Raw genomic sequence first — 56,797 nt, forward strand, 5'->3', positions numbered from 1 at the left:
GCTCCACCTCCACCTGCTGAGTTAACCGAACTGGAACGGTTGCGCCGGGAGAACGAACGACTCCGCGCTCAGGTGGCGTATCTGGGAAAACTGCGGGCCTTGAGGGAACAGGAACGACGGTAAAGGTTCAGGCCATCGTTGCCCTCAAGGCTGACTTCCCTCTCCCGGTCCTGCTGGAGATCGCGGGTTTGGCCCGGTCCACGTTCTTCTATCACCAGGCCCGTCTCCAGGCCCCTGACCCGAAAGAGAAGCTCAAGGCCGCGGTTACGGTGATCTTCGAAACGAACCATGGCCGGTACGGGCACCGGCGGGTCCATACGGAGCTACTCAAGCAAGGGTGGACGGTCGCGAAGAAGACCGTCCTGAAGCTCATGAAAGGGCTCGGGCTGCACTGCAAGATCCGGCGCAGGAAGCGCTATAACTCCTACCAGGGCGAGCAGGGCAGGATTGCCCCGAACCTGCTGAACCGGCACTTCGAGGCCGATGCCCCGAACCAGAAGTGGGTGACCGACGTGACCGAATTCAGCGTCGGTGACCGGAAGCTCTACCTCTCCCCGGTCATGGACCTCTTTGACCGGCAGATCATTTCCTACTCGCTGGGCTTATCGCCGAACCTGGCCCTCACTAACGATTCCCTTCGTGAGGCCCTGACCTGCCTCGAGCCCGGGCAGCAGCCGCTCGTGCACTCGGACCAAGGCATCCAATACCAGCACGCCTCATGGCGCACCCTTCTCAGCGATGCCGGCGCTGTCCAATCGATGTCCCGCAAGGGCAACTGCTACGACAACGCCGTTATGGAGAACTTCTTTGGCCACCTCAAGGAAGAACTCTTCCACCACGTCCGGTTCATCAACACCGACGCACTGGCAAATGCCATAGAGGAATACATCCACTGGTACAACAACGAAAGAATCTCCACGACGCTCAAGGGCCTGAGCCCGGTGCAATACCGGGCCCAGACCCTCGCAGCCTAGAATCCCATTTAGCCAGTCCAACCACCGGGGACCAGTTCAGAGTGAGAGAGCGTTAAGGGAAAAGCCGCAATAAGTGAGAGAGCGTTGAGGGTTACCCGGTGTTGCGGAGGCCTGCTGCCACGCCGTTCACGGTGATCAGCATGGCCCGCTGGAGGCGCTCGTCGATCTCGCCTCCGCTGATGGTGCCGCTTTCGGCGCGTACGCGGCGCAGGAGTTCCACCTGCAGGTAGCTGATCGGATCGAGGTACTGGTCGCGGATCTCGAGGGAGCGCTTCAAGGTGGGCTGGGCGTCCAGGAGCAGCCGCTCGCCGGTGAGGTTCTGGACCTCGGCGACGGTCAGCTCATACTCCTCCCGGATGGCGCGGAAGATGTGGTGCAGTTCCTCAGGGACCAGGGTGGATACGTAGTACCCGGCAATGTCCATGTCCGTTTTGGCGAGCGTCATTTCCACGTTGGAGAGCACCGACCGGAAGAAGTGCCAGTTCTCCCACATGTCCACCAGCTGCGCGGTGTTGCCGGCCTCGCGGGCGGCCTTGAGCCCGGAGCCCACGCCGAACCAGCCCGGCACGATCTGGCGGGACTGGGTCCAGCCGAACACCCACGGGATGGCACGCAGGCCGCCAAGGCCCGCACCGGAATCCGGGCGCTTTGAGGGGCGGGAGCCGATGTTCAGCGAGCCCAGCTGCTCCACCGGCGTGGAGGACATAAAGTACGCCGGCAGGTCCGGATCATCGATCAGCTTCCGGTACCGGTCAAACGCGGCATCGGAAATGGTTTCCATCACGTGCCCGTACCGTTCGCGCTGGTCCGCGGAGGTCCGCGGATCCCGGTGCAGCGCCGACCCCTGCAGCACGGCGGCGAGGGACAGCTCAAGGTTCTCGCGGGCCAGTTCGGGCAGCGAGTACTTGTCCGAGATGACTTCGCCCTGCTCGGTGAACTTGATCTCGCCTTCGAGCACACCGTTGGGCTGGGCCAGGATGGCGTCGTACGTGGGTCCGCCGCCGCGGCCTACGGATCCGCCGCGGCCGTGGAACAGGCGGACGCGGACGCCGTGCTTGGCAGCCACGTCCCGCAGTTTGCGCTGGGTCTTGTGGATCTCCCACTGGCTGGTCATCACGCCGGATTCCTTGTTGGAGTCGGAGTAGCCCAGCATGATCTCCTGGACGTCCCCGCGCAGCCGCACCAGTTCGCGGTAGGACGGATCGGACAGCAGCCGGTCCACGATCTCAGCCGAGGCGCGGAGCTCCTCCACCGTTTCCAGCAGCGGCGCGAACCCAATCTTCGCGTAGGGCTTTTCCCCGAAGAGGTTCACTAGGCCGGCTTCGCGCGCCAGGACGGCGGCGGCCAGGACGTCATCCGCGCCGCGGGTCATGGAAATGATGTAGGTCTCGATAACGTCCGGGCCATAGGTGCGCAGGGCCCGGCGGATCTCCCGGAAGACGTCGTACGTGCCGTCAGCGGCGCCGTCGAGCTTGATCGGGTGGCCGGACAGCGGACGGCGGGAGGCGAGCTCGGAGCCGAGCACTTCGAAACGTTCCTCGCGGCTGAGTTCGGCGTAACGGAGCCCGGGGCCGCCGATCCGGTCCATCAGCTGGCCCACGGCGTCGTGGTGGTGGTCGGCGTGTTCGCGGATGTCCAGGGTGGCCAGGTGCAGGCCGAAGGACGCGATGGCGCGGCGGACGCGTGCCAGTGCACCGTCCGCAGCGAGCGACGCCGAGTGGTTGCGGAGCGAGAGTTCCAGCAGTTCGAGGTCGGCCAGGAGTTCGGCCGTTCCGTTGTAGTCCCGGCCGTGCTCGTGGTTGGAGTCTGCGGCGACGCGCTTGCCGGTGTTGATGAGCTTGGCCTTGATGCAGGTGAGCTTCAGCCGGTAGGGCTCCTGCGCGTTCAACTCAAGGACCCGGCGGTCCAGGCCCGGCAGCTTCTTCAAGTCCTCGTCGATGGACTCGAGCAGTTGCTGGTCCGCGCCGGCGAGCGCCGTGGAGTTGGAGAGGATGGAAATCAGTTCATCGATCATGGCGATGCTGATCCGGACCGCGTTCTGGTTCTGGATCTGCAGGATTTCCCGGGTCACAGCGGCGGTAACGTTGGGGTTGCCGTCGCGGTCGCCGCCAATCCAGGAACCAAACCGGACGGGGGCTTCCTTGGACGCCAGGCTGACGCCGTGTTCGCCCAGCAGTTCGGAGAATTCCGCCAGCATCTCGGGCATGGCGTCGGTGAGGATGCCGCCCAGGTAGTAGATGGCGTTCCGGGCCTCGTCCACCGGGGTGGGCCGGACCTGGCGGAGTTCGTCGGTCTGCCACATCTGGTCGATGATTTCAGCCAGCTGGCGGTCCTGGCGGCGGCGGGCCGTGGTGCCCTCGGTTGTGGGCTGCGCCAGCACATCCGAAAGCTTGCGGATCTTGTCCAGCACCGAGCGGCGGGAGGCCTCGGTGGGGTGGGCGGTGAAGATGGGCCGGACATCAAGCCCGTTGACAACCTCCTGGAGCACGCTGGGCCCCGCCTGGACGGCGATCTCGTTGACCGTTTTGGCCAGCCAGCCGTCCTTCTCCGCGCGGGTCCGCAGGCCCCGCACCCGGTGGACCTGCTCGGCGGCGTTGGCGAGGTGGAAGTAGAAAGCGAAGGCACGCACCAGGTCCGTGGCCTGCTCGATGGGCAGGGAGCCGAGGAGCTCGCGGACCTGGGCGACGACGTCGTGCGCGCTCCAGGGGCCGGTGGCATCGGCGCCGCCGCGGGCGGCTTCCTTGGATTCCTTGGTGAGGAGGCGGACCTGCTCCACGAGGTCCAGGAGCTCGGGCCCGTGCTGGCGGACCAGGGATTCGCCCAGCAGGGTGGAGACGCGGCGTACGTCTGCCCTCAGTTCAGAGGCAAGGTCTGTTTCGGGATGTGCTGCAGTGTGAGCCATGGAAGCAATCTTTCGAGGGTTTCGGACCGGGCTCGTACACTGCGCTGGATACTGTGAGCCACGTTACTAGCTAAAGATGCTACCCGCCCGGCGGCGTCACCGGGGAATCCGTCTCAGATAATGTCAGCTCCGGAACCGTAACCAATGTGCTGTTTCACGCCCTCGAGCTCCGCCCGCAGCTGTGCAAGCTCCTTCCTGGAAGCAGCGAATTCAGCCTTTCGGCGCTTCGATTCCCAGGCGTTGCCGATGAGGACGCACAGCCCGGCCGGTACGGCGGCAGCCAGGGCCCAGCCGGCCGCAACAAAAAAGTCCAGCGCCACCGGAAGCGCGGCACGGAAGTCCACAAATTCGTTGACCACGCCGGTGACGCCGCTGAGCGTCGCGTCCAGCGGTTCCAGGAACTGCCCCACCATGGGCGTTTCCGAGAGCGACGGCGGATCGAACCTGGCTTCCTGGTCGCCGCCCCACCGGCCTTCGCCCAGATGGTTCAGCACGTAGATACCGGCGGCCAGGTTGGCTGCAATAAAGACGTGGACGCCCGCAAACAGGGCCAGGTCCGGGCGCCAGGGCCGCCGCAACAGCAGCACTACCGCCGCGAAAGCCAGTGCCAGGATCCAGGTGAGGTTTTTGAGCCAGCCGCTGCCGACTTCCGCAAGTATGTCCACAGCATCCATTCAACAATGCAGACCACCTGGTTGTTTGGATCCGCCCCGGTCTGCGCCGGAATGAATCCCCGCACGGCGCAGTTGTAGGCGGGGCACGACGAACCTCCGAAAGGGAACCATGAGCACCATTCCAGCCGCCAAGGCCGAGCGCTGGCAGCGCTTCCGCGACAACCGGAACAAGGCCTTGGCCGCCCGTCACGGCTGGCTGACCCTCACCTCCTTCCAGTGGCTCGAAGACTCTCCGGCCACCGTCGAAATGGTGCCCGGCCTCTGGTCCACGGACGGTACGACCGTGTCCCTCACCGCAGTGCCTGAGGACGGTTTGACGCTGGTGGAGACAGGGCACTCGGTGGCTGGGACCATAACGGCGTCCCTCGCCGACGAAGAATCACTGATGTGGATCCGGTTCGGCGGCGAGGACGGCGCCCGGGTGGTGGTTGAGCTGGCCATGCGGGGAGGCCGGTATGCCATCCGCACCCGCGACGCTGAGTCCCCCGTCTTCACGGAGTTCAGCGGCGTTCCCACCTACGGCTACAACCCGGACTGGGAAGTTGTTGGCAGGTTCGCGCCCTACCCTGAGCCTGTGGACGTGCCTATTGCCACGGCCAATCCACTGGTGGACGGCATCCACCGGACGGTGGGCGAGGTGGTGTTCCGGGTGCCGGGCAGTCAGCATGAGGTGCGGCTGCAGGCGGAGGAGGAAAAGCTTGGGGCACTCACCGTCACATTCCATGACGAAACCAACGGCGAAACCACCGATGACTGGCGCAAGCTTGCCGTGCCCCGGCCGCGTCCGGACGGCTCCGTGGTCCTCGATTTCAACCGCGCCATCAATTACCCCAGCGCCTTCACCCCCTATGGGACCTGCCCCATGCCGGTGAAGAACAACTCGCTGGACGTGCGCGTGGAGGCGGGCGAGATGCAGCCGTACCCCGGTGAGGACTAGACGATCGCCGACACCCCGGTGACTGCCCGCCCCACGATCAGGGTGTTGATTTCGAAGGATCCCTCGTAGGTGTAAATGGCCTCCGCGTCCGAGAAGATCTTGGCCATCCGGTAGTCGGTGACAATGCCGTTTCCGCCCAGGATGGACCTGCCCAGCGCCACGGTTTCGCGCATCCGTGCGCTCAGGTAGGACTTGGCCAGCGCCACCTGCGGCATGTCCGCGGCGCCGTTGTCCTGCAGCCTGGCCAGTCCCGCCATCATGCCCATGCTCGCCACAGCATTGCCCAGCATGGTCACCAGCTGTTGCTGGACCAGCTGGAACTGCGCCAGCGGCCGGCCGAACTGGTGGCGTTCCACGGCGTACTGCCGCGCGACGTCGAATGCCGCCAGCTGCTGGCCCACCGTCTGCCAGGCCACCATGATGCGTGAGCCCCGCAGCAGCTCGTTGGTGTCCTCGAAGCTGCTGATGCCGGCGAAGCGGTCCGCCTCTGCCACCCGGACGTTGTCAAAGACGATGTCCGCGTTTTGCACGGTCCGCAGCGCGATCTTGTTTTCGATCCTGGTCCGGGTGACCCCGGGAAGGGCGGCATCAACGATGAAGCCACGCACCGATCCGTCCGCCTCGTCCCGCGCCCAGACCAGCATGTAGTCGCAGAACGTCCCGTTGCCGATCCACCGCTTGGCCCCGTTCAGCACCCAGGTGTCCCCGCCGTCGTCGGCTTTTCCAGTTGCGGACGAAATCCGCCGGGCACGCGTCTCCATGCCGCCGGCGACATCCGAACCATGGTTCGGTTCGGTGAGGGCGAAGGCCCCTGTGATGCGCAGATTAGAGGCGTCGTCCAGCAACCGGTGCTTCTGCTCTGCACTGCCGAACGCGTACAGCGACTCTACGAAGAGATCGTGGTGGACCAGGAAAAACGTGGCGATGGACGTGTCCACACGGGTCATCTCGGCGATCACCAGGCCGGCGAACAGGTGGCTGTAGCCGCGCTGGGCAGGCGTGCTCAACTGCAGGGCCGCGAGTTCGGGCAGGATGTGCGCCGGAAATTCGGCCTTGTTCCACCACTCGCCCGCATAGGGTGCAATCTCCGTGGCAAGGAACTCCCGCAGTTCGGCCAGTTTGTCCCGTTCCGCCTGGTTCAGCAGGGACTCGACGGCGAAAAAGTCCGCGTCCGGCAACGCCACCGTCCCGGCGGTACTCATTTCGGTCCCATCCGGATGGCGCCGTCCAGCCGGATGGTCTCGCCGTTGAGCATGGCATTGTCCACGATGTGCGCCACGAGGTTTGCGTACTCGGCGGGTTTGCCCAGCCGGGAGGGGTGCGGGACCTGGGCGCCCAGGGAATCCTGGGCTTCCTGCGGCAGCCCCGCCATCATGGGGGTTTCGAAAATTCCCGGCGCGATGGTGACCACCCGCACCAGCGAGCGCGCCAGCTCCCGCGCGACGGGCAGCGTCATCGCCGCTACGGCGCCCTTGGAGGCGGCGTAGGCCGGCTGCCCGATCTGCCCTTCAAAGGCAGCTACGGAAGCGGTGTTGATAATGACGCCGCGCTCCGGTCCGCCCAGCTCCGTGGTAGCCGGCCCGTTGGCCACCATGGCCGCCGCCGCCAGCCGCAGGACATTGAACGTGCCGACAAGGTTCACCTGGATGACCCGGTTGAACACCTCCAGCGGAAGCACGCCCTCCCGGCCCAACACCTTGCCGGGGGTGGCCACGCCTGCGCAGTTCACCACGATGCGCAGCGGGCCCAGCGCCTGTGCGGCATCGACGGCGGCCTGCACCTCCGCTTCACTGGTGACGTCCGCGGGCACAAAGACAGCTGACTGTCCGGCTGTCCCGCTGACTCCATTCCCGCCGCTGGCATTCCTGCCGTTCAGTTCCGCGGCGAAGGCCCCGCCGGTAGAGGAGGGAAGGTCAACAAGCACCACTGACGCCCCGGCGTCGAACAGCCTGCGGGCAGTAGCTGCCCCCAAACCCGAGGCACCTCCGGTTATCAGCGCAACGCTGCCTTCGATGTCCATACATCCTCCTTGATGCGGGCCTGCTCCCGCAGAAGTCCGCGAAGCATTAGTTAGTGCATGTTAACTGAAAATTACGTTTCCACGCAGCATCCGGCCTCCGCGGACGTCGCCGCGGGCCCGGTTAGGCTGGAACCCATGACTCCCGGAGACGCTTCCCCTCCCGTTGACTGGCACGCAAGAGCCAACGAGGCCGCACGGTCAGTCACAGCACTTTTTGGCAGGAGGCTGTTCTTCCTGCCGGGCACCCACCTTGGCGAAATCCAGTGGCCGGCCCCGCGCCGGCTCGAAGACTTGAAGGGCAAGCTGCTCCAGCCGTGGCACTACTGGTGGCAGGCCCACTATGTTGACTGCCTGGTGGATGCCGGCCGCCGGGAACTGGGCAACGGCGCCACCCCGGCAGCAAGGTTCAACGGCCCGGAACACCCCAGCGCCGGCAGGCTCGCCTCCCGGCTGGTCACCGGAATCCGGCTGCGCAACGCCCTGACGTTCGTCAACAACTACTACGACGACATGGCCTGGCTTGCCCTCGCCACCCTGCGGCTCGACGCGCTCGCAGGGGAAACGCGCCGGCCGGGGCGGCGGCGCAACGAGGCCGTCCGCAAGACGCTCACCCTGCAGTTCGATGCGGCCGTCACCGATGACCTGGGTGGCGGTTCCTTCTGGAGCAAGAAGCGCGATTTCAAAAACACGCCCGCCACCGCCCCGGTAGCCCTCTTCTACGCCCGCACAGGGCAGCGCGGCAAGGCGCAGTCGCTGCTGGACTGGCTGGATGCGACCCTCTTCGACCGGGAGCAGGGCCTGTACCTCGACGGCGCCCGCCTGGGCCCGGACGGGAACGTGGTGATCGAGCGGTCCATCTACACCTACAACCAAGGCCCGGTCCTTGGTGCGCTGCTTGAACTGGGCGGCGAAGCGAACCTGGCCCGGGCAGCCGCGCTGGTGGAGGCCGTGGACCGGCACCTGACCGTTCCCGCACCAGGTGACGGCGCCGGCGCGGATAACCAACTGCGCGTCCTGCGCTGCGACGGAACGGGCGACGGAGGCCTGTTCACCGGCATCCTGTGCCGTTACCTTGCGCTCGCGGCAGCAGATCAGCGGCTTCCCCAACAAAGCAGGGCCACCGCCGCGAAGCTGGTCGCCGGCACTGCGGACGCCTTCTGGACAGGACGGCGGCCCGCCGTCCGGGCCGACGGGCGCGGCCGCGGGAATGAAGCCGGAAGGTTCATTTTTCCCGTACATGCAGCAGGCCGGGGTGAGCCGCACCCGGAGGCGGGTGTCGCCGTCGAACTCTCCACCCAGCTGCAGGCGTGGATGGCCATCGAGGCCGCCGCGTCCATTGCTGCACTGGATTACGGCATGCAACAGTTCCGTAATTGATGTGACACTGGTCACCTTAAGCGCTTTCCGGCTTTCGCCTTAGGGTTGCCTACCCTACAGTTCCTCAGGTGGGCACCCCTTCCCCAGGGCTCACAGGGACCGCGGTCCACCCTAATCTTTCCCAGAAAGCAGCGCCCTCAATGAAGATTCGCAACAGCGCCCTGGCCGGCATCGCACTCGCCGCCACCGCCGCACTCGGCCTGACTGCCTGCGCCGGCAGCGGCACGCCCGCCGCCACCGGTTCAGCTGCGGCCTCCGCCTCAACGGGGGCAGCCTCCGGTGAGATCACCGTCTACAACGCCCAGCACGAGAGCCTCACCAAGGAATGGATCGACGCCTTCACGGCGGAGACGGGTGTGAAGGTCACCATGCGACAGGGTTCGGACACCGAATTGTCCAACCAGATCATCCAGGAGGGCGCGGCATCCCCGGCGGATGTGTTCCTGACCGAGAACTCCCCGGCGATGACCCAGGTGGAAAACGCCGGCCTCTTCGCGGATGTGGACAAGTCCACCACTGAGCAGGTTCCGGAAGAGTTCCGGCCTTCCACCGGCAAGTGGACGGGCATCGCCGCCCGCTCCACGGTCCTGGTGTACGACAAGGCCAAGCTGACCGAGGACCAGTTGCCCAAGTCAATGCTCGACCTGGCCAAGCCCGAGTGGAAGGGCAAGTGGGCCGCTTCGCCCACCGGCGCCGACTTCCAGGCCATCGTTTCGGCTCTGCTGGAGCTCAAGGGCGAGGCCGCCACCGAAGAGTGGCTGGCCGGCATGAAGGAAAACTTCAAGGCCTACAAGGGCAACAGCACCGCCATGAAGGCAGTCAACGCCGGTGAAGTGGACGCCGCGCTGATCTACCACTACTACTACTATGGCGACCAGGCGAAGACCGGCGAGAACTCCAAGAACGTCACGCCGTACTACTTCAAGAACCAGGATCCGGGCGCGTTCGTCTCCATCTCCGGCGGCGGCGTCCTGAAGACCTCCAAGAACGCCGCTGCAGCGCAGGCCTTCCTGAAGTTCATCACCGGCAAGAAGGGCCAGGAAGTCCTGCAGAAGGGCACGTCCTTCGAGTACGCCATCGCCTCGGATGTTCCGGCCAACGAGAAACTGGTTCCCATCGCGGACCTGCAGGCACCTGCTGTGGATCCCGCCAAGCTCAACTCCGAGAAGGTTACCGAGCTGATGACCAAGGCAGGACTCCTGTAATTTCGTGACCTCCGATCTATCGGCACCCCTCCAGGGGAGCACGACGACGGCGGGCCGGGGCAGCAGCCCCCGCCCGCCTTTCGGCGTTTCAGCGGTGTCCGTCCTGGCGGTGCTGATCGCCCTCTTTTCCCTCGTCCCGCTGGGGTACGTGGTGTACATGACGGCGGCAACCGGCTGGGACACCGCCGTCGGACTGATCTTCCGTCCGCGGGTGGCCGAGCTGCTGTTGAATACCCTCCTGCTCATGGCAGCCACGATTCCCCTGTGCCTGGTGCTGGGTGTGGCCGGCGCGTGGCTGGTTGAACGGACCACGCTACGGGGGCGCAAAATATGGGCCGTCCTGCTGGCAGCCCCCTTGGCGATTCCCGCCTTCGTCAACAGCTACGGCTGGGTATCCGCCGTTCCTTCGATGGGCGGCCTGGGCTCGGGCGTCCTGATTGCCACGCTGTCCTACTTCCCGCTGGTATACATCCCGGCAGCCGCGTCCCTGAGCCGGCTGGACCCGGCCATCGAACAGTCGGCCGCTGCGCTGGGGCTTGGCGCCTGGCGCACGTTCTTCCGGGTGGTGCTCCCCCAACTGCGGATTGCCATGACCGGCGGGGCGCTGCTGGTGGGGCTGCACCTGCTGGCCGAATACGGCGCGTTCGCCATGATCCGGTTCGATACCTTCACCACCGCGATCATGACCCAGTACCAGTCCACGTTCAACGGCGCCGCCGGAAACATGCTGGCCAGCGTCCTGGTGTTCTTCTGCCTGCTCCTGCTGCTGGCCGAGGTCCGAAGCCGCGGCAGCGCCCGCTACGCACGCATCGGCTCCGGAGCACAGGCCAGGGCCCTTCAGCTGCCGCTGCGCGGGTATCAGGTTCCGGCGCAGGTCTTCCTGCTGGCGCTGACCGCACTGGCCGTGGGGCTGCCGCTGTACTTCGTGGTGCGGTGGATCGTGGCCGGCGGCGCCGAAGTGTGGGCTGCTGACGAGTTCATGCCGGCCCTGCTGTCCACGCTGGGTTACGGCCTGGCGGGTGCGGTTGCCACCACGGTGGTGGCGTTCCCCATGGCCTACCTCGCTGTCCGGCACCCCGGCTGGTTCAGCAAATCCCTCGAGCTCTCCAACTACATCACCAGTTCGCTGCCGGGCATCGTAGTGGGGCTCGCCTTCGTGACCGTGAGCATCCGGGTGGTGCCGGGGTTGTACCAAACCGCCGGTGTGCTGGTGGCGGCCTACGTCCTGCTCTTCCTCCCCCGGGCGCTGGTGAACCTCCGAGCCGGGCTGTCCCAGGCGCCCAAGGAACTCGATGAGGCCGCGCAGGCGCTGGGCAAGCCGCCGCTGCTCGCCTTCATCCGGGTCACCCTGCGGCTCACCGCTCCCGCAGCGGCGGGCGGGGCCGCCCTGGTTTTCCTGGCCATTGCCAACGAACTCACCGCCACCCTGCTGCTCTCCCCCAACGGGACCCGCACGCTGGCCACCGAGTTCTGGAGCAAGAGCAGTGAGATCGACTATGCAGGAGCTGCTCCTTACGCCCTGCTGATGATCCTGCTCTCCGCGCCCATGACCTACCTCCTTTTCCAGCAGTCCAAGAAAGTAGCCGGACAGTGATCGAACAAGCGCCGATCGAACGAGCCCCGATCCAAAAAACCCCCGTCGATCCAGCGCCCTCACGGCTGCCGGAGCCGCGGGTCGCGCCGTCGGTGGCCACCTCCACGGACAGCCACCTGGTCATCACGGACGTCACCCGGAACTTCGGCAGCCAGCCGGTGCTGAAAGGCGTCAATCTTTCCGTGGCCCGGGGTGGAACCACCGCCATCGTTGGTCCCTCCGGCTCGGGGAAAACCACGCTGCTCCGGCTGATCGCCGGGTTTGACCATCCGGACACCGGCAGCATCTCCCTCAACGGTGCCAAGGTTGCCGGGGACGGCGCCTGGGTACCGGCGCACAAACGGCACATCGGGTACGTAGCCCAGGACGGCGCCCTGTTCCCCCACCTCAGCGTGGGCAAAAACGTTGCCTTCGGGCTTGACCCGGCGAAGCTGCCCGGCGGACGCAAGGCCGTACAGGACCGCATCCGCGAACTGCTGGAGATGGTGGCCCTGGATCCGGACATGGCCAAGCGGCGCCCCCACCAGTTGTCAGGCGGGCAGCAGCAGCGCGTTGCCCTGGCCCGGGCCCTGGCGCGCGAGCCTGAACTGATGCTGCTGGACGAGCCATTCTCCGCCCTGGACGCCGGTCTCCGGGTTGCCACCCGGCGGGCAGTCGCGAACGTCCTGAACAAGGCCGGCGTCACCACCATCCTCGTGACCCATGACCAGGCTGAAGCGTTATCCTTCGCTGACCAAGTGGCGGTGATGCGCGGCGGGAAGCTTGCGCAGATCGGCAACCCGTTTGTGGTGTACACGCGCCCGGCCGACCGCGCCACCGCCGAGTTCCTGGGCGACGCCGTCATCCTGGACGCCTGGATGGAGGGTTCGCTGGCCACCTGTTCGCTGGGCGGCATCCCCGTCCGCAGGCCTCCGGCGCAGGGCCGGGTGCAGCTGATGCTGCGGCCCGAACAGATCCGGATCGCCGAGGACGGACCCATCCGCGGCGTGGTGGTGGACACTGACTACTTCGGCCCGGAAACCACCGTCCGGCTCAAGCTTGCGGTTCCCCCGGAGCTCGCCAGCGGCTCAGACCACCGCTACCCGGGCGGCGGCGAGATCATCACTATCCGGCACTGGAACGCTTCCATCGCGCGGCCCGGCATGGAGCTGTGCCTTCGAGTGGTGGGCGAAGGCGTGGCATTCCCGATCGAACCCTGACCCGGCGAAGCCCGTCAGCGGATACTCGCGAGGGGTGTGACAGAGCCGCTCGTAATGTTCACGGTGCCGCCGGCCGCAGTGAGGCGCACGTCCTTCGCGCCCGACGGCGGGAAGACGAGCGAGGTGAGGGTCTGCCGGCCGCCATCCACAAAAACCTCCACGGAGGACCGGTCCACGTACGCAGTCAGGCGGACGAAGGCACGTCCCGGATCGCCCTCCGTTGCGGAGATTTGGCGGTAGGTATCCTGCGCTGCCTTGTCACCCGAGGCGTCCGGGCGGGGACCACCGGCAACCTTGTCGCCGTCCCGGGCAACAAAAGCCTTGCCGGCGGCAAAGTCGTAGCCCACAGTGGCGTAGGCCTTCCCGCTGCTTTGCAGAAGGATCCGGGCTTCGCCGGTCCCGGATTCAGGCTTCTCCAGTTCCAATTCGACCTTGAAGGCTCCGCTGGCCGGAACCGGCAGGACGCCGCCGCCTTCCGCCAGCGGTCCCGCCGGGACAGGCTCTGCGGGGCCTTCCAACGATTCCAGGGCAGGGGTGGGCGTGGACATCAAAGCCGGACGGCCGCCGTCGGACTCCAGGCGGATGTCCCGCACCACGGAAGCAGCACCGAACCAGTCCTTGGTGGGCAGCTCCCGGGCATAGGCCCAGTTGTTCATCCAGCCGATGGCGTGCCGTGACGACTTCCGCTGCCCGTCGGTGAGCCGCGGGTCATCCCAGGTGACGGCTGCGTAGAAGTCCGGCCCGGCGTCGAGCCACTGGTGCTCTCCGTCCGCCGCGAAGCCCTTGCCGTCCCAGGTACCAGTCCAGTAGGCCAGCCCGGTGGTGCGGCCTTCCGCGGCACCGTTGGCGCTCGCAGCCAGCACCCAGGTGCGTTTGGACGGATCGCCGTCCACGTCCATTTGGAAGAAGTCGGGGCACTCCAGGATGCCCAGGTCCTCCCGGTCGAAGCCCGAGACATAGTTCCACTGCTTCAGGTCCTGCGATGTGTAAAAACCGATTTTGTGGCCTTCGGCAAGCAGCATCAGCCACTGGTTGTGGGCCTCGTCGCGCACAATCCGCGGGTCCCGCCAGTGCTCCGTGCCGGGGTTGTCCATCACCGGATTCCCGTCATAACTCGTGAAGCCGTACCCGTTGTCCGTGGAGTAGAACAGGGATTGGCGCTGGACGCCGTCGTCCTGCTGGGTAAGGATTGCCACCACCGCACCTTTGCCAAAACCCGCGGTGCCTTCGGTGTCCACGACGGCCGATCCGGTCTCGATGTCCCCCAACCCGTTCCGGAACTTGGGGATGGCCACACCCTCGTTCTTCCAGTGGACCAGGTCCGTGCTGGTGGCGTGGAACCACTCGGTGCCGTTCCCTCCGGGGTAGTCGGCGTTGTAGAGGTAGTAGTAGTGCCACACTCCATCCAGGAGAAAAGGACGCTGCGGATCATTCATCCACCGCTGCTCCGGGGTGAGGTGATAGGCCGGGCGGAAGCCGGGATCCTCTTCAGGCGTCGCTATCTGGGCCGCGTCCGGGGGCGTTGTGGCAGCAGGCCCCCTCCCGGCGACGCCGGACAGGACCAGGGACAGGATCACCACCAGGGCAGCAGCGGCCGCCGCGCCGGCCCACCATAAGGGGCGGCCGGGGAAAAGTTGAGTGGGAATGTTGAAGGGTTTGCGGATCATGGGTATCGTTCCGTCGCCGAACACACAAATGCCGCCCCCGGATGAGGAGGCGGCATCAGCGCAAGTGAACCATCCACCCTACGCGGACAAACGCCAGGACCCAATTAGTGTTACGTCCCGGCCGGACGCTTCTTCTGCGGGTACGGCGTCTCGCCCCGGGCCAGCATCTCCACGAAGCCGGCAATTTTGCGTTCGCGGGTGGCAGCCTGTTTGACCGAGTTGGTCCGGTAGATCAGGGCGAAGCGGTTGGTTTTGGTGAGGACATCGAACATCGCCTGGGCGGCCGGAACCGCGGCGATGGCGGCGGCGAGGTCCGCCGGTACTTCGGCCGTGGCCTGCCCGTCATACGCTTTGTCCCAGCGGCCGTCTTCCTTGGCAGCGTTGACGGCGGCCCATCCGGCCTCTGTCATCCGGCCCTCGGCGTCCAACCGGGCAACATGGCCGACGTTCCGGGCAGACCACGGGCTTTTGGGGCCCCGCGGCGTCATCCGTTGCAGGGAAGTTTCCGCATCCCGGCTCTTGCCCTGGCCGTCGATCCAGCCAAAGCACAGCGCCTCGTCCAGCGCCGCCGCGTAGTCCAGCGCCGTGATCTTTCCGCCCTTTTTGTGCAGGACCAGCCACACACCGGGGCTGGTCCTGTGGTTTTCCTCCAGCCAGCCGCGCCAGGCGGCGGCATCCGGCACCAGCAGTTCCTCGAGTTCTACAGCCATGGCCCTATTCTGCCCGTGGGCCGCGACGGCACAAGCCCCCTCCCCGGCGGACACGGGCCGTGGCACCATGGGCTTAGGCCTGCCCAACCAAACAAAAGGAAAGATCATGCTGCGTGTCCGTCCGCTTCATTTCACGTCCAGGATCGATGTCTGGGAGCTGCTGCTCACCGAGTTGGGCATGGTCCGCAGCGAAAATGAGCCCGGGTGGCAGGTTTTCGATGCCGGTTCGGGCCGCCTCGCCCTCCACACCGTGCCGGACGGGTCAGCCGAGGACGGAACCACAGCATTCGCAGTGGAGGTGGGCGACCTTGCTGAGTTCACGCGCCGGACCAACCTCTCAGCGCAGGACGATGGAACCACTCCTGCGGAAATCATCACGGCAGACCACGGTGAAACCTGCCGGATCACTGCACCGGACGGATTCACTTTCCTGGCCGACAAAGCCGCCCCCACGGGGTCCGCTGAGGCTGACCAGTCCTTGGCCGTCGTCGGGGTCTGGTTTACGGAGGACACGGCCGCGGCAACCCGGACGCTGCGGCACATAGGCGCCCGTCCCCGCCCGGTGCCCGACGCGGACGAAACCGCCGACTTCACGGCCAAGAACGGAGGGGTCCTTTTGGTACGTCCGGCCGAGGGTCCGTCCCGGCCCGGCATTGGTTTTGAGTACGACGGCGGCCTGGAACCATTGCGGGCACGCCTCGCCTCCGCGGGGTTCGAGGCAACGGTCACAGAGGAGGCCTTTGGCAGCACGCTCCACGTGGCCAACCCGGATGCCGGGTCCGGCGCGGCCCACGTGCCGGCTACGGTGTGGATCTCCGAGCACCGTCCCATGGGGTAGAACTTAAGCATGAACGTGCGCACACCTGACCCGAATCCCGGCTGGCTCTCCGAAGAAGACCTATTTGAGGCGCGCGGGCGGCTGCCCATGGTGTACGTGGAGGCTGTGCCGGTCCGGCTCGATCCGCTGGGTTTCGTCAACGAAGTGGGAACCCTGCTCCAGGCTGACGAGGACGGCACCATGGTCCGGTCGCTGGTGTCCGGGCGCGTCATCTACCGCGAAACCATCCGGGCAGCCCTTCTCCGGCACATGGAAAAGGACCTTGGCCCGCTGGCCTTCCCGCAACTGCCCATCAGCCCCGTCCCCTTCACCGTGGCCGAATACTTCCCCGCCCCGTCGCAGACCGGCTTCACCGATGAGCGGCAACACGCCGTGTCCCTGGCCTACGTGATCCCGGTGACCGGCGAATGCGAACCCCGCCAGGACGCCCTCGAACTGACCTGGATGACCCCCGCGGAAGTCCTGAGCCCCGGCGTGCAGATGGAATTTACCGGCGGACGCGGCGGCCTGATCCGCCAGGCCCTGGCCTTCGCGGGCGTGGGGTTCTGACACCCTCGGCTGCACCCGGCGTCCCCGACTTCGGGCGCCCTCCTTTGTAGACTGTAGGGCGGACCGCAAGAGAACTTAAGGACTCCCATGACCGAAACACCAGCCGCCCGGAACTACAGCGAACAGCAGGCTGGATCTCTGACAACCGGCAGCCACATCCTGCTGCCGGACGGTGAGCGGACAGCGGAAATCCGCCAGGTTGAGCTTGAACTGGACGATTTCGGCGCACCCGCGCTGGTGCTGGCCAGCCTGTCCGGCGGCGGAACCTTGCGGATCGCCGTAGGCACGGCAGTGACGGTAGTGGACGGGGAGTTCGACGGCGTAACGCAGCTTCCGCTGGCCGCCGTCCCTGTCGGGGCGGCCGGCACCGCACCGGAAACGGGCCCTGTCAAAGTGGCCGGGCAGGAGCAGCCCGGCGAAGAGGCGGCTGCGGCACCTGCGGCTCCCGCCGTCGTCGTACCTCCGCTGCCCCCGGTTCCCCCGGCCGCAACCGGCCCCAGCGAGGAGGACCTCGCGCTGATCCCGGCACCGAAGGGCACGCCGGAATCAGTGGTGGAAGCCGCGGCGGATGCCCACCCGGACGCGGAGGGCGTGCTGCTGCTGGCCGACCGGCTGGCGAAAGGGGTCAACTTCAAGTCGGGCAGCTGCCTGAAGGACCTCAGCGACCTCGCCCACGAACTGTTCATCACGCTCAAGGACGCCGATGGTTCCCTGGCCGTCGCGGACCTGCTCAACGTCCTGCCCTATGACGGGAACCCCGGCCGGTGGACATCCGTGGAAGCCTCCCTGGCGCTGTCCAGCTACATCTGCCGGCAAAACGGCCAGGAGGAGCGTGCCGGGGTCTACGAGAAGCTGATCCGTACCCCGGAAAACCAGGAAACGGACCCCTTCAAGGCCAGGATGGCCGCCAAAGTCCGGCAGCGCTCGCTCAACGAGCCCAACCTGTACGACAAGGAAATTTTCCGGTCCATCGACAACTCCAACCACGACGCCGAGCGGGAGTGGCGGCTCCTGCGGCTCGAATCCCTGCTGTTCCTGCGGGCGCATGGAGGCTCGGAAACCATCGGGACGGGCGAACTGGAGCGCCGCATCAGCAACGAACTTGAGGCCGTCCGCTCCTGAGCTCCGGATCGGACAAATAACCCCTACCCGGGGCCCGGCCGGAGTTGTACATTCGGGGCTATGACTAACAATCTGAGCGTTGTGATCAATGCTGACGCGCCGCAGGTCTGGACAATGCTGCGCGAACCCTCCAAGGTGGCCCAATGGCACGGCTGGCAGGCCGAGGACCTGGACGCCGAGATCAAGCAGATCTACTTCTCCGGGGACGAAGAGGAATCGCCGGACCACACCAGCTTCACCGTCCACGGCGGAGACGTCTTCGAACTCCATCCCGAGCCCAACGGAACCCGCGTCAGCATCACCCGCGCGGCGCTGGACCACAACTCGGAATGGGCTGCCTGGGACGAGGACATCACCCAGGGCTGGCTGACGTTCCTGCAGCAACTCCGCTTTGCGCTCGAACGCCATCCGCACGGCAAGCGCCACACACTCTTCCTTCAGGTTCCTGGCGGGCCGGGCTCTGCAATTGAGAAGCTCGGCCTTTCGGACGTTCCGGCTCCGGGCGAGGACTACCAGCTCAAGCTGGCCACCGGCGAGGAGATCTCCGGGAAGGTCTGGTACCGGAGCAACCACCAGGTGGGGCTGACGGTCCACGGTTACGCGGAGCATGGCGACGGCCTGCTGATCGTTGCCGACCAGCCCAAGATTGAGGACGCGCGGCCCGACGGCGGCTCCCTGGCGATTATCTCCACCTATGACCTGGGGGCTGCCCGGCTTGAGGAGATCCGCGCGTCCTGGGACTCCTGGCGGGCTGAGAACTACCCCGCATCGGAGCCGGTGAGCTGAGGGGCCTGCCAATTGCTGGCACACTGGTACGGTGCCAGCCAACCCTGCTTCCGCCCTGCCCGCTGACCAGTCCGGCTTTTCCTTCAAGGTGGGCTCCCGCCTCGCGGAGGCGTGCCCGCCGTCCGCTGCCCAGGTGGGGTCCAACGGCGGGGACTTCCTGGGCCGCACCGGCACCATCACCACGCCCCACGGTGAGATCCGGACGCCCGCGTTCATCGCCGTGGGGACAAAAGCCACGGTAAAAGCGGTGCTGCCCGAATCGATGGCTGACCTTGGCGCTCAGGCCCTGCTGGCCAACGCCTACCACCTGTACCTGCAGCCGGGCGCAGACATCCTCGATGAAGCAGGCGGGCTCGGAGCTTTCATGAACTGGCCCGGGCCCACGTTCACGGACTCGGGCGGATTCCAGGTGATGAGCCTGGGATCGGGGTTCAAAAAGGTCATCGACATGAAATCCGTGGACGCCTCCGGGCCCGACGACGCCGTGGCCCCCGGCAAGGAACGCCTGGCCCACATCGACGATGACGGGGTCTGGTTCAAGTCACACCTGAATGGCGACAAGCACCGGTTTTCCCCCGAGATCTCCATGCAGGTCCAGCACCGGATCGGCGCGGACATCATGTTTGCCTTCGACGAGCTGACCACCCTGCAGAACTCCCGCGGCTACCAGGAGGAATCCCTGGAACGCACGCGGCTGTGGGCGCTGCGCTGCATCGAGGAGCACTTCCGGCTGACCGAGGAACGGGCGGGCAAGCCGTACCAGGCGCTGTTCGGCGTGATCCAGGGCGCGCAGTACGAGGACCTCCGCCGGAAGGCCTGCCGGGACCTGGGCGCCATGCCGTTTGACGGCTTTGGCATCGGCGGGGCCCTGGAGAAGGAGAACCTGGGCACCATCGTCCGGTGGTGCAACGAGGAGCTGCCCGAGGACAAACCGCGCCACCTGCTGGGAATCTCGGAACCGGACGACATCTTCACCGCGATCGAGAACGGTGCGGACACCTTCGACTGCGTCTCCCCCACCCGGGTGGCCCGGAACTCGGCGTTCTACACGCCTCAGGGCCGCTTCAACCTTTCGGGCGCCAAGTACAAACGGGACTTCGGCCCCCTCCAGGACGGCTGCGACTGCTACGCCTGCACCCATTACTCGCGGGCCTACATCCACCACCTGTTCAAGGCCAAGGAGATGCTCTCCGCCACGCTGATCTCCATCCACAACGAGCGGTTCGTTGTGAAAATGGTGGATGACGCGCGCCTGGCGATCGAGTCCGGGACCTTCTTCGACTTCAAGGCCGAGACCCTGGGCCAGTATTACTCCTGAGTAGAGCTCCCGGCCGGTTCCGATATCCTGAGCCAATGCCCATCGAAATTGCTGCCGCAGAAGGCACCGCGGAGGCCCTCGTGGCCCGTCCGTCCACTGGCACCGGACCCTTTCCCGGCGTCATCCTCTACATGGACGCGTTCGGCCTGCGCCCCCGCATCCAGGACATGGCCCAGGAGGTGGCTGACTGGGGCTACATCGTCCTGGCCCCCAACGTCTTCTACCGGGAGGGCAAGGCCGCCGAACTCGCTCCCGCCGCCGACATGACCACGCCGGAAGGACGGGAAGCCGCCGGCAAAGCCGCCTTCCCGCGGGTGGCGCGCCTGACGCCGGAGAAGGCCGTGGCTGACATTGATGCGTGGGTCAAGGCCCTCGGCGCGATCGACGGCGTGGCGCCGGGTCCGATCGGCGCCTTCGGCTACTGTATGGGAGCCAGGCTTGCGGTCCGCACCGCCACGGCCCGGCCGGACGTGGTGGCAGCGTGCGGCGGCTTCCATGGCGGTGGCCTGGCGACGGAGGCGCCGGACAGCCCCCACCTCGGACTTGCCCGGGCCCGCGCCCGGTTTGTGTTCGGCCACGCGGACCATGACCCGAGCATGGCCCCCGACGCCGTCGCCCGGCTGGGCGAAGCGCTCACGGCCGCGGGCCTTGAGGCATCGAACGAGATTTATCCCGGTGCGTCCCACGGCTACTCGATGGCGGACACTTCGGCCTTCCACGCGGAGGCTACGGAACGTCATTTCCGCGAGCTGCGCGTCCTGCTGGACTCCACGCTGAAAGGCTAGCTACGCGCCGTAGCTGGGTTCGCGCTTCTTGACCCAGCCGATCACCAGCGACGTGACGGGCACGAAGATGAACTCGACGAGGGTCTTGTAGACGAAGCCCACCACCACGTAATTCACGAACGTGGCGAAGTCGGTGATGCCAATGACGGATGCGGCGATGCTGCAGAAGATCAGGGTGTCCACGAATTCGCCTGCGCCGGACGAGCCCATCAGCCGCGCCCACAGCGACTTCTCCCCGGAGCGGGCCTTCATCCGGACGAGGATCCAGGAGTTGATGGTCTGCCCGGCAAGGAAGGCGAGCAGCGAAGCCAGCACAATCTGGGGTACCGGGCCCAGCGCGCCTTCCAGCGCGGCCTGCTTGGCGGTTCCGTACTCGTCATCGAAGCCGGGAAGGGCAATGATCACCCAGTAACAAAGGGACGCGAAGACGGACAGCGCGAAGGTGGTGAAGATGGCCTTGCGGGCCACTTTGAAGCCGTACACCTCACTGATGACGTCGCCGATGATGTACGCCAGCGGGAAGAGGAAGAAGCCGCCGTCAGTGATGATGGGGCCGATGGCCACGCCCTTGGAAGCGCCGATGTTGGACAGGATCAGCACCACGGCCATCACCGCCAGCATGATCCCGAAGTACGGGGAACCGATGGAGGCGAACCTGGCGCCGCTGCCGGCAGGGGTTGTTTCGGGCAAGGCGTTGTGGCCGGGGGCTGAGGGCATGGGGAGATCCGTTCATAGTGGTTCGCGCGGGGCCCGGTAGTACTTCGGGCGGCCGGCTGTATTAGCACCGTCTGCCCCATTGTCCCATTGAACGGGCGCCGCGGGGCGCCCTGTTCAGACACACAAAGCGGGCTGACGACGACGGATGGCAGGATGGATGCCATGACTTCCGTTTCCGCCGATGTCCAGTCCTCCGCAGCAGCTCCCGCCGTCGTCCTGACGATCGCCGGCTCCGAAGCCACCGGCGGCGCCGGCGCACAGGCCGACTTGAAGACCTTCCAGGAGCTGGGGGTTTTCGGCATCGCCAACCTGACCTGCATCGTGTCCTTCAACCCGAACGACAGCTGGAACCACCGCTTCGTGCCGGTGGACCAGCACGTGATCGCCGACCAGCTGGAAGCAACGACGGCGGCGTACGGCCCGGCGTCGGGAGCCCCGTCCGTGCTGGACACGGTGAAGATCGGCATGCTGGGCAGCCCGGCCACCATCAGCACCGTGGCGGGCGCCCTCGACCGCGGCCGGTTCCGCAACGTGGTCCTGGACCCGGTACTGATCTGCAAGGGCCAGGAACCTGGGCATGCACTGGACACGGACCAGGCCCTGAAGGCGCAGATCCTGCCGCTGGCCACATTCGTGACGCCGAACCACTTTGAGGCGGAGTCCCTCTCCGGCCTGGAGATCACGGACGTGGAGTCCCTGAAGGCAGCAGCGGTCCGCATCCATGAGCTGAGCGGCGCCGCGGTGCTCGCCAAGGGCGGGGTGCGGCTGGAAGGGCCGGACGCCGTCGACGTTTTCTACGACGGTGAAACCCTCGAGGTGCTGCGCGCGGAGAAGGTGGGCGAGGTGGCGGTGTCCGGCGCAGGGTGCTCCCTGGCCGCCGCGGTCACCGCCGAACTGGCCAAAGGTGCGGCGCCGCTGGAGGCTGCACGGACGGCGAAGGCCTTCGTCACCGCCGGGATCCGGAACCGCGTGGCCTCGGGTGCACCGTTTGATGCCCTGTGGCAGGGCGGGCCCCGCTAGCTTTCCCGCAGCCCGCTTTACTGCCGGGCCGCAGCCACCGGGGCTTCCTCCAGGAGGGCTTCGGCCATGAGCGTAGCGGTCCGGGCGATAAAGGCCCGGCGGCGTTCCAGCCGGTCCGGTGCGGTGCCGGCCAGCAGTGCGTCGATCTGGGGCAGCACCGGCCAGCCGTCGCAGAGCGTCACGATGGTGATGACCAGGTCTGCGGCGTCGGTCCGGTCGATGCCCGGCAGGACGCAGAGCATCTGGTCCACCTTGGCGGCGCAGTGGTCTGCCCGGGTGGCACGGTCCACGGTGTTGCGGCCGCGCTCCAGCCCTTCCCAGAACAGCAGCCGCGCCAGGGCGCTGTCCTTGGTGTGCCGGTCAAAGAGCCTGGCGGCGTACTCTCCCACGGCCGCTGCGCCATGCCCCTCGATGGGGACTTCGGTCATCACCCGGACCAGTTCCGCGGCCAGGACGGCGTCAAAAAGATCGTCCTTCTTGCCGAAGTACTGGTAAATGCGTTCCTTGTTGACGCCGGCGGCCGCCGCAATGCGGTCCACCCGCGCGCCGGCCAGGCCCTTGTCGCTGAATTCCTCCGTGGCAGCAGCCAGCAGCAGCGCTTTGGTGCGTTCAGTGTTCCAAGCCATGACGCTATTCTACGCGTTTCCAACTGACTAGTTGCAGTCTGGCTTCCGCCGGTCTAATGTCGTTTCCAGCAAAAGCAACCGTTTAGTTGGAGAATCCGTGAACAACGCCGCCGTTCCCGCCCCTGCACTCCCGGCAGCTCCTGCTGCTTCACCGGCACCGTCCATCCACGTACGCGCAATCATCACGTGGCTGGCCATCTTTCCCCTCGTCGCCGTGGGCATGCTGGCGAGCGCCCCCTGACGGAAGGCTGGCACCCCGTACTGCGCGCCCTGGCGCTCACGCTCGTGGTGGTTCCGGCTGCCGTGTACGTTGTGTTGCCGCGCCTGTTCGCGGCCTACGGGGCGATCGTCCACCGCACTGCCGCGAAGTCCAGCCGCTAAGCCGCACAGTCCGGCGGTTACGCCGTTAGCGCGGGTCCGAGACCTTCCCCATAAAGAGCGGCAGGCCAGTCTCCACGTGCACTATCTGGTACTGGAACGGCCTGTCGAAGGTGATGGACCGCATTGGCTGCGCCGGGGCGCTCGTCACCATGCCGTTGATCTGGGTGACGGCGGCGGCCACCGTCCCCTTTTCCGCGACCGTAATGTTGGCATCCTGCGCCGCCTGGGTGAGCATCATGCCCGGCTGGATTGCATCGAAGCCGGTGGTCGTCTCCAAGGTCTTGCGCAGTCCGAGTTGCTCAAGAACGGTCCTCACATCGAAGCTGCTCCTGTGGTCCCAGGCTGGAAGGGCCAACTCGATCATTTCGGGGTTTGCCTTGCCCAAGCCACGTGCCACCTCGGCCAGCAGGCCCGCTGAGCCGGCGGCAGCACCGCCGTCGGAATCCTTGGCGGGAAGCACCAGCCGCATCACGAACCCTTCACCGTACGGCAGGTCCACCGCCTGCCAGCCGGGACCCTCGGCGTACGCCATGTGCTGGAGGCCGTGCATCATGGGCACGGTAACGGTCCCCTGTGCCGTGGTGAACGGGTCCTCCATTGTGGCTTCAGCGTTGAACGGGACATCCCAGGCCCCTGCAAAATACACAGTGTTGAGGAGGCTGAACGTGTTCCTCGTGTCGTACCGGGCGGGTGCCTTCTCGATCCGCCCGCCGGTGTTCGTGTTGACCCAGGCGTCCATGGCCGGCTTCGTGGCTGCCTCGTCCCGGAAGTCCACAGGGTAAAGGCCGGTGCCGTAGTGCCGCGCAAGGGTCTTCAGGTAGTCCCCGCCCGTTGGAACGTTCCGGTCTACAAACAACCCGTTCGCCGTGTGCATCAGCGGCCTTGCGGGCGGGTTTTCTTCGTCAACCGAGCCCGGGTCGCCGTCGTATTTCTCCAGGGAGGCGAGCAAGGCGTTCATGGCCTCGTCCCGGCCGGGATCAGGCAGGCCCAGGACGGCGTCCATTTCTGCCGCGGCCTCCCCGGTTGCACCTGCCCGCAGCATGGCCAGGGCAATCAGCAGGCTGCCGGGCGACGCCACCACGTTGCCCTCTCCCCCGCCGGCCAGGAGGGCGTCACCCAGCGTGAAGGCGGAATTCCGGAAGGCGGCCAGTTCCGCGCTGACGGCTGCGCTGTCCACGGCAACCCGTTCAACGCCCTCGGCCGTGAGCATCTGCGGTGGCGCCGGCGCAGCACAGCCAGCCATGGCCAGTACTGCGCCCACCGCGATTGTCCGCTGAAAGTGCTTCACGGCTGTTGCCTCCCCCGGCGTCACCAGGCGGAGATCCGCCTGGTTCCAGTGAAACAGCGGCGTCGGCAGCGGACCATGCCTGTACGGTCACGCTTTGCACTCATTTGGGTCTCACCCCACTTCGTGCACTCCCACACGACGCTCTCTCACTTAACGCGGGAAAACCCGGAACGCTCCATCACTTTCCTGAAGAGAGTGATAGAGCGTTCGGGTATTTCCCGCAGCAACTGATAGAGCGTCCTGGTGAGGTGGGAGGACGACGACGGCGGGCGGCCACCTGCCGTCGTACCTTCCCCGAGTGATCCTTCTGGCGGTTAGGCGCCCACAGGGTCCTTTTCCTTGTCGCCGTCCTTGGGTGCCTGGACCCAGGCGTGGCCCTGTTCGCGGTCCAGGTGCGTGGCCTTCTTGTTCTTCAGGGCGAAGATGTACACCAGCAGCGAGATGCCGATAGCGACCGTGACGTAGGTGAAGAACAGATCTTCCCGCTCAGCCTTCTGGAAGGCCGCGCCGATCAGCGGGACTGTGCCGCCGAACAGCGAGTTGGCAATGGCGTATCCCAGGCCTACGCCAAGGGCACGGATCGAGGCCGGGAACAGTTCAGCTTTCACCAGGGCGTTGATGGAGGTGTAGCCTCCCACGATCAGCAGGCCGCCCATCATCAGCAGGAATGCGGTGAATGGATCCTTGGTCCCGGCAAGGGTTGAAAGGAGCGGCCAGGTGAACAGCACGCCAGTGACGCCGAACCAGAGCAGCAACGGCTTGCGGCCGATCTTGTCCGAGATGATGCCGTAGACCGGCTGCAGGAGCATAAAGATGAACAGCGCCCAGAAGTTGATCACGGAAGTGTCCGTCTTGGCGATGCCGGACGTATCGTTCATGAATTTCAGGATGAAGTTGGTGTAGGTATAGAACGCCACGGTGCCGCCAAGGGTGACGCCAATGCAGATCAGCAGCGGCTTCCAGTACTGGGTGAACAGCAGCTTCATGGTGCCCGGCTGGGCCCCGCCCGCTGCCGGTGCCTTGGCGGCCTGGATTTGCTCGGCCGAGACAGTTTCTTCCATGGACCGCCGCAGCCACAGGACCACCAGCGCGGCCACGCCGCCGATGGCGAACGGGATGCGCCAGCCCCATTCGGTGAGCTCGCCCTTGGGCATGGCGTTCTGCAGGATCACCAGGACCAGCAATGCCAGCATCTGGCCACCCACCAGCGTGACGTACTGGAAGCTGGAGAAGAACCCGCGGCGCTTGCTGGTGGCAGCCTCTGACATGTATGTGGCGCTGGTGCCGTACTCGCCGCCTACGGAGAACCCTTGGATCACCCGGATGAGTACCAGCAGGATCATCGCCCAGAGTCCGATCACGTCCTGGGTGGGGAGGATTGCGATGGCGAAGGAACCGGCGGACATCAGGGTCACGCTCAGCGTCAATGCCGCCTTGCGGCCCTTCCGGTCCGCGTACCGGCCGAAGAACCAGGCGCCAATGGGGCGCATGAGGAAGGACGTCGAGAAAACGGCCATCGCTTCAAGGCCGGCCTGAAGTTCGTCCTTGGAGTTGAAGAAGTGTGCCTGGAAGTAGGCAGCGAAGACTGTATAGACGTAGAGGTCGTACCACTCCACGAGATTGCCGGCGGAGCCCTTCAGAATGTTGCCAACGGCGCGGCGGGTTTGCGCCGCTTCGCCGACTGCTGCGGTTTGCTGGGTGCTCATCGCTGAACCTTCCTTGGCTGCGCGGTCCCCGCTGTCCGCTCCGGCCTGATAATTATGCTGTCCATGGCAGCGTTGCTCATGGTTCCTCCTTGAGGTTGTTCGTCCCCTCCTAAAGCTTGAGGACCCCACCCAAGCTATTCGTGAGCCAAGGCACAGCCCAAGCGAAAATGGAATTCCTAACACTTCCTTAGGTTTTCGTTCGCGCCGTGGTCGTGCCGGGCCGGGTTTCGCGGGCGGTTTCGCGGGCGCGGCGGAGACCCGGCGGAAGGGGTAATCTGCGAAGGGCGGGCAGAGTGGCGCGAAGACCCGCGAAACCGCCGCGCGAAGGGAACAGGAACTGGCTATGGACGTGCTCATCGTCGAGGACGACGACGCCATGGCATCCGCCCTCGGAGCGGCGGTGGTTTCTGCCGGGCACAAGTCCAGCAGGGTTTCCCGCGGCGCGGACGCACTCCTTGAGCACCGGCGGTTCGGAGTCATTTTGCTGGACCTCGGACTCCCGGACATGGACGGCCTCGAGGTGCTGCGGAAGCTCCGCCGGGTGACTGCTGTCCCCATCCTGATCCTCACCGCGCGGGACGATGAACGCAGCGTTGTGCTGGGCCTGCGCTCCGGAGCCGACGACTACCTGGTCAAACCGGTCAAGCTGGTGGAGCTGCTCGCCCGGATTGAGGCCGTGACCCGCCGGGCAGCAAGGTCCCAGGACACCCGGCAGCGCGTCATCACGCTGGGGGAACTGGAAGTGGACCTCGAACGCCGGGTGGCTGTCCTTGCCAAGGAAGACCTTCCCCTGACGGCCACGGAATTCGACCTGCTCGCACTCCTGGCAAGCCATGCAGGTTCCGTGGTAACCCGGGAGCAGATCCTGGACTCGCTGTGGGGTGATGCGTTCGTCGCCTCATCCCGGGCCCTCGATGTTCACCTGACGGGACTCCGGGCCAAGCTTGGACTTCCGGGCTTCATCATCAACGTCCGGGGCGTGGGCTACCGCATCGAGGCGGATTCTGCGTGAGGCTCCGCGTCCTCGGGATCCTGAGCGTCCTGTCCGTCCTTTTGGTCCTCATCGCGTCCAACACCATCCTGGCCTCCGCCGGCAGGGAACTTACCCAGGAACTCCAGATCAACCGGGCCGCTTCCCTGAACCGGCTCGCCCAGGTTGCCTTCGACGCCGGGGCCGACGGCGGCGACGTCACCCAGCTGCAGGCCGAAATGGACCGGTACTCCGAGCTCTACGGCGAAGGCGTCCTCATCCGGCTGCAGCAGGGAACCCTGCGCTCCGGCGGCCTCAGCGAGGACAGGGCCGACGTGCGCGATGCCCTGGCCAGGGCGGCCCTGAACCTGAGCGACACCACGTTGGCGCCGCTTCAACCCTTCGGCACCGGCCCGGCAGTGATTTCCCGCTCCTTCGGAAGTGCCAGCCAGGTGCTCGGGGCGGCCGTCCTGGAAGTCAACCAGGACGCTGCCCGGCAGAAACTGCGCGAACGCTGGCTCGCCGTCGGACTGGCCGCAGCCGCCCTCGCGGCCCTGCTCCTCATCGCTGCAGCCCGGGTGACCCGCTGGGTGCTGCGCCCGGTCCACGGGCTCAATGCCGCCGTCGCCGAACTCGAAAGCACCGGCCGGAGCGGCCGGCTGCCGGAGGAAGGCCCTCCGGAACTGAGGGAGCTGAGCCGGTCCTTCACCGGCATGGCGCAAAGCGTCAGCGACAGTCTCGAGTCCCAGCGCCAGCTCATCGCAGACACTTCCCATGAACTCCGCAACCCGGTGGGAGCGCTGCGGCTGCGGATCGACCTGTTGCAACTGGAATTGAGAACGGCGAACGAGCGGGCTGCGGCCGCGGCTGTTGTGGCAGAACTTGAACGCGTGGAGGAGATCCTGGACGGCGTGCTGCGGCTTGCCGCAGCCGAACACCGGGCATTCGAGGGCTCCAGCCCCCTTCAAAAGCTCCCCGACCTGGACCAGGCTCCCCTTGACCCGTTCCCAATCCTGCAGGGCGAAACCGAACGGGCGGAGCCGGCCGCGCGGCTTACGGGCGCCTCAATCAACCTCAGCAGCCCGCCTTCGCCGCCTGCACTTATCCGCTGCCGCCCGGACGACCTTGCCCAGATGGTGGGGGAACTGCTGAACAACGCGATCAAATATGCCGGCCATGCCCGTATCGCCGTGGGCGTCCAAGTGCGCGGGGCCGCCGTGATGATTGAAGTGTCCGACGACGGGCCGGGACTTTCCGCAGACGAACTCTCGGTGGCCGCCCAGCGGTTTTGGCGCTCGCCGCGCCATGGGACGGTCAGCGGCAATGGCCTGGGCATGACCATCGTGGACAAACTGGCCACCGCTAATGGCGGGCGCCTTCTGCTGGCCCGGGCACAGCCCCATGGCCTGCTCGCCTCCCTAGAGTTTCCACTGGCCGCCGGGGTCCATGCCGGGCACAACGGACAGGGGACCACGGATGCCTGAATCCTGCCCAGCTCCAGCCGACCGCTTCTCTTCCCGGCGGGAAGTCCTGCAAACCGGCCTCGCTGCCGGACTGGCCGGACTATTCCTGCCGGCGCTGGGAGCCTGCACGCCGGATGATCGGGTGGAGTCCCTTGTTGTGGCCGGGGGCGAGCCGGGCGGCTTCTACCTCGAGTTCGCCACCCTGCTGGCCGCTTCCCTGCAGCGCAACGGAGTGGCCCGGCACGCCACGGCCCTGCCTACCGGCGGCAGCCTGGACAACCTTGAGCACCTGCTGGACGGCAGGGCCACGTTCGCCGTCGCCCTCGCTGACGCCGCAGCCCAACGGGCTGCAGGAAAGGACGCATCCGAGGCAGGAATAACGGCGCTCGGAAGGGTCTACGAAAACTACGTCCACTGTGCCGTCCTCAAAGACAGCGGCATTGCCGGCATCTCTGGGCTGGCGGGCAGGACGGTGGCTGTGGGCGAGCCGGGGTCGGGTACTTCCGTGACCACACCGCGGCTTCTCAGTGCAGCCCGGCTCAGTTCCGTCAGCGCCGCTGCGAGTCCTGCCGGCGGTGACGGGCAGGCGGTAACCGTCTTGAACCTCGGACTCAACGACGGATTGTCAGCTCTCCGGGAAGGTGCAGTGGATGCCTTGTTCTGGTCCGGTGGCGTTCCTACCGCCGCCATCGCTGCCGTCCACCACGACGTGGGGCTCGCATTCCTGGATCTCTCCGGGCTGCTTCCAGTGCTGCGTGCCCAGTACGGCACCTTCTACGACCGGGTGCTGATCCCCGCCGGCGCATACGCGGGACTTCCCGCCGTCTGGACGGTGGGGGTGACCAACCTGCTGCTGTGCCGCAGCGATCTGACGAACGTAACGGTGAGGCGGACTGTGGAGCTGTTGGTGGGCCGCGCGGAGGAGCTCATTCCCCAGTCCAGCCTGGGAGTCCAGTTCCTCAGCCCGGAATCCCTCATCAACACGGCCGGCCTGCCGCTGCACCCCGGAGCAGCCGCTGCCTACCGGGAGCTCCATGGGTAAGCCCCGCCCCTTCACCTCCTGCCCCACACCCGCAAACGCCCCATCACCTCCTGCAACAATCAGGCAGACGCCCCATCAGGTCCTGAGTGCGCTTCCGGCAGCTATCCACATACGGCCTTCAGAGCATGGCGGGCCGCGGCGCTTCCTCATTAGCGTTTGGTCTGACCGACGCAACAAGCAAGGTGAGGATCAACGTGACGAGGAAGCAACGGCGGTTGGCGGCACGAAGGAAGCCGGCAAAGATCAAGAAAGACGATGGAAGCCGTGTCAACATCGTGGCCCGTAGCGTGATCATGCAGGAATTAGACTCCGTGCTGCCAGATTTCCACCGGTGGTATCGAGAGCACGAGGGTAAAAACGATTTTAGGCTCGTTCTAGAACAGCTGACCGGGTTCTATAAGGTCTATGCGCTTTCAAGCCGACGTCAGACAACAGTGACAGCTATGGATCCTGAATGGTTGCTCGACATGATGGCAGCGTTCTTTGTGGTCCACCAAAAATGTGCCGTCCTGGTGGCAACAACCCTCTATGACTTCCTGCGATTCCTCAGGGATCCGGAACGCTGGTCGGGCAGCCAAGCTGCCTATCTGGAGGCCCGGGCAGTCCTTCGCGCTGCTATTTTCGAGGACATAGTCTCCCCGTTTCGCCCTGCGGGGGAAAGCGTTAGGTAGCCACACCTGCGGGACGCCGTATCGCTCAACTCCCGGAGTGCGCCTGCAGGAAGCTGTACACCTCGGTTTCGTCCACGCCCGGGAACGCGCCTGGCGGCATGGCGGCCAGCAGATGCGAGTGGGCGCGGGCGGACGGCCAGGCGTTTCCGGCCCATTCGGAAGTCAGCGACTCCGGCGGCCGCTTGCAGCAGGTGGGATCGGGGCAGTTTGAAGTGGCCCGCGCCGTCGTCTCGCGTCCGCGGAACCACTTCACATGCTGGTACGGCACCCCGATGCTCAACGAAAACTCGCCGCTCGCGGAACGCTCGGTGCGCGCGGTGCACCAGTAGGTTCCGGAGGGCGTATCCGTGTACTGGCTGTAGGCGCTGAACTTGTCCGGGACATCAAACACTGCCCGCGATGTCCAGGCCTTGCACGACGGCTGCCCTTCAATGGCGCCGGTGTGGTCCTGCGGGAAGTTCACGCCGTCGTTTTCGTAGGCCTTATAGATGATCCCGCTCTGGTGCGTCTTCTGGAAATGCGTGGTGATACCCAAGTGCCTCGTGGCCAGGTTGGTGAAGCGGTGCGCCGCGGTTTCGTACGAGACGGCAAACGCGTCCCGGATATCCTCAACCGCGATCTCCTTCGCCGTTTTGGCTTTTTGCAAAAATTCGACGGTTGCCTGCTCAGGGAGGAGGAGGGCGGCGGCAAAGTAGTTGGTTGCCACGCGTTGGGCGAGGAAATCTCCGTAGTTCCGGGGCGTTTCATGCCCCAGAACGTAGTGGCCCAGGGCCTGCAGCAGGACGGAGCGGGGATCGTGATCCTGCCGCTGGCTCTGGGTCAGGTAAATTCTGCGGTTCTTCAAATCCGTCACGGACCGCGTCGAATGAGGCAAATCGCCCACGTGATGCAGGGTGAAACCGAGGTGCGCGGCGATGTCTGCGATCACGTGCTGGCTCAACGGCCCGGTGGTGTAGCCCACCTCCTTGAGGACCTTCTGTGCCTCTGCCTCGTACTCCGGAAAATAATTGCCCCGTTCCCGCATCATCGCCCGCAGTTCACCGTTGGCCCGGCGGGCTTCTTCCGGGGTGGCCACCTGCTCGTTCATCTTGCGTTCGAGCTCATGCAGCAGGCCCACCTGGGCTTCGAGCACATCCAGCGGAAGCCGCGAGCTGATGCGGATTTTCGGCAGGTTCAGGGATTCATAAAGCGGCCCGCGCTGGTACCGCTCAAGTTCGATTTCCAGGGCCGCCCGACGGCTGGGAGGTTCGGCTCCGAGCAGTTGGTCGATGCTCACGTGGAGCGCGGACGCCAGGTGCTGGAGCAGCGTCAGCTTGGGCTCACGCTTGCCGTTTTCGATCAGGCTGAGCTGGCTGGGCGCCGTCCCGACGGCGGCACTCAGGTCGTCGAGCGTCAGCCCGGCTTGTTTGCGCAAATGGCGGACCCGGCGACCCAAGGAAATGACGTCCAGTTCCGCTGCGGCGGTGGATGGCGGCTGGGAAACGTCCCTGTTCCAGCTTGAAGGTGACATTTCTGAAGAATACGTGAAGAAGTGCGTTTCTTTCCAGGGTTTTTATCTAGAAAGCCTGTTGTAAATGCAGAAAAGTGGGTTCCACGGAAAGAAACACCGCACCGGAAAGCCGGTGGGAACCTCAACGACGCGGTTCCCACCTACTCCCTCCGGAGCTCAATCAAGGAGATCAACGATGACTGCAGCATTTGAGCCCACCCAGCAGACGCCCGAACAGCAGGCCGCCGCCCTGGAGCTCGAGTGGGCCGCCAACCCCCGCTGGGAAGGTGTGACCCGGGACTACTCAGCCGCCGACGTCGTCCGCCTCCGCGGCCGCGTCTCCGAAGAACACACCCTGGCCCGCCGCGGTGCCGAGAAGCTGTGGAAGCAGCTCACCGAAGAGCACAAGGAAGGCAAATACACCAACGCTCTCGGCGCCCTGACCGGCAACCAGGCAGTCCAGCAGGTCAAAGCGGGGCTCCGGGCCATCTACCTCTCCGGCTGGCAGGTGGCCGCGGACGCGAACAACTCCGGCCACACCTACCCGGACCAGTCCCTCTACCCCGCCAACTCCGTCCCCACCGTGGTGCGCCGGATCAACAACGCCCTGCTCCGGGCGGACCAGATCGAATTCTCCGAGGGCGTCCAGACCGTTGAGGACTGGCTGGTCCCGATCGTCGCCGACGCCGAAGCAGGCTTCGGCGGCCCGCTGAACGCCTACGAGCTCATGAAGTCCATGATCCAGGCCGGCGCCTCCGGTGTTCACTGGGAAGACCAGCTCGCCTCGGAAAAGAAGTGCGGCCACCTCGGCGGCAAGGTCCTGATCCCCACCCAGCAGCACGTCCGCACCCTGAACGCCGCCCGCCTCGCCGCCGACGTCGCCGGCACCCCCACCGTCGTCATCGCCCGCACCGACGCCGAGGCGGCAACCCTGATCACCTCGGACGTCGACGAGCGCGACCAGGAATTCATCACCGGTGAGCGCACCCCCGAGGGCTTCTACAAGGTCCGCAACGGCATCGAACCCTGCATCGCCCGCGCCAAGGCCTACGCCCCCTACTCGGACCTGATCTGGATGGAGACCGGCACCCCGGACCTGGAGCTGGCCCGCAAGTTCGCCGAAGCGGTCAAGGCCGAGTTCCCGGACCAGATGCTCTCCTACAACTGCTCACCGTCATTCAACTGGCGCAAGCACCTGGACGACGCCACGATCGCGAAGTTCCAGCGTGAACTCGGCGCCATGGGCTTCACGTTCCAGTTCATCACCCTGGCCGGCTTCCACGCCCTGAACTACTCGATGTTCGATCTCGCCCACGGCTACGCCCGTGAAGGCATGAGCGCCTACGTCGAACTCCAGGAAAAGGAATTCGCCTCCGAATCCCGCGGCTACACCGCAACCAAGCACCAGCGCGAAGTCGGCACCGGCTACTTCGACACCATCTCCACCGCGCTCAACCCGAACGCATCCACCCTCGCCCTGGTCGGATCGACCGAAGAGGGCCAGTTCCACTAATTCTTCCCGTTCGACGGCGGTTGTCGCCGCCGACCTTCGGACCGGAATCGCTCTGCCTGCTATTCCCTGTGCCCGCCCCGTGACCTCGTAGAACTCGGTCGGGGGCGGGCACAGGGCCCCTTTTACGCAGGCTGCCGCGATACCGGCTCCTTCGGCCTTGTGCCTCGGTCACCGCAGTGCCGCCACCAGCCGTCGAACTTCCCTTTTCGTCTTTAAGGAGACTGAGATGAACAGCTTTACTGACAGCTTCACGATCAATGGCATAACTCTGACCGCCCAGCCGATTTGCCGGCAGGACGAGGTGCTGACACCGGATGCTCTGGCCTTCATAGCCAAGCTGCACCGGGCTACCGCTGAGCGGCGGCAGGAGCTGCTGCAGGCACGCCGGACCCGGCGGGCTGACATTGCCGGCGGTCAGGACCCCCGGTTCCTGCGGGAGACCGAGCACATTCGCAACGACCCGTCCTGGCGGGTCGCTCCCCCGGCCCCCGGCCTGGAGGACCGCCGGGTGGAGATCACCGGCCCGGTGGACAAGAAGATGACCATCAACGCCCTGAACTCCGGCGCCAAGGTCTGGCTGGCGGACATGGAAGACTCCTCCACCCCCACCTGGCGCAACGTGATCAAGGGCCAGCTGAACCTCACCGACGCCCTGGAACGCCGGATCGACTTCACCAGCCCCGAGGGCAAGGAATACAAGCTCCGCCCCGCCGGCGACCTGCCCACCATCGTGGTCCGCCCCCGCGGCTGGCACCTGCCCGAAAAGCACATGCTCATCGACGGCGCCCCCATCGCCGGCGGCATCGTGGACTTCGGCCTGTTCTTCTTCCACAACGCCCGCCGCCTCCTGGCCCAGGGCAAAGGCCCGTACTTCTACCTGCCCAAGATCGAAAACCACCTCGAAGCCCGGCTCTGGAACGACATCTTCATCCTCGCCCAGGACCTGCTCGGCATCCCGCAGGGCACCATCCGCGCCACCGTGCTGATCGAAACCATCACCGCAGCCTTCGAAATGGAGGAGATCCTCTACGAACTCCGCGACCACGCCGCCGGCCTGAACGCCGGCCGCTGGGACTACATCTTCTCCCTGATCAAGAACTTCCGTACCCGCGGGCCCCGCTTCGTCCTCCCGGACCGCGGCCAGGTGACCATGACCCAGCCCTTCATGCGCGCCTACACCGAACAGCTCGTCCGGGCCTGCCACAAACGCGGCGCCATGGCCATCGGCGGCATGGCCGCAGCAGTGCCCAACCGCAAGGACCCCGAAGCGAACGCCAACGCCTTCGAGAAGGTCCGCGCGGACAAAACCCGCGAAGCCAACGACGGGTTCGACGGCTCCTGGGTGGCCCACCCCGACCTCGTGCCGGTCTGCCGCGACGTGTTCGACTCCATCCTCGGTGAGAAGCCCAACCAGCTGGAGCGCACCCGCGAGGACGTCACCCCGGACGACCGTGCCCTGATCAACGTGGCCGCCACCCAGGGCACCATCACCGAGCAGGGCATCCGGAACAACATCGAAGTCGGGATCCGCTACATCGAATCCTGGCTCCGCGGCAACGGCGCAGTGGCTATCCACAACCTCATGGAAGACGCCGCCACCGCCGAAATCTCCCGCTCCCAGCTCTGGCAGTGGATCTACGCCCGGGCCATCACCGACCACGGCGAAATCATCACCCACCACTGGGTCGAGGAACTCCTCGACGAAGAATTCGCCCGGCTGGAGCGCTTCGACGGCGACCGCTTCGAGGACGCCCGCGACATCTTCGAAGAAGTCACCCTCGGCCACGACTTCCCGTCCTTCCTGACCCTGCCCGCCTACGCCCGCTACCTCACCGAGGCACGCGAAAAGGCAACCCAGGAAGAGCTCGCCGCAGCCTAGGCGCCGAGCGAGGCAACCAACTTCCGTCCGCCGGGCCGGCACGCCCTTCGCAACAGGCACCTCCGAAATCCGGGGGGCCGGCCCGGCGACGGAGCATAAACTGAGGACACCCGGCCCGCCGGAAGGCCTTACCCCTTTGGCACCCGCCGCACGGACAGGGTGGAGGCGACGAAGAACGTCAGCACCGACGCCAGGATGACCAGCAGGGCCGGTGTCCAGGAACCCGACACATCGTGCACAAAACCCACCAGCGGAGGTGCCACCGCACCGAAGCAATAGCCCAGTCCCTGGACAGTGGCAGACATCCGGCCTGCAGCAACCTGGTCCCGGGCCAGCTTGATGATGGCGATGAAGATCAGGGTGATCCCGCCGCCCTGGGCAACACCGCCAAGAACAGACCACAGCCACCAGAGCTCGGGTACCAGCAGGAGGCCGGCGGGCACGGACGTCCACAACACGCCCAAGGTGACCGCCGCCGTCGTCGTACTGAAATATTTGGCCGCAAAAGGCACACCCAGGCCGCCCACGATGGCGAACACCTGGAACAGCGAGGAGCCGGCGCCCGCCGCCGAAGCGGACATGCCGAGCTCGTCGTTGAGGTAGCTGGGCAGCCATGCCGTGAGGGCGTAGTAGGAGAATGCCTGGCCCGCGAATGCCGCCGTGAGCCCGGCAGTGGTCCAGGCCGAACCGGCCACGGCCGCCGGCCGCTGACCGTCCGGAACGGGAGCGGCGGCTGGCACGAAGGCGGCACGAAGTCCGATGGCGAGCAGCCAGCACACGATGGCCGCCACCGCCAGGAGCGCGGTGGACGCGAGCGCGAGCTGCCACCCGGCAAATTCGGCCAACGGCGCCGTGACCATCGACGTCAGGAATGACCCCACGTTCAGGGCAGCCGTATAAACACCCATAGCTGTCCCTTGCCGCAGCGGCGGAAAGTCGCGGCGGATGATCAGCGGCGCGGCGATGTTGCCGACGGTTATGGCCAGGCCAATCACCACCGTCCCGGCCAGCACCAGCGCGGGGCCGCCCGCGGACCGGACGATGACGCCCGCCAGCACGCCCAAAATGGTGACGGTCACGGCGAACTCGGCGCCGCAGCCGCGCGCCACCAGCGAAGCAAGGGGTGCCGCCAGCGCGAAGCACAGCACCGGAATGCTGGTGAGCAGGCCCAGCACCACCGGTGAGAACCCAAGGTCCGCCTGCATCACGTCCACCACAGGGGCAACGGCTACGAACGGGCCCCGAAGGTTCAAAGCCAGCAGACCGATACAGGCCAGCAGGATCCAGGTCCGCGGAAGCCGGGACAGGAATCGGGCGCTCACCTGCTCGGCGTGGGGGTTGGATCTTTTTTCATCACCCTTATTGCTATCACGGGCAATACGCGGGCCAGTCCCCGATTGCCGCGCCGTCCTGCCATACGATGAACATCACTGCCGCTGACTCCGGGACGAAGGACACAACATGCAGCACCGGCTTGCCATCCTTGATGACTACCAGGACGTGGCGCAGGGATTCGCCGACTGGTCCTCCTTGACGGACGACGGCGTCACGGTCACCTCGTACCGCGAGCCCTTCCCTTCCCGGGAGGCACTCGAGTCCGCCCTGGCTGACGCGACGATCGTCATCGCCATGCGGGAGCGGACTGCCTTTCCCCGCGAAGTGCTCGAAAAACTCCCCGCCCTCCGGCTCCTGGTCACCACCGGAATGGCCAACGCCTCCATCGATGTGGCGGCGGCGGCCGACCTCGGCATCACAGTCTGCGGCACCCCTGGATCCCCCACCGCTGCCCCGGAGCTGACGTGGGCCCTGCTCCTGGCCCTCGCCCGCAACATCCCTGCAGAGGACAGCTCCCTGCGCGCCGGCTCCTGGCAGAGCACGGTGGGATTCGAACTGGCCGGCAGGACCCTCGGCGTGGTGGGCCTGGGCAAGATCGGCCGCAGGATTGCCGCCTACGGCCAGGCCTTCGGCATGGACGTGCTCGCCTGGAGCCAGAACCTGACCGATGAGGCGGCCGCCGAGGCGGGGGTCCGGAAAGTATCCAAGGAGGAACTTTTCCGGAATTCCGACGTCGCCACCCTCCACCTGCGCCTGTCTCCCCGTTCGGAAGGCATAGTGGGCGAGCCGGAACTGAGGCTGCTCGGCCCCGACGGGATCCTGGTGAACACCGCCCGCGGGCCGCTGGTGGACCAGGACGCGCTGGTCCGGGCGCTGGCGGAAGGCTGGATCGCAGGTGCCGCGCTGGACGTCTTCGACCACGAGCCACTCCCGGCAGGCCACCCCCTCCTCACCGCCCCGAACACCGTGCTGTCCCCGCACCTCGGCTACGTCACCCGGGAGAGCTACCGGCAGTTTTACGGCGGGGCGCTGGACGACGTCAAGGCCTGGCTGGCCGGTTCGCCGCTGCGGGTTATTTCTGCCTAGGTCCCGGACATAGCCCGGAATACCTAGCCGGCGGCCTGCAGGGTTGCCTCCACGGCAGCCGGCGACAACACATGCTGCGTGACCATCTGGCTGGCACCCAAGATGGCAGCCCTGTCTCCGGCCACCGACAGGGCAATCCTCAGGTGGGCCGTGGCCAGGGGCAGCGAGCGCCGGTAGACCACCTCACGCACCCCGGCCATCAGGTGCTCCCCCGCCTGGCCCAGGCTCCCGCCGATCACAATGACTGACGGGTTGAGCAGGTTGACCACCGTAGCCAGGACGTCCCCCACGTCGCGTCCGGCCTGGCGAAGGACCTGGATGGCCTGCAGGTTCCCCTGCGACACCAGCCGCAGCACGTCACTGCCCCTGGCGGCCGGCACGCCCTGCCGGCCCAGTTCAGCGGCCAGGGCCGGGCCTGAGGCCAGCGCCTCCAGGCAGCCGTAATTGCCGCAACGGCACAGCACGTCGTCGCCGCGCGGGACCCGCACATGGCCAAGGTCGCCGGCGGTGCCGTTAGCGCCGCGCTGCAGCGTCCCGCTGCTGATGATTCCGGATCCCACCCCGGTGGCCACCTTGATGAACAGGAAGTTGTCGTGTTCGGGCCAATGAGCGGTCCGCTCCCCGAGCGCCATGATGTTCACGTCGTTGTCCACCAGCACCGGAACCGGCAGCGAGCGCTGAACGTAGGCGACGACGTCGAACCCGTCCCAGCCCGGCATGATGGGCGGTTTAACCGGCCGTCCCGTCGCGTGTTCCACGGGCCCCGGCAGGCCGATACCCACTCCGGCCACGTCATCCGCGCTGCGTCCCGCCGCGGCCACGAGCAGCAGGCCTTCCCGCATCACGCGGTCCAGCACTGCCTCCGGCCCGTCCGCCACGTCCTGCGCCAGGCGCTGCTCGGCGAGGACCTCGCCGCGAAGGTCCGTCACGGCGACGATGACGTGGGTGGCTCCGACGTCCACTGCCAGCACTACGCGGACGGCGGGGTTGAAGGCAAAGCGCGACGGCGGCCTGCCGCCGCTGGAGTTGGCCTCCCCCGCAGGACCCACCAGGCCGGACGCGATGAGGGCATCGATCCGGGACGCCACGGTGGAACGCGCCAGACCGGTCGTCAGGGCCAGTTCGGCACGGGTGCGTGCCTTGCCGTCACGCAGCAGCTGGAACAGCACGCCGGCCCCGCCCTGGGCAAGGGCAGGCTCAGGCCCGGCGCTGCTCCCCGCTGGCTTGGTCATAGGACATAGATAGCACGGCCACTTCTGCATGTCACGTCAGCGACTTTTGCTTGACGCACAGCAAAAGTCATCCTAGCGTTGCAGTAGCCGAAGAATTGTGGCCGGGCCCACTCCCGTCCGGATCCACCGCCGCTCCGGAACCTCCCAGAAACCAGGAGACTTCAATGTCCTACTCGCTCCAGCTCTACACCTTGCGGAACGCCATCCAGGAAGATCTCCCCGGCACCATCCGTAAAGTCGCGGAGATCGGCTTCACGCAGGTGGAGCCGTACAACTTCGTCGCCACGGCACAGGAACTCGGGGCGGCGCTGCGGGAGAACGGCCTGACGGCACCGTCCGGCCACGCCCCGCTGCTGAGCCAGGACCAGGATCAGATCTTCGCCGCCGCCAAGGAACTGGGCATCACCACCGTCATCGAGCCGTACATCCCGGCCGAACGCTGGCAGAACGCCGAAGACGTGCAAGCCACAGCCGCGCTGCTGAACGAGGCGGCAAAGAAGGGCGCCGAATACGGCCTCCGGGTGGGGTACCACAACCACCAGTGGGAGCTGGAATCCACCATTGAGGGACGCACGGCGCTGGAGTACTTTGCAGACCTGCTGGACCCTGAGCTGGTACTCGAGGTGGACACGTACTGGGTTGCGGTGGGCGGGCAGGACCCGGTGGATATCCTGGGCAAGCTCGGAAACCGCGTGAAGTTCATTCATATCAAGGACGGCCCCCTCACCACCGACACCAAGGCCCAGCTTCCGGCCGGCCAGGGCAAAGTGGCAGTGCTGGACGTCATCGCGGCGGCCGCGTCGCTGGAAGTCGGCGTAGTGGAGTTTGACGACTACAGCGGCGACATCTTCGAAGGCATCAACGAGAGCCTGTCGTTCCTGATGGCATCAGGCGAAGGAATCAAGGCATGAGCGCCACCGGTAAAGGCCCGGTAGGCGTTGCCGTTATCGGTGCCGGGAACATCAGCAAGCAGTACCTGGACAATCTCACGGTTTTCCCGGACCTCAAGGTGCACGTCATCGCCGACCTGTTCGAGGAAGCGGCCCGGGCCCGGGCCAAGGAGTACGGCATCCCCGAGTGGGGCGGGGTGGAGAAGGCCCTGAACCACCCCGACGTGGACATCATCGTCAACCTGACCATCCCGGCCGCCCACGTGGAAGTGGCCACGGCCGCCGTCAACGCCGGCAAGCACGTCTGGACCGAAAAGCCGTTCTCGCTGGACCGCGAATCCGGCCTGGGCCTGCTCAAAACCGCTGACGCCGCGGGGCTCCGGCTGGGGTGCGCGCCGGATACCTTCCTGGGCGCAGGCCTGCAGACGGCGCTGCGGATCATCCAGCGCGGGGACATCGGCACCCCGCTGACGGCCATGACCACGTTCCAGACCCCCGGCCCGGAATCCTGGCACCCCAACCCGGCCTTCCTCTTCCAGCACGGCGCCGGGCCCCTGTTCGACATGGGCCCGTACTACCTCACCACCCTGGTCCAGGCCTTCGGCTCCATCCGCAAGGTGGCCGCCGTAGGCTCCAAGTCCCAGGACGTCCGCGTGATCGGCTCCGGCCCCAAAGCCGGCGAGGAATTCACGGTGGAGGTGCCCACCCACGTCTCGGCCATGGCCCAGTTCGAGTCCGGCGCGTCCTCCCACAGCGTGTTCTCCTTCGAATCCCCCCGCCAGCGGTTGGGCTTCGTAGAAATCACCGGCACCGAGGCCACCATCTCCCTGCCTGACCCCAACTACTTCGACGGCGACATCAAGATCTGGCGCGCAGGCGACGAGGACTGGACCACCATCCCCGCCACCGGCCCGGCGAACGGCCGCGGCCTGGGCGTCCTGGACATGGCCCGCTCCATCCGGGCCGGGGTCCCCCACCGCGCCACCGGAGAACTGGCCTACCACGTACTTGACGCCATGGTGGCCATCAACGAGTCCATGGGATCCGGCACCTTCGTGGACGTTGCCAGCAACGCGCCGGTATCCCAACCAGTCCCCGAGGACTGGGCCCCCGAAACCTTGACGCTGGGAGAAGGCGCATGACTAACAAGACAAACCAGACCACCCTGGGCGTGGCAATGATCGGCTACGCCTTTATGGGCAAGGCACACTCGAACGCGTGGCGGAACGTTGCCAGCTACTTCGATGTCCCGGCCGTCGAGCAGAAGGTCCTGGTGGGCCGGGACGCCGCCGCCGTTGCCGAAGCCGCCGCCAGGTACGGCTGGAAGGAAACGGCCACGGACTGGCGCACGGTCCTGGACCGGGACGACATCCACATCGTCGATATCTGCGCGCCGGGCTGGATGCACGCCGAAATCGCCATCGCCGCACTCGAAGCCGGCAAGCACGTGCTGCTGGAAAAGCCCCTGGCCAACACGTTGGCCGAAGCTGAGGCCATCACCGCTGCCGCCCAGGCCGCCAGGGCACAGGGTGTGCAGTCGATGGTGGGCTTCAACTACCGCCGCGTCCCGGCCCTGGCCCTCGCGAAGGAACTGGTGAGCGAAGGCAGGCTGGGTAACGTCCGGCAGGTCCGCGCGGCCTACCTCCAGGACTGGCTGGCCGACGAGTCGGCACCGATGACCTGGCGGCTGAGGAAGGAGACCGCCGGTTCCGGGGCCCTGGGAGACATCGCGTCCCATGCCATCGACCAGGTCCTCTTCCTGCTCGGCGACAAGGTCACGGAAGTCTCGGGCCGGCTGCAGACGTTTGTTCACCAGCGGCCCGGCGCGCAAGGGCCGGAAGACGTCACGGTGGACGACGCCGCCTGGGCAACCCTGGCCCTCGCTTCCGGAGCCATCGCCTCAGTGGAGGCATCCCGTGTGGCCACCGGCCGGAAAAACTCCCTGCAGATCGAAATTTACGGCGATAAGGGCGCCCTCCGCTTCGACCTCGAGAACCTCAACGAACTCCAGTTTCTGGACGCCACCGCACCCGCCCGTGAACAAGGGTTCCGCCGGATCATGGTCACTGAACCGGAGCACCCGTACCTGGACGCCTGGTGGCCGCAGGGCCACATCATCGGCTGGGAGCACACCTTCACGCACCAGATCCGGGACTTCCTGCTGGCCATCGACGGCGGCACTGCGCCTTCGCCGTCGTTTGAAGACGGCCTGCAAGTCCAGCGCATCCTCGCCGCCGTCGAGGAGTCCACAGCCGCGAAAAGCGCCCTCATCCAGCCGTCCACCATTGAAGGAGCCTGACATGCCCCGCCCGTACACCCTGTTCACCGGCCAGTGGGCAGACCTGCCCTTCGAAGAAGTCGCCCGCCTCGCGTCCGGCTGGGGCTACGACGGCCTGGAGATCGCCGTCTCCGGCGACCACCTGGACGCCTGGCGCTGGGACGAACCCGGCTACGTCAAGTCCAAGCTGGAGATCCTGGAGAAGTACAACCTGAAGGTCTGGGCCATCTCCAACCACCTCAAGGGCCAGGCCGTCTGCGATGACCCCATCGACTTCCGCCACGAAGCCATCGTCGGCGCCAAAGTCTGGGGCGACGGCGACCCCGAAGGCGTCCGCCAGCGTGCCGCCGAGGAAATGAAGCACACCGCCCGGCTCGCCAAGGCCCTCGGGGTGGACACCGTGGTCGGGTTCACCGGCTCCTCCATCTGGCAGTACGTGGCCATGTTCCCGCCCGTCCCCGACAAGGTCATCGACGCCGGCTACCAGGACTTCGCCGACCGGTGGAACCCCATCCTGGACGTCTTTGACGAATGCGGCGTCCGCTTCGCCCACGAAGTCCACCCTTCCGAAATCGCCTACGACTACTGGACCACCGTCCGCACCCTCGAGGCGATCAACCACCGCGAAGCGTTCGGGCTGAATTGGGACCCGTCGCACATGATGTGGCAGGGCATCGACCCCGTCTCCTTCATCTGGGACTTCAAGGACCGGATCTACCACGTGGACTGCAAGGACACCAAGGTCCGCCAGACCGGCCGGAACACCGTCCTGGGCTCCCACCTGGCCTGGGGCGACCCGCGCCGCGGCTGGGACTTCGTCTCCGCCGGACGAGGCGACGTCCCCTGGGAAGCGTCCTTCCGTGCCCTGTCCGCGATCGGCTACAACGGCCCCATCTCGGTGGAATGGGAAGACGCCGGCATGGACCGCCTGCACGGTGCCCCCGAAGCCCTCGCCGCCCTCAAAAAGTTCGATTTCCCGCCGTCGAACACCTCCTTCGACGCCGCGTTCAAGCAGTGACCCGGGGGCGAACGTAGAATCCCTCCATGCCACATTCGATCCGTACAGCAACAACGGACGACGCCGGGGCGCTGGCTGCCCTGGCGGCCGTCACCTTTCCGCTGGCGTGTCCGCCGTCGGCGTCGCCTGAGGACATTGCCGCCCACCTGGCGAACACGCTCAGCGAACGCCACTTCCAGGCGTACCTCGCCGATCCCGATGTGACGGTCCTTGTGATCGATGCCGACGGCGGCCTCCGCGGCTACAGCTTGCTGGTGAACCGTCCGGCTACGGACCCGGATGTTGTTGCGTCCCTGGAAATCCTGCCGTCGGTGGAACTGAGCAAGTGCTACGTGCACCCGGAACACCACGGGCTCGGCGCCGCCGCTGAACTGATGCATGCCAGCCTGGCGGCGGCCGCCGAAGCCGGCGGGAAGGGCGTCTGGCTGGGGGTCAACAGCCAGAACGCCCGGGCCATCCGCTTCTACGAGAAGTCAGGGTTCCGGAAGGCGGGCACCAAGTCCTTCCGGCTGGGCACTTCGGTGGAGCATGACTTCGTGCTGGAGCGCCCCGTTCCCTGACTGCCCCAGCGTCCGCCGCGCGCCACCAGCGGCGCCGTCAGGCGTGCTGGTGGGCATTGGGCGCGTAAGCCAGGGGCGGACGCGGCTCCGACAAGAGCTTGAGTCCGGGCGGGAGCCCGTCGATGCTGCCTCCGGTCCCGTGCGCCCTGATAGTGATCCGGGAGGAGTCGATCCGGACATTCGCGGCCTGGAAGTCGCCCATGTCCTCGGGGAGGATCGGCGCCAGGTGCACCACTCCGTGGGTGTAGACGGGGTCGAAACGCAGCAGCACGCGCATCAGCTGCACTGGCGCCGCCGCTGCCCAGGCCTGCGGCGAGCACGCGGTGGGATAGGGCACGGGCCCGGGGAACTCGCCTCGGTCGAAACCGCAAAACAGTTCCGGCAGTCGCCCGTCAAAGTGTTCTGCGGCGTCAATGAGGCCGGAGGCGACCCGCCGGGCCTCCTCCACAAATCCGTACCGCATCAGCCCCGTTGCCACCAGTGCCGAGTCGTGCGGCCACACCGACCCGTTGTGGTAGCTCACCGGGTTGTAGGCGCCCATGTCCGAGCCGAGGGTGCGGATGCCCCAGCCCGTGAACATCTGGGATGACATCAGGTGCTCCACTACCGAAGGCGCCTTGTCCTCGTCCACGATGCCTGTCCAGAGGCAGTGGCCCATGTTCGAGGTACAGGCGTCTACCGGCCGCTTGTCCTTGTCCAGTGCCACCGCGAAATAGCCCTTGTCCGGCAGCCAGAACTTCTCGTTGAATTCAGTCTTCAAGGCGGCACCCTTGTCTGCCCAGTGCTGTTCCAGGGCCTTGTCGCCGTCCCACCGTGCCAGCAGGGACCTGCCGATGTAGGCGGAGTAGACATAGGCCTGCACTTCACACAGGGCTATGGGCGCTTCGGCAATGGTGCCGTCGGCAAAGTTGATGCCGTCCCAGGAGTCTTTCCAGCCCTGGTTCACCAGCCCGTGGTCGTTGGGCCGCTGGTACTCCACAAATCCGTCGCCATCGCGGTCACCGTACTTTTCAATCCAGTCCAGGGCGCGGTCCGCGTGGGGCAGCAGCGGATGGATAATCTCGCGGGACAGTCCCCAGCGGCTGAGCTCGCCCAGGACACCCACGAACAACGGAGTGGCATCAGCCGTGCCGTAATATGCTGTGCCGCCCAGGGACAGCCCGGCAGTGACGCCCAGCCGCACCTCGTGCGGGATGCGTCCGGGTTCTTCCTCTGAGTCCGGATCAACCTTGGTCCCCTGGAGCCCGGCCAGGGTCTGCAGCGTACCGGCCGCCAGATTGGGACTCACCAGCAGGCTCATATAGGACGACAGGAGGGAGTCCCGGCCGAACAGGGCCATAAACCAGGGGGCTCCGGCTGCCACCGCCACCCGCCCGGGGTGGTGGTCGTCGAAGATCCGCAGCGAGCCCAGGTCGCTCTGGCTCCGGTTCAGCACCTCCTGCAGGTTGCTGTCCGTCACGGTGACCTGCGGGACGTTCTCCTCCCAGGCCCGGTGCCGGCGCACTCCTTCGCGGTGCCGCGGGAGCCGCGCCTCGGTGAAGGGATCGGCAGGGGGCTGCCCGTTGACCAGGGGCACCACAATCACGCTGGTGGCCCATTTGCCCCGGGCCGGGACGGTGGCGCGGAAACGGAGCCCGTCGGTGCTGGCCTCGGCACCCTGCGCCCTGATGGAGCTTCCCCGTCGTTGTCCGTGGCGCGCGGCTTCAATGACCAGGCTGCCGTCCACCACTTCGCGGGTGGCCTCGGCGCCTTGCGTAGTCCGGCCGCCCTTGACGTCGAAGAGATCGGCCTGGTCGGCGTCCACGAGGAGTTCGATATCGCAGTCCACCGGCTCCGCAGCATAGTTTTCCAGGGTGATGTCGTCCTGGAGTCCCGGACCGATGTGGCGGACATGGCGGACCACCAGCGGGCTGTCGAACCTGCCGTCCGGCCATTTGGCGCGGCCAACAAAAGTGGCTCCGAACGGCTGCGGCTTCTGGGCCACCAGGGGCTCCCGCAGCGACCCGTTGATCCGGAGGATCCAGCGGGAGATGATGCGGGTGTCCTGGAAGAAGGCCCCGTTCGTGCCGGCGACGGAACTGATGTCACCCGTTTCGGACGAGATGCAGAACGAGGACCCCTCCACTATGGTGACCGAACCTGATTCCGATGCGCCGGCCTCAGTATCGGCATTCCATGCGGTCATGGATGGACTCCTTTGCTAGGCGACGGGCTTGGCGCGGATCGCCAAGCCCGTGCCTTAAAGATTCTGGTGCAAGCCGACCGCATCCGGAACCCCTGCAGCCATCTCCCCTGCCAGCAGCTTCTCGAAAAGCCTGAGGTGATCGCGGACCATGCGTTCCTCGCCGAACCGTTCTTCGGCGACTTTCCGGCACCTTGCCCGGCTAAGGCCGGCCGCCTCCTGCACGAAGCCCGGAAGCTGCTCCGTGCGCCCCAAAAATCCGGTCCGGCCGTGGTCGATGATTTCGGGCGCAGAGCCGATCGGGGTGCCGATCACAGGGGTGCCTGTCGCCAGCGCCTCGATCATCACCAGCCCGAAGGGTTCGGACCACTGGATGGGATTGAGGAAAGCCAGCGCTTCGCCCATCAACCGGTACTTGGCGGCATCATCCACTTCGCCCACAAAGTCCTCATTGGGCCCCAGCATGGGCTCGATGACATCGCGGAAATAGCGGATTTCGTCAGGCTGCCGCATCTTGACCGCTATGCGCAGCGGCATCCCCGCCTCCCTGGCGACCACGATGGCCTCAAGAAGACCCTTGTCCGGGCAGGCCCGTCCAACAAAGCACAGATAGCCCCCGCTTCCGGAACCCGCCGGGACGTTTGCGACGTCCATGCCGTGATGGATGACCCGTGTGACGGGCACCTCCGGTGCACGGGAGCACTGGTCGCGGGAAATAGCGATGACAGCTGCATGCCGGCCAATGGCACGGTAGATGTCCACCGCTTCCTCGTTGAGCGGGCCATGGATCGTGGTCACCACCGGAACCCGTGCGGGCCGCTGCATATACAAGGGTCCGGTAAGGGTGTGGTCATGGATGATGTCCACATCCCCCATGGCCTCATAGGCCCTGGTTACATGGCTCAGCTCGGACGTGGTGAAACCGAGCTCGTCGATTTGAGCCGGCCGCATGCCCGGAGCCAGGGGTACCGGACAGGTGCTGTCCGACGGCGCCGCCAGGACAACCTCGTGCCCGGCGGCAGCAAAGCCCCTGGCCAGGCTGTCCACTACCCGTTCAATACCGCCGTACGTCACCGGCGGAACCGGAATCCACGGTCCCGCAACAAGTCCTATCCGCATACCCTGCCTCGCAAAAATACAGGCCGGGCTCCCCAGCTGACCGGGCACTTCCGACCACGCGCCGGCTCCGGCCCGCGGTGCAATCGGTTTTCCTATGGCGTCTGTTTCACCTAACTCAGACTATTGCCTACGTTGCAGCCCCACCGCAAGAGCTCGTGTGGCGCAAATAACGCACTGCCGCGGAATGGCCGCCGGGAGAGTGCAGTTATGCCCAACATGAAGATTGAGATCTGGTCTGACGTCGCGTGCCCGTGGTGCTACATCGGCAAGCGCCGCTTTGAGACGGCCCTTGCTGAGTTCGAGCACCGCGATTCCGTGGAAGTGACATGGCGCAGCTACCAGCTGGATCCCACCCTGCCGGAGCACTATGACGGGACCGAGCTGGAATATCTCAGCACCCGCAAAGGCCTTGCGCCGCAGCAGGTGTCGCAGATGTTCCAGCATGTCACCGAGCAGGCCAAGGGTGAGGGCCTGGCCTACCGGTTCGATTCGGTGGTGGTGGCGAACAGCTTCACCGCCCACCGCCTGATCCATCTTGCAGCTGCCCACGGTAAGCAGGATGAAGCCAAGGAGCGCCTGCTCAGCGACCACTTCGAACACGGCAAGGACATCGGCGGCCGTGAGTACCTGACCTCCCTCGGCCTGGACCTGGGCATCAACAGGGACGAGGTGGAGGAACTGTTCACCACGGACAAGTACACCGCGGACGTCCGGTCAGATTTCGAGGAAGGCCGTGCGCTGGGCATCAGCGGCGTGCCGTTCTTCGTGATCGACCGGAAGTTCGGCCTTTCGGGCGCCCAGCCTGCCGAAACGTTCACTGCCGCCCTCAACCAGGCGTGGCAGGCCGCCAATCCCCTGGTGCTGGTCAACTCCACTGACGGGGATGCCTGCGGACCGGATGGCTGCCAGGTCCAGGCAGCACCTGCCCACAGGCAGCGGGACGTTTACTGACACTTCGCGGTAAAGTGTCTGTATGCCCAGGATTTCAGCGGCCAGCAACGCCGAGCAGCGCGCGGAGACGCAGCGCCGGATCCTCACTGCTTTCGGTGAGCTCCTTTTTTCCCACGGCCTGCCCGGGCTGACCATGACTGATGTTGCCCGGCATGCCGGGGTGGGCCGGACCGCCGTCTACAACTACTACGCGGACATCGAAGAGCTCCTCATCTCCTACGCGCTGGATGAGACCGAAAAGTTCCTGTCCGAGCTGCGCGATGCCCTGGGCCGCCTCGACAACCCGGTGGAGCGGCTGGCACTGTACGTCCGCGCCCAGGTAGTGGACCTCAGCCGCCGCCACCTCCCCCCGGGACCTGCGATGGGGGCCGTCCTCTCGCCGTCGTCCTTCGCCAAACTCGCCGATCACGTGGGTGAGCTGAGCGTCCTGCTGCAGGGCATCCTGCGCGACGGGATGGAGCAGGGGTACCTTCCCGTGGCCGACGTGGGCCAGCAGGCGCAACTGATCCTCGGGACCCTCTCGTCCAGCGCGGCCCGGGGCAGCGATGAGCCTGCGGAACTGGAAGCCCGCGTGGCCCGGACGGTGCGCTTCATCCAGCTGGGTGCCGGCGCGAGGTTCGACGACGCCGGCCGGCCCGTCCGCGTTGCCCCGCTTCCCGCCGTGGCCCGCTAAGCAATTCTTTAGCGGGTGGGCGCCGCCGAGGGCATGACCGGCCACTTGTCGTCATCGGCGACGCGGCGGCTTTCACGCGGGCAGCTGAGCTTGCCCGGCGTCTGGTCAACGAGCTCGGGCGGAGCCAGCGCCTTGTAGTCCTGGGCCAGGATGACGTCAACGCTGCCGTCGGTCCTGCCGTCCTGGAAGTAGTCCGAGCCTGGCAGGTTGCGTTGGACGCTCAGCGCCGCGGACTGTCCGGCCGGACCCGAAACCACCGCCGCGATGCCGCGGTAGCCGGCCTCGACGTTCGCCACCGCGCCCACCACGAACTTCCGCCCCACTAACTCGTCGGCCACAGACCGCGCCAGCCCTGGCCGGTTGGTGGAGTTGTAGACATTGAGGTTGATCTTTTCGTGAGGGGTGTAATCGAAGGTGCCGGCCGGGCAGGAGGAGACCGTTTCTTCTGCCGGCTCGGCGGCGGGGATCTTCAGGCGTCCGTTGATGATGGCCAGCGCGGTAATGATGGCCGCGATGATCAGTCCGATCAGGAGCACAAGCACCACGCCGTGAAGCACGCGGCGGCGCACCCGGACGGTGTCATCGGCGTCGTGCCCTGCGTGAAAGGCGGCCCTGAGTTCAGGGCCGGTGACAACGTGGTGGCCATGGAGGACGCTTGCGTCCTGCTGCTTCTTCCTAGCCATCTATTACCAGCACGCGGGCGTGGATCGCCGTGCGCTGGTGCAGGGCGGTCCGGACGGCGCGGTGCAGGCCGTCCTCAAGATAGAGGGTTCCCTGGTACTGCACCACGTGCGGAAAAAGGTCGCCAAAGAAAGTGGAGTCCTCCGCGAGGAGCGCCTCCAGGTCCAGCGTGCGCTTGGTGGTCACCAGTTCGTCGAGCCTGACCGGCCGTGGCGGCAGCGCAGCCCATTCCTTGGGATTGTTGTAACCATGGTCAGGGTAAGGGCGGCCCTCGCCCACAGCTTTGAATATCACCATGCCACACTAGGCACCCATCGGTTCCAGCGAAAGTATCCGGCACGCCCCGGGGAAGGTTGTAGCCAAACAGTGACCATGTGTCACACGCGGTGATCTTCCCGGGACGGGGCCGGGAGTTTACGGCCCTGCTGACAGAATGGAGCCATGACAGCAACCGAGTTCACTGCTTCCTCCACCCCAGGTGTCCGCGTGCCCGCCACGCCTCCCCTCGCGCTGCTGCTGGACGTGGACGGCCCCGTGGCCAGCCCCGTGACCCGTGACGTGAAACAGGAAATCATCCTTGACCTCGTGGGCCTGGCCGCAGCCGGCATTCCTGTCATTTTCAACACCGGCCGCTCGGATGCCTTCATCCGCGGGCAGGTCATGGAACCGATGATCGCCGCGGGAATGCCGGCCGGCACCATCATCCACGCCATTTGCGAAAAGGGCGCCGTCTGGTTCAGCTACACCGCGGCCGGCCCCGGCCCCATCCACGTGGACCGTGAACTGGCCGTGCCCGCAGCCTACGGCGACGACATCCGCCGGATGGTGGCCGAAGACTACTCAGCGCACATGTTCTTCGATGAAACCAAGCGGGCCATGGTGTCCGTAGAACAGCACATCGAGGTTCCCAACGCCGAATACCTGGCTGAACAGAAACTTTTCGACGCCGACGCCATGGAGCTGATGGCCCGCCACGGCCTGGGCGTGGTCCGGCTGGACCACCACGCCCCCAATTCGGACGACGAAGTGGACTACCGCGTGGACCCCACCATTATCTCCACGGACATCGAGTCGGTGCGGCTGGGCAAGGACCTGGGCGCCAGCCGGGCCGTGGAACTGCTGGCCGCCCAAGGGATCACGCCGCAGGCCTGGCGGACGGTGGGTGATTCCCGCACGGACTACGCCATGGCAGACTGGCTCCACCATAACGACCACGAGGTGAAGCATGTGGACGTCCGCCCGGCGGACGGTGTTCCGGACAAGCCCTACGACGTCCTGACCGCCGTGGACCTGGGACTGGATGCCTCGGTGATCCACGACGACGCCGGCGGCGCTTTCCTGCGCAGCTGGCGGGAGGCGCTGGGCGCCTGAGCCCCTTCCGCGGCCGGGCGGGCCCGGCCGGAAACCTTCCGTTTCCACTGCGCGGCTATCATGCAGGTAGGAAGGCTTACTTACTTTGACCAGCTCGGAGAACATCATTACAGAAGCACCGGTACAGGACGAGGTCTACTACGGCAGCCAAGCGTCCGTAGAAGAACAATTTCATGCAGAGGTTACGTCTGCGGCGGCGGAACAGCGCCTCAGGCACCGAGCCGATGTGCTCAGGCACAAGGGCCGCTATGCCCTGATAAACTACAACAGGACTCCTTACCAGGCCATGGTGGAGGACCTGCTGTTCCTGCGCAATGTCCTGGTTGGTGCAGACCTCGCCTACCTCCTGGTCCGCGGCAACAACGACCGGCCCGTCATCGCCCTGGACTGGAAAGACCGGAAAAAGCTCCGGGCTGCCCTGGTGGCGGCCTGCCGGGATGAGCCGTTCTACTCCATGACGGTGGATGCCAAAAAGAAGACCTCCGTACTGGTGGCAGACGGCGAGCTATCCTCCAACCGGCAGGCACGCATCTTCCGTTTGTACCGGCCCCGGGTTGAACCCGTGGGCGGCTTTGAGTTCGGCGCGTCCGCCGGGGTGCAGATCGAGCTGTGGTCCTTCGAAGGCGAGCAGCTGATCCTGCCTATCGAGAACTCCCTCACGCGCCGCACGCTGCTGCGGCAGGACGCCGTCCGCGGCACCGTGGAACGCTACGGCCACACCTGGCCCACCATCGAGAACATGTTCGCGGACCACGCCAGCGACATCAGCTTCGACATCGACCTGGTGTTCTCCTGGGTGGACGGCAGCTCGCCCGAATACATCGCGGCCCGGCGTTCGCAGCAGCAGGGCGTAGTCCTGGGCGAAGGCGACGACCACGAAGCCCGGTTCCGGCAGATCAACGAGCTCAAATACGCGCTCCGGTCCGTCTACATGTTCGCGCCGTGGATCCGCCGCATCTTCATCGCCACGGACTCCCCCGCACCCGCCTGGCTGGCGGACCACCCGGCCGTCACCATTGTCCGCAGCGAAGAGTTCTTCTCCGATCCTGCCGTGCTGCCAACCCACAACTCGCAGGCGGTGGAGTGCCAGCTGCACCACATCGACGGGCTGTCAGAGCACTTCCTGTACTCGAACGATGACATGTTCTTCGGCCGCCCCGTGGGCCCGGACATGTTCTTCACCCCGGGCGGCATCACCAAGTTCATCGAGGCAGAAACCCGGATCGGGCTGGGCGAGAACGCCGCTGAGCGCAGCGGTTTCGAAAACGCGGCACGCGTCAACCGGAAACTGCTGTGGAACCGTTTCGGACGGATCACCACCCGGCACCTGGAGCACAGCGCGGCCCCGCTGCGGCGCAGCCTGGTGGCGCAAATGGAGCAGGAATTCCCCGAAGAGTTCCGGAAAACGGCAGCCAGCCGGTTCCGCGCGGCGGACAACATCTCCGTCACCAACTCGTTCTACCACTACTACGCGTTGCTTACCGGGCGCGCGGTGACCCAGACAGCGGCCAAGGTACGTTACGTGGACACCACCATGCGCGCCGGGCTGAATTACCTGCCCAAACTGCTGACCAAGCGGAATATGGACTTCTTCTGCCTGAACGACGGCAGCTTCCCTGAAGTCGGAGCGGACGAGCGGGCCGAACTCGTGACGGACTTCCTGGAGAAGTACTTCCCCATCAAGGCGCCCTGGGAGAAGTAGTGCCTGGGGGCAGGGTCCGCGCCGCCTTCGCGGCACGGACCTTGCCGAACCCTTCGTACCGTCCCGGTCAGTGGCAGCCTTTTTAGTGGCTCGTGGGCTGGCCTTGCTTGACGCTGCTCCGCTGCTTCGCAGTTTCGGGAATCCGGATGCCTGCGGCAGCCAGCCGCCGCCCTGTCTCCTCCGGGGAAACATACTCGCCCACCGTCGTCGCACTTCCCAGCGGGACTACCGAGTGCACGATGGTGTGCTCGTAAACATGCACCAGGTTGAACGACTGCCCGGCATCCTGCCCGCGGGAACCGCCCACGGGAACGTTCAGGTCCTGGGTGTAGCAGCTGGCGGAGGCGACCGACACGGGGACGCCCGCAAAGCTCGCGGTGGTGGAGTAGTGGAGGTGCCCGGCGAGGATGGTCCGGACGTCCGAGTTACGGACCACCGCTGCCAGGGATGCCTGGTCCCTGAGCTCCACCAGGACCGACAGGTCCAGAACCGAGGGAACAGGCGGGTGGTGGAGCGCCAGGATGGTGCCGTCCGGAGCCGGAGTCTCGAGTTCCTGCGCCAGCCAGTCGAGCTGGGCGTCATCAAGTTCGCCATGGTGGAAGCCCGGGACTGACGTGTCCAGGGTAATGACGCGCAGGCCGTTGATGAAGTAGCTGTGGTCGAGGGGGTCGTCGTTGCCGGGCTGGTCCAGCAGTCCCTTCCGGAAGTTCGCCCGGTTGTCATGGTTTCCCATGGCCCAGATGACTTCCGCGCCCAGTTCCTGGCAGGCAGGCTCAACGATGGCCCGAAGCTTCACGTACGCTTCCGGATGGCCCTTGTCTGCCAGGTCTCCCGTGAAGATGACGGCCTCCGGCCTCGCGCCGGATGCTTTGACCTCATCGAAGAGCTGGATAAGCCGCTTTTCGCTGTCTACGACGCCGTAAAGGGGATCCGGACCTCCCAACAAGTGGGGATCACTCAGGTGGAGTAGGAAGTGGCGTGGCCGGGGATGTTCGGCCTCGATGTGCTCCATTGCTGCCTCTGTGGTCGGTGGGAAGCCGTTCTTCCCTTCTACCCTTCAGTAATCTTTATCCAATCAGACATTTGGCAAACTTGGGGTGAATCGCCGAAGCCCGTGTGGAAAAAGCTAAAAGAACTGCGCTTTTGTGGAAATAATTCGGGAAAGCACAGTGTCAGCCCAGGGCGCTTTCGACGGCGTCGATGACTTCCGCCGAGTCAGGCTCAACAGTCGGGGCAAAGCGTGCCACCACTTCGCCGTCCCGGTTGACCAGGAACTTCTCGAAGTTCCATTTCACCATCCCCGGCAGCAGCCCGGTCTTGAATCTGGTCAGCTCAGCGTAGAGCGGGTGCTGGTCTTTGCCGCGGACGTCGGCCTTGGCTGTCAGAGGAAAGGTCACGCCGTAATTCCGCTCGCAGAACTCCGCGATTTCACTGTCGCTGCCTGGCTCCTGTCCGGCGAACTGGTTGCAGGGGACGCCCAGGATTTCGAACCCGCGGTCGCGGAACTTTTCATACAGCGCCTCCAGCCCGGAGTACTGGGGTGTCAGGCCGCAGTTGGACGCGACGTTGACCACCATCACCACTTTCCCTTTGAACCTGCCGAAATCAGTCTCGGTTCCATCGTTCAGGGTCAGCGGGATCGGGTACAAGGGTGTCACAGGCTGCGTCCTCAGGAAGTTGTTCATACGTGGAATTCGTGGCCAACGGCTCAGGGTACTGGTCCGGGCTGGACGTTTCCTGTGCCGGCTGAACGAGGCATTGTTCCGGCTCCTTCGCAGCAGGAGCTTGCCCCTGACCAGAGGGCTGGGTGGGTGCGGGCGAAGGCGTCTGTTCCGACGGGGTCGGGGACGGCGAGGCCTCACTGGACGACGGCGAGGGTGAGGTTGTCAGCGTCGTTCCGGATGGGGTCGGAGACGGCTCACTGGGCGAGGGCGACGCTGTCGGTTCAGTCGGCGTCGCGGTCGCAGTGGGCGTGGGCGTCGGTGTGGAGGTCGTCGGAGTTGGTGTCGCGGTTGGTGTTGGTGTCTCGGTTGTCTCTGTCGCTGAGGGTGTCGTCTGATCCGTCGTGGGGGTCGGCGTCGGCGTCACCGTTGGCTCACTGGGTGACGGCGTCGGGTCCGGATCACTCGGTTTCGGCGTCGGGGACGGCTCACTGGGTGACGGCGTCGGGTCCGGATCACTGACGGGTGCCGACGGTGACAGCGAAGGGGCACCCGGGGCTGGCACGCTCGCCGTCAGCGGCGGCGAGGCCGGCGTCGCAGGCGTTCCGGGACCACCAACACCTACGTGGTCATCCGGACCAAAGCCGACAGGTACGACCCACTGCAGCCACCCCAGCGGGGAACCGCTGCCTGGGGCGTAGCTTTGCAGGTGTTCTGCTCCGTCGCCGGCAAGGGGACGTGCCGGCATAAGGCCCCACGTCAGCGGACTGATATGGCGCCCGTCGAGGATCGTCTCGAAGTGCAGGTGGCACCCGGTGGACCATCCGGTGGTGCCCACCTCGGCGATGAACTGGCCAACATTGATCTTGTCACCCGTGTGCACGGCGATGGCATCCAAGTGGTTGTAGGTGGTGACCAGGCCGTTGCCGTGGTCGATCTCCACCCTGTTGCCACCGCCCCACGGGTGCCAGCCTGCTGCCCGGACCACTCCCGAGTCCGCCGCATACACCCTTGTTCCGCACGGCGCCGCGTAATCCTGGCCGAGGTGGAAGTCTCCGGCGGCCCCGGACAGCGGGCTCACCCGGTGACCGAAGGGTGAACTGGAAATCAACAGTTCAAGGGGCGCCCGAAGGAAGCCGGCAGGGGGCCTGTCCAGCCCTGCGTGCCCAACCGACAGCGGCAGGGAACTGTCGCCGGTGTAGCTGCCCAGCGCCGGACGGGGAAAGGAGACCAGGGCTGAGGGATCTGTGACGATGGTTGTCTGCAGACTGCCGGCGCCCACGACCCCGGACGGCAATTCGCCCTGGCGTCCGGACACCGGCACAGCCGCACCAGAGCCGGCGGAAATGGCGGCCATGCCGGCCGGTCCTGCCGCCGCTGTCGTCACATCCGCTGCGGTTCCCGTGAGGTTGAGGGCCCAGATGGAGAGGGCAAACGCGCCCGTGGCCGCGGCAGCGCGCACCAGGGCGGCATGCGGACGGCGTGGTTCTACGTGCTTATCCGGTCTCCGATGATTCCCCAAGATACTGACTCCAGAACATGATCTACCGCCCGCTGTCATGACAGTTCTCCCATGGGACCACACGGCCGGAAGCCTGTGAACCCCGTAGCGTGGCCCGGGTCAAATAATTGAGCAAACCTTGCGGTACTTGCTGCCCCTGCTCACAAGGGGCTTAGCGTGGGCAACAATGGGATATGCACAGTTTCCTTCGGAAATGGCAGGACGAACTCAAAAAGACGTTCACCGGCAGGGCCGATGCGGTCCCTGACTGGGTAACGAAGCTGGCTGAGGGGGAAGACCCCGGCTACCATCTCCCGGGCTCGGCAGTCTGGGCGGTGCACGGCTCCATGTCTCCGATTGTGGCCGGAATCCGGACGCTGCTGATGCAGTCCCTGCACCCGGGCGCCCTTGCCGGCGTGCACGAGCACTCCAACTTCCGCGATGATCCCCTCGCCCGCCTGGCCGCGACCATCCGATGGATCTTCACCGTGACGTACGGATCCAAGGCCGCCGCCGAGGAAGCTTCACGGCGAGTGCAGCGCCTCCACGAGCCTGTCCAGGGCAAGTTCGTGGACAATTCGGGGGCACAGCGCGAGTACAGTGCCAATGATCCCGAGCTGGCCGGCTGGATCCACATCGCATTTACGGACGCGTTCCTCACAGCCCACAAATTATGGGGCGGTCCCATTCCCGGCGGCCCGGATGCCTACGTCCGGGAATGGGCGCAGGCGGGGAAGCTGATGGGTGTCGAGGAGCCGCCGCTGAGCGAAGCTGACATGCGGGCGCAACTTGACCGGTGGTACGAGAGCGGTGAGTTGCGGGTGGACCGCCAGGTGGCTGAAACGGTGTCCTTCATCCGTAACCCGCCGCTGAGTCCGATGCTCCGGCCCGGGTACCGTGTTCTTTTTGCCGGCGCGGTCTACAGCCTTGAGCCCAGATACCGGCAAATGCTCGGCCTGTCGGTGCCACGGCTGGGCCCGTTCCCGCTCCCGGTGAGGTTGGCCACGAAGGTGGTGCTCGGCGTCGTACGCCTTGCCCTGGGCAGGCGCGGCCCCAGTGAACTTGCGGCGAGGGAACGCCTTCGCCGGCTGGGCTACGACGAGCGGTGAAGTCCCCAGCGCCCGGGTAACCCGGC

50 protein-coding genes and 1 pseudogene are annotated in these 56,797 nt (G+C 66.0%); 31 read left to right on the plus strand and 20 right to left on the minus strand.

Annotation, left to right across the window (positions count from 1 at the left end):
• Positions 1–125 precede the first annotated feature (125 nt).
• Positions 126–974, plus strand: a pseudogene (locus AC3A4Z_RS11290) (IS3 family transposase); the annotation flags it as partial.
• A 91-nt stretch (positions 975–1,065) separates the two neighbouring features.
• Here the strand turns inward: AC3A4Z_RS11290 and ppc are convergent.
• The gene (ppc, locus tag AC3A4Z_RS11295) at positions 1,066–3,876 is read right to left on the minus strand and encodes a phosphoenolpyruvate carboxylase (RefSeq protein WP_498711626.1); all 2,811 of its coding nucleotides are present in this window, start codon (positions 3,874–3,876) and stop codon (positions 1,066–1,068) included.
• Positions 3,877–3,989: 113 nt separating this feature from the next.
• Positions 3,990–4,541, minus strand: a complete 552-nt coding sequence (locus tag AC3A4Z_RS11300) for a hypothetical protein (RefSeq protein WP_493972477.1) — start codon at positions 4,539–4,541, stop codon at positions 3,990–3,992.
• A gap of 118 nt (positions 4,542–4,659) precedes the next feature.
• Between AC3A4Z_RS11300 and AC3A4Z_RS11305 the strand changes: the two genes are divergently transcribed.
• The gene (locus AC3A4Z_RS11305) at positions 4,660–5,487 is read left to right on the plus strand and encodes a DUF1684 domain-containing protein (RefSeq protein ID WP_498711627.1); all 828 of its coding nucleotides are present in this window, start codon (positions 4,660–4,662) and stop codon (positions 5,485–5,487) included.
• Here AC3A4Z_RS11305 and AC3A4Z_RS11310 read toward each other — a convergent pair.
• Both AC3A4Z_RS11310 and AC3A4Z_RS11315 read right to left on the minus strand, forming a co-directional pair.
• Positions 5,484–6,689, minus strand: a complete 1,206-nt coding sequence (locus AC3A4Z_RS11310) for an acyl-CoA dehydrogenase family protein (RefSeq protein WP_498711628.1) — start codon at positions 6,687–6,689, stop codon at positions 5,484–5,486. The genes AC3A4Z_RS11305 and AC3A4Z_RS11310 overlap by 4 nt on opposite strands.
• Entirely contained in the window at positions 6,686–7,507 is an 822-nt protein-coding gene (locus tag AC3A4Z_RS11315; RefSeq protein WP_498711629.1) for an SDR family NAD(P)-dependent oxidoreductase, read from the minus strand. The genes AC3A4Z_RS11310 and AC3A4Z_RS11315 overlap by 4 nt, the downstream gene beginning before the upstream one ends.
• A 135-nt stretch (positions 7,508–7,642) precedes the next feature.
• Here AC3A4Z_RS11315 and AC3A4Z_RS11320 point away from each other — a divergent pair, with 135 nt between their 5' ends.
• The 4 genes from AC3A4Z_RS11320 to AC3A4Z_RS11335 all read left to right on the plus strand — a co-directional run bounded on the left by AC3A4Z_RS11320 (position 7,643) and on the right by AC3A4Z_RS11335 (position 12,882).
• Complete coding sequence (locus AC3A4Z_RS11320; protein WP_498711630.1) at positions 7,643–8,884, plus strand: glycoside hydrolase family 76 protein; 1,242 nt, start codon at positions 7,643–7,645, stop codon at positions 8,882–8,884.
• 140 nt (positions 8,885–9,024) lie between these two features.
• A complete protein-coding gene (locus tag AC3A4Z_RS11325; RefSeq protein WP_498711631.1) occupies positions 9,025–10,089 on the plus strand; it encodes an iron ABC transporter substrate-binding protein in 1,065 nt (354 codons plus the stop codon).
• A gap of 4 nt (positions 10,090–10,093) precedes the next feature.
• The gene (locus AC3A4Z_RS11330; protein ID WP_498711632.1) at positions 10,094–11,683 is read left to right on the plus strand and encodes an ABC transporter permease; all 1,590 of its coding nucleotides are present in this window, start codon (positions 10,094–10,096) and stop codon (positions 11,681–11,683) included.
• 65 nt (positions 11,684–11,748) lie between these two features.
• Positions 11,749–12,882 carry an ABC transporter ATP-binding protein gene (locus tag AC3A4Z_RS11335; RefSeq protein WP_498711833.1) on the plus strand — a complete coding sequence of 378 codons (1,134 nt, stop codon included), beginning with the start codon at positions 11,749–11,751 and terminating at the stop codon, positions 12,880–12,882.
• 14 nt (positions 12,883–12,896) lie between these two features.
• Here AC3A4Z_RS11335 and AC3A4Z_RS11340 read toward each other — a convergent pair whose 3' ends face one another.
• Together AC3A4Z_RS11340 and AC3A4Z_RS11345 are read right to left on the minus strand one after the other, a co-directional pair.
• Positions 12,897–14,549: a glycoside hydrolase family 32 protein gene (locus AC3A4Z_RS11340; protein WP_498711633.1), complete on the minus strand. Its 1,653-nt coding sequence runs from the start codon at positions 14,547–14,549 to the stop codon at positions 12,897–12,899.
• A gap of 110 nt (positions 14,550–14,659) precedes the next feature.
• The gene (locus AC3A4Z_RS11345) at positions 14,660–15,259 is read right to left on the minus strand and encodes a YdeI/OmpD-associated family protein (RefSeq protein WP_498711634.1); all 600 of its coding nucleotides are present in this window, start codon (positions 15,257–15,259) and stop codon (positions 14,660–14,662) included.
• A gap of 106 nt (positions 15,260–15,365) precedes the next feature.
• Here AC3A4Z_RS11345 and AC3A4Z_RS11350 point away from each other — a divergent pair, with 106 nt between their 5' ends.
• From AC3A4Z_RS11350 to AC3A4Z_RS11375, 6 genes are all read left to right on the plus strand, one after another.
• The gene (locus tag AC3A4Z_RS11350; RefSeq protein ID WP_498711635.1) at positions 15,366–16,097 is read left to right on the plus strand and encodes a VOC family protein; all 732 of its coding nucleotides are present in this window, start codon (positions 15,366–15,368) and stop codon (positions 16,095–16,097) included.
• Positions 16,098–16,106: 9 nt separating this feature from the next.
• A complete protein-coding gene (locus tag AC3A4Z_RS11355) occupies positions 16,107–16,646 on the plus strand; it encodes an NUDIX hydrolase family protein (RefSeq protein ID WP_307611698.1) in 540 nt (179 codons plus the stop codon).
• An 87-nt stretch (positions 16,647–16,733) separates the two neighbouring features.
• Entirely contained in the window at positions 16,734–17,768 is a 1,035-nt protein-coding gene (locus AC3A4Z_RS11360; protein ID WP_498711636.1) for a DUF6707 family protein, read from the plus strand.
• A gap of 60 nt (positions 17,769–17,828) precedes the next feature.
• Positions 17,829–18,554 (plus strand): SRPBCC family protein, encoded by a 726-nt coding sequence (locus AC3A4Z_RS11365; protein WP_498711637.1) that lies wholly within the window; start codon positions 17,829–17,831, stop codon positions 18,552–18,554.
• A gap of 31 nt (positions 18,555–18,585) precedes the next feature.
• Positions 18,586–19,872, plus strand: coding sequence for a tRNA guanosine(34) transglycosylase Tgt (gene tgt, locus AC3A4Z_RS11370; protein WP_498711638.1), 1,287 nt, complete (start codon positions 18,586–18,588; stop codon positions 19,870–19,872).
• Positions 19,873–19,907: 35 nt separating this feature from the next.
• Positions 19,908–20,657, plus strand: coding sequence for a dienelactone hydrolase family protein (locus tag AC3A4Z_RS11375; protein ID WP_498711639.1), 750 nt, complete (start codon positions 19,908–19,910; stop codon positions 20,655–20,657).
• Here the strand turns inward: AC3A4Z_RS11375 and AC3A4Z_RS11380 are convergent, their stop codons facing one another.
• Positions 20,658–21,374: a queuosine precursor transporter gene (locus AC3A4Z_RS11380; RefSeq protein WP_498711640.1), complete on the minus strand. Its 717-nt coding sequence runs from the start codon at positions 21,372–21,374 to the stop codon at positions 20,658–20,660.
• A 162-nt stretch (positions 21,375–21,536) separates the two neighbouring features.
• Between AC3A4Z_RS11380 and AC3A4Z_RS11385 the strand changes: the two genes are divergently transcribed.
• Complete coding sequence (locus AC3A4Z_RS11385; protein WP_498711641.1) at positions 21,537–22,394, plus strand: hydroxymethylpyrimidine/phosphomethylpyrimidine kinase; 858 nt, start codon at positions 21,537–21,539, stop codon at positions 22,392–22,394.
• 17 nt (positions 22,395–22,411) lie between these two features.
• On the opposite strand, the gene AC3A4Z_RS11390 is transcribed toward AC3A4Z_RS11385, so the two are convergent.
• Positions 22,412–23,020, minus strand: a complete 609-nt coding sequence (locus AC3A4Z_RS11390) for a TetR/AcrR family transcriptional regulator (RefSeq protein ID WP_498711642.1) — start codon at positions 23,018–23,020, stop codon at positions 22,412–22,414.
• A gap of 97 nt (positions 23,021–23,117) precedes the next feature.
• Here AC3A4Z_RS11390 and AC3A4Z_RS11395 point away from each other — a divergent pair, with 97 nt between their 5' ends.
• On the plus strand, positions 23,118–23,261 hold the full coding sequence (locus tag AC3A4Z_RS11395) for a hypothetical protein (RefSeq protein ID WP_498711643.1): 144 nt from the start codon (positions 23,118–23,120) through the stop codon (positions 23,259–23,261).
• Positions 23,262–23,426: 165 nt separating this feature from the next.
• Here the strand turns inward: AC3A4Z_RS11395 and AC3A4Z_RS11400 are convergent, their stop codons facing one another.
• Positions 23,427–24,644 (minus strand): serpin family protein, encoded by a 1,218-nt coding sequence (locus AC3A4Z_RS11400; RefSeq protein WP_498711834.1) that lies wholly within the window; start codon positions 24,642–24,644, stop codon positions 23,427–23,429.
• Between the two features lie 359 nt (positions 24,645–25,003).
• The gene (locus AC3A4Z_RS11405) at positions 25,004–26,395 is read right to left on the minus strand and encodes an MFS transporter (RefSeq protein WP_498711644.1); all 1,392 of its coding nucleotides are present in this window, start codon (positions 26,393–26,395) and stop codon (positions 25,004–25,006) included.
• A 343-nt stretch (positions 26,396–26,738) separates the two neighbouring features.
• Between AC3A4Z_RS11405 and AC3A4Z_RS11410 the strand changes: the two genes are divergently transcribed.
• The 4 genes from AC3A4Z_RS11410 (at position 26,739) to AC3A4Z_RS11425 (ending at position 30,541) form a co-directional block, all read left to right on the plus strand.
• Positions 26,739–27,407 (plus strand): response regulator transcription factor, encoded by a 669-nt coding sequence (locus tag AC3A4Z_RS11410; protein WP_498711645.1) that lies wholly within the window; start codon positions 26,739–26,741, stop codon positions 27,405–27,407.
• On the plus strand, positions 27,404–28,849 hold the full coding sequence (locus AC3A4Z_RS11415; protein WP_498711646.1) for a sensor histidine kinase: 1,446 nt from the start codon (positions 27,404–27,406) through the stop codon (positions 28,847–28,849). The genes AC3A4Z_RS11410 and AC3A4Z_RS11415 overlap by 4 nt, the downstream gene beginning before the upstream one ends.
• Positions 28,842–29,870: a TAXI family TRAP transporter solute-binding subunit gene (locus AC3A4Z_RS11420; protein ID WP_498711647.1), complete on the plus strand. Its 1,029-nt coding sequence runs from the start codon at positions 28,842–28,844 to the stop codon at positions 29,868–29,870. Before AC3A4Z_RS11415 ends, AC3A4Z_RS11420 begins: the two co-directional genes overlap by 8 nt.
• A 125-nt stretch (positions 29,871–29,995) precedes the next feature.
• Positions 29,996–30,541: a hypothetical protein gene (locus tag AC3A4Z_RS11425; protein ID WP_498711648.1), complete on the plus strand. Its 546-nt coding sequence runs from the start codon at positions 29,996–29,998 to the stop codon at positions 30,539–30,541.
• A gap of 25 nt (positions 30,542–30,566) precedes the next feature.
• Here AC3A4Z_RS11425 and AC3A4Z_RS11430 read toward each other — a convergent pair whose 3' ends face one another.
• On the minus strand, positions 30,567–32,051 hold the full coding sequence (locus tag AC3A4Z_RS11430) for a helix-turn-helix domain-containing protein (RefSeq protein ID WP_498711649.1): 1,485 nt from the start codon (positions 32,049–32,051) through the stop codon (positions 30,567–30,569).
• Positions 32,052–32,226: 175 nt separating this feature from the next.
• Between AC3A4Z_RS11430 and aceA the strand changes: the two genes are divergently transcribed.
• The gene (aceA, locus tag AC3A4Z_RS11435; protein WP_498711650.1) at positions 32,227–33,543 is read left to right on the plus strand and encodes an isocitrate lyase; all 1,317 of its coding nucleotides are present in this window, start codon (positions 32,227–32,229) and stop codon (positions 33,541–33,543) included.
• 226 nt (positions 33,544–33,769) lie between these two features.
• Positions 33,770–35,422, plus strand: coding sequence for a malate synthase A (gene aceB, locus AC3A4Z_RS11440; protein WP_498711651.1), 1,653 nt, complete (start codon positions 33,770–33,772; stop codon positions 35,420–35,422).
• A 128-nt stretch (positions 35,423–35,550) separates the two neighbouring features.
• Here the strand turns inward: aceB and AC3A4Z_RS11445 are convergent, their stop codons facing one another.
• Positions 35,551–36,744, minus strand: a complete 1,194-nt coding sequence (locus tag AC3A4Z_RS11445; protein WP_498711652.1) for an MFS transporter — start codon at positions 36,742–36,744, stop codon at positions 35,551–35,553.
• A 139-nt stretch (positions 36,745–36,883) separates the two neighbouring features.
• On the opposite strand from AC3A4Z_RS11445, the gene AC3A4Z_RS11450 reads away from it, so the two are divergent.
• Positions 36,884–37,843: a D-2-hydroxyacid dehydrogenase family protein gene (locus AC3A4Z_RS11450; protein ID WP_498711653.1), complete on the plus strand. Its 960-nt coding sequence runs from the start codon at positions 36,884–36,886 to the stop codon at positions 37,841–37,843.
• A gap of 23 nt (positions 37,844–37,866) precedes the next feature.
• On the opposite strand, the gene AC3A4Z_RS11455 is transcribed toward AC3A4Z_RS11450, so the two are convergent.
• Positions 37,867–39,075, minus strand: coding sequence for an ROK family transcriptional regulator (locus tag AC3A4Z_RS11455; RefSeq protein WP_498711654.1), 1,209 nt, complete (start codon positions 39,073–39,075; stop codon positions 37,867–37,869).
• A 164-nt stretch (positions 39,076–39,239) separates the two neighbouring features.
• On the opposite strand from AC3A4Z_RS11455, the gene AC3A4Z_RS11460 reads away from it, so the two are divergent.
• From AC3A4Z_RS11460 to AC3A4Z_RS11480, 5 genes are read left to right on the plus strand one after another with little or no spacing between them, the layout of a single operon-like run.
• Positions 39,240–39,986 carry a sugar phosphate isomerase/epimerase family protein gene (locus AC3A4Z_RS11460; protein ID WP_498711655.1) on the plus strand — a complete coding sequence of 249 codons (747 nt, stop codon included), beginning with the start codon at positions 39,240–39,242 and terminating at the stop codon, positions 39,984–39,986.
• Entirely contained in the window at positions 39,983–41,107 is a 1,125-nt protein-coding gene (locus tag AC3A4Z_RS11465) for a Gfo/Idh/MocA family protein (protein WP_498711656.1), read from the plus strand. Before AC3A4Z_RS11460 ends, AC3A4Z_RS11465 begins: the two co-directional genes overlap by 4 nt.
• The gene (locus tag AC3A4Z_RS11470) at positions 41,104–42,264 is read left to right on the plus strand and encodes a Gfo/Idh/MocA family protein (protein WP_498711657.1); all 1,161 of its coding nucleotides are present in this window, start codon (positions 41,104–41,106) and stop codon (positions 42,262–42,264) included. Before AC3A4Z_RS11465 ends, AC3A4Z_RS11470 begins: the two co-directional genes overlap by 4 nt.
• Before the next feature lies 1 nt (position 42,265).
• Complete coding sequence (locus AC3A4Z_RS11475) at positions 42,266–43,261, plus strand: sugar phosphate isomerase/epimerase family protein (protein WP_498711658.1); 996 nt, start codon at positions 42,266–42,268, stop codon at positions 43,259–43,261.
• Positions 43,262–43,287: 26 nt separating this feature from the next.
• On the plus strand, positions 43,288–43,821 hold the full coding sequence (locus AC3A4Z_RS11480; RefSeq protein WP_498711659.1) for a GNAT family N-acetyltransferase: 534 nt from the start codon (positions 43,288–43,290) through the stop codon (positions 43,819–43,821).
• Positions 43,822–43,858: 37 nt separating this feature from the next.
• Here AC3A4Z_RS11480 and AC3A4Z_RS11485 read toward each other — a convergent pair whose 3' ends face one another.
• Positions 43,859–46,006: an amylo-alpha-1,6-glucosidase gene (locus AC3A4Z_RS11485; protein ID WP_498711660.1), complete on the minus strand. Its 2,148-nt coding sequence runs from the start codon at positions 46,004–46,006 to the stop codon at positions 43,859–43,861.
• A gap of 54 nt (positions 46,007–46,060) precedes the next feature.
• Positions 46,061–47,122 carry a glycosyltransferase family 4 protein gene (locus AC3A4Z_RS11490; protein WP_498711661.1) on the minus strand — a complete coding sequence of 354 codons (1,062 nt, stop codon included), beginning with the start codon at positions 47,120–47,122 and terminating at the stop codon, positions 46,061–46,063.
• A 216-nt stretch (positions 47,123–47,338) separates the two neighbouring features.
• On the opposite strand from AC3A4Z_RS11490, the gene AC3A4Z_RS11495 reads away from it, so the two are divergent.
• On the plus strand, positions 47,339–48,073 hold the full coding sequence (locus AC3A4Z_RS11495) for a DsbA family oxidoreductase (RefSeq protein WP_498711835.1): 735 nt from the start codon (positions 47,339–47,341) through the stop codon (positions 48,071–48,073).
• 22 nt (positions 48,074–48,095) lie between these two features.
• Positions 48,096–48,746 (plus strand): TetR/AcrR family transcriptional regulator, encoded by a 651-nt coding sequence (locus AC3A4Z_RS11500; protein WP_050056458.1) that lies wholly within the window; start codon positions 48,096–48,098, stop codon positions 48,744–48,746.
• 8 nt (positions 48,747–48,754) lie between these two features.
• Here the strand turns inward: AC3A4Z_RS11500 and AC3A4Z_RS11505 are convergent, their stop codons facing one another.
• Positions 48,755–49,429 carry a LytR C-terminal domain-containing protein gene (locus tag AC3A4Z_RS11505; protein ID WP_498711662.1) on the minus strand — a complete coding sequence of 225 codons (675 nt, stop codon included), beginning with the start codon at positions 49,427–49,429 and terminating at the stop codon, positions 48,755–48,757.
• Positions 49,422–49,721 (minus strand): type II toxin-antitoxin system VapB family antitoxin, encoded by a 300-nt coding sequence (locus AC3A4Z_RS11510; RefSeq protein WP_498711836.1) that lies wholly within the window; start codon positions 49,719–49,721, stop codon positions 49,422–49,424. The genes AC3A4Z_RS11505 and AC3A4Z_RS11510 overlap by 8 nt, the downstream gene beginning before the upstream one ends.
• Positions 49,722–49,868: 147 nt before the next feature.
• On the opposite strand from AC3A4Z_RS11510, the gene AC3A4Z_RS11515 reads away from it, so the two are divergent.
• Together AC3A4Z_RS11515 and AC3A4Z_RS11520 are read left to right on the plus strand one after the other, a co-directional pair.
• A complete protein-coding gene (locus tag AC3A4Z_RS11515) occupies positions 49,869–50,798 on the plus strand; it encodes a hypothetical protein (protein WP_498711663.1) in 930 nt (309 codons plus the stop codon).
• Positions 50,799–51,084: 286 nt separating this feature from the next.
• Positions 51,085–52,500: a stealth family protein gene (locus AC3A4Z_RS11520; protein WP_498711837.1), complete on the plus strand. Its 1,416-nt coding sequence runs from the start codon at positions 51,085–51,087 to the stop codon at positions 52,498–52,500.
• Positions 52,501–52,582: 82 nt separating this feature from the next.
• Here the strand turns inward: AC3A4Z_RS11520 and AC3A4Z_RS11525 are convergent, their stop codons facing one another.
• The 3 genes from AC3A4Z_RS11525 to AC3A4Z_RS11535 form a co-directional block, all read right to left on the minus strand.
• The gene (locus AC3A4Z_RS11525; RefSeq protein ID WP_493972515.1) at positions 52,583–53,512 is read right to left on the minus strand and encodes a metallophosphoesterase; all 930 of its coding nucleotides are present in this window, start codon (positions 53,510–53,512) and stop codon (positions 52,583–52,585) included.
• A 160-nt stretch (positions 53,513–53,672) separates the two neighbouring features.
• Entirely contained in the window at positions 53,673–54,158 is a 486-nt protein-coding gene (locus tag AC3A4Z_RS11530; protein WP_493972516.1) for a glutathione peroxidase, read from the minus strand.
• Entirely contained in the window at positions 54,106–55,623 is a 1,518-nt protein-coding gene (locus AC3A4Z_RS11535; protein ID WP_498711664.1) for a M23 family metallopeptidase, read from the minus strand. The genes AC3A4Z_RS11530 and AC3A4Z_RS11535 overlap by 53 nt, the downstream gene beginning before the upstream one ends.
• 233 nt (positions 55,624–55,856) lie before the next feature.
• Here AC3A4Z_RS11535 and AC3A4Z_RS11540 point away from each other — a divergent pair, with 233 nt between their 5' ends.
• The gene (locus AC3A4Z_RS11540; RefSeq protein ID WP_498711665.1) at positions 55,857–56,771 is read left to right on the plus strand and encodes an oxygenase MpaB family protein; all 915 of its coding nucleotides are present in this window, start codon (positions 55,857–55,859) and stop codon (positions 56,769–56,771) included.
• The last annotated feature ends 26 nt before the right edge of the window (positions 56,772–56,797 follow it).

The organism is Arthrobacter sp. Soil_C_49, from assembly GCF_057656635.1.

Coding starts and splice junctions, on each gene's coding strand:
- ppc (WP_498711626.1), bottom strand. CDS start 3,876: ATGGCTCACACTGCAGCACATCCCGAAACAGACCTTGCCTCTGAACTG.
- AC3A4Z_RS11305 (WP_498711627.1), top strand. CDS start 4,660: ATGAGCACCATTCCAGCCGCCAAGGCCGAGCGCTGGCAGCGCTTCCGC.
- AC3A4Z_RS11310 (WP_498711628.1), bottom strand. CDS start 6,689: ATGAGTACCGCCGGGACGGTGGCGTTGCCGGACGCGGACTTTTTCGCC.
- AC3A4Z_RS11315 (WP_498711629.1), bottom strand. CDS start 7,507: ATGGACATCGAAGGCAGCGTTGCGCTGATAACCGGAGGTGCCTCGGGT.
- AC3A4Z_RS11320 (WP_498711630.1), top strand. CDS start 7,643: ATGACTCCCGGAGACGCTTCCCCTCCCGTTGACTGGCACGCAAGAGCC.
- AC3A4Z_RS11325 (WP_498711631.1), top strand. CDS start 9,025: ATGAAGATTCGCAACAGCGCCCTGGCCGGCATCGCACTCGCCGCCACC.
- AC3A4Z_RS11340 (WP_498711633.1), bottom strand. CDS start 14,549: ATGATCCGCAAACCCTTCAACATTCCCACTCAACTTTTCCCCGGCCGC.
- AC3A4Z_RS11345 (WP_498711634.1), bottom strand. CDS start 15,259: ATGGCTGTAGAACTCGAGGAACTGCTGGTGCCGGATGCCGCCGCCTGG.
- AC3A4Z_RS11350 (WP_498711635.1), top strand. CDS start 15,366: ATGCTGCGTGTCCGTCCGCTTCATTTCACGTCCAGGATCGATGTCTGG.
- AC3A4Z_RS11355 (WP_307611698.1), top strand. CDS start 16,107: ATGAACGTGCGCACACCTGACCCGAATCCCGGCTGGCTCTCCGAAGAA.
- AC3A4Z_RS11360 (WP_498711636.1), top strand. CDS start 16,734: ATGACCGAAACACCAGCCGCCCGGAACTACAGCGAACAGCAGGCTGGA.
- AC3A4Z_RS11365 (WP_498711637.1), top strand. CDS start 17,829: ATGACTAACAATCTGAGCGTTGTGATCAATGCTGACGCGCCGCAGGTC.
- AC3A4Z_RS11375 (WP_498711639.1), top strand. CDS start 19,908: ATGCCCATCGAAATTGCTGCCGCAGAAGGCACCGCGGAGGCCCTCGTG.
- AC3A4Z_RS11380 (WP_498711640.1), bottom strand. CDS start 21,374: ATGCCCTCAGCCCCCGGCCACAACGCCTTGCCCGAAACAACCCCTGCC.
- AC3A4Z_RS11385 (WP_498711641.1), top strand. CDS start 21,537: ATGACTTCCGTTTCCGCCGATGTCCAGTCCTCCGCAGCAGCTCCCGCC.
- AC3A4Z_RS11390 (WP_498711642.1), bottom strand. CDS start 23,020: ATGGCTTGGAACACTGAACGCACCAAAGCGCTGCTGCTGGCTGCTGCC.
- AC3A4Z_RS11400 (WP_498711834.1), bottom strand. CDS start 24,644: ATGGCTGGCTGTGCTGCGCCGGCGCCACCGCAGATGCTCACGGCCGAG.
- AC3A4Z_RS11405 (WP_498711644.1), bottom strand. CDS start 26,395: ATGAGCACCCAGCAAACCGCAGCAGTCGGCGAAGCGGCGCAAACCCGC.
- AC3A4Z_RS11410 (WP_498711645.1), top strand. CDS start 26,739: ATGGACGTGCTCATCGTCGAGGACGACGACGCCATGGCATCCGCCCTC.
- AC3A4Z_RS11420 (WP_498711647.1), top strand. CDS start 28,842: ATGCCTGAATCCTGCCCAGCTCCAGCCGACCGCTTCTCTTCCCGGCGG.
- AC3A4Z_RS11425 (WP_498711648.1), top strand. CDS start 29,996: ATGGCGGGCCGCGGCGCTTCCTCATTAGCGTTTGGTCTGACCGACGCA.
- AC3A4Z_RS11430 (WP_498711649.1), bottom strand. CDS start 32,051: ATGTCACCTTCAAGCTGGAACAGGGACGTTTCCCAGCCGCCATCCACC.
- aceA (WP_498711650.1), top strand. CDS start 32,227: ATGACTGCAGCATTTGAGCCCACCCAGCAGACGCCCGAACAGCAGGCC.
- aceB (WP_498711651.1), top strand. CDS start 33,770: ATGAACAGCTTTACTGACAGCTTCACGATCAATGGCATAACTCTGACC.
- AC3A4Z_RS11450 (WP_498711653.1), top strand. CDS start 36,884: ATGCAGCACCGGCTTGCCATCCTTGATGACTACCAGGACGTGGCGCAG.
- AC3A4Z_RS11455 (WP_498711654.1), bottom strand. CDS start 39,075: ATGACCAAGCCAGCGGGGAGCAGCGCCGGGCCTGAGCCTGCCCTTGCC.
- AC3A4Z_RS11460 (WP_498711655.1), top strand. CDS start 39,240: ATGTCCTACTCGCTCCAGCTCTACACCTTGCGGAACGCCATCCAGGAA.
- AC3A4Z_RS11465 (WP_498711656.1), top strand. CDS start 39,983: ATGAGCGCCACCGGTAAAGGCCCGGTAGGCGTTGCCGTTATCGGTGCC.
- AC3A4Z_RS11470 (WP_498711657.1), top strand. CDS start 41,104: ATGACTAACAAGACAAACCAGACCACCCTGGGCGTGGCAATGATCGGC.
- AC3A4Z_RS11475 (WP_498711658.1), top strand. CDS start 42,266: ATGCCCCGCCCGTACACCCTGTTCACCGGCCAGTGGGCAGACCTGCCC.
- AC3A4Z_RS11480 (WP_498711659.1), top strand. CDS start 43,288: ATGCCACATTCGATCCGTACAGCAACAACGGACGACGCCGGGGCGCTG.
- AC3A4Z_RS11485 (WP_498711660.1), bottom strand. CDS start 46,006: ATGACCGCATGGAATGCCGATACTGAGGCCGGCGCATCGGAATCAGGT.
- AC3A4Z_RS11490 (WP_498711661.1), bottom strand. CDS start 47,122: ATGCGGATAGGACTTGTTGCGGGACCGTGGATTCCGGTTCCGCCGGTG.
- AC3A4Z_RS11495 (WP_498711835.1), top strand. CDS start 47,339: ATGAAGATTGAGATCTGGTCTGACGTCGCGTGCCCGTGGTGCTACATC.
- AC3A4Z_RS11500 (WP_050056458.1), top strand. CDS start 48,096: ATGCCCAGGATTTCAGCGGCCAGCAACGCCGAGCAGCGCGCGGAGACG.
- AC3A4Z_RS11505 (WP_498711662.1), bottom strand. CDS start 49,429: ATGGCTAGGAAGAAGCAGCAGGACGCAAGCGTCCTCCATGGCCACCAC.
- AC3A4Z_RS11515 (WP_498711663.1), top strand. CDS start 49,869: ATGACAGCAACCGAGTTCACTGCTTCCTCCACCCCAGGTGTCCGCGTG.
- AC3A4Z_RS11520 (WP_498711837.1), top strand. CDS start 51,085: ATGGTGGAGGACCTGCTGTTCCTGCGCAATGTCCTGGTTGGTGCAGAC.
- AC3A4Z_RS11525 (WP_493972515.1), bottom strand. CDS start 53,512: ATGGAGCACATCGAGGCCGAACATCCCCGGCCACGCCACTTCCTACTC.
- AC3A4Z_RS11540 (WP_498711665.1), top strand. CDS start 55,857: ATGCACAGTTTCCTTCGGAAATGGCAGGACGAACTCAAAAAGACGTTC.